Below are 57,671 nucleotides of genomic sequence, written 5' to 3' on the forward strand. Positions count from 1 at the left end.
CTATCTCCACCCCCCGCCCGCCCAGGCGGGAGCGAGAGAGTCCATGCAAGAGGATGAGATGTCAAACACGCCTCTTTTGATCAACTTTTTAAGGAGAAACAGCATGGAAGCATATTGCAGAACGGTGCCGTTGGGAACGAACCACGGCGGGCGGATCGAGGCGGTGCTGTTGCCGCCGGAGGCAAGACTGACTTGTTTGCCGCGTCACTTCGGCGCGCAGTGCATCGCGGTTGAGAACGCGGTCTACGCCATGATGCGCCGCCTGTGCCCGCTCTACCGGGGGGATTACTGGGATTTCTACCAGCTGTCCAACGGCGGCTTCTACATGGCGCCGACTGCCGCCGAACGCTATCGGCTCGAATGCGACGGCAACGGCTTTGCCGGCGAGTTCGGCGCGAACGCGACCGGCATGGGCGTGTGCGCGATGGCATACAGCCAGCTGTCGTTCTGGCGCGGTGGCGCACGCGCCGCCGAGATGTACTACCGCCTGCGCGACTTCATCGATCTGCAACCGGAGGCGCGCCGGCTGTATGCGCTGCTCGACTGAGCGGCGACGGTGGTCGCAACGGCGGCTGCCTTTTGTTTGTATGTCTTTTTCTTTGTCCTTTGATGACGAATTACAGGAGGTTGTATGTCTGAATTGATCGAATCCCAAGAAACGAACGCGGCCGCCGCCGACATCAGCCGCGCCGTGCGGCAGTCGGCGCAGGCCATCCTGGCGCATGCCACCTTCGGCACCGCCACCCACGCACAGATGGTGCGCAGCGAGAAAAATGTGCGCAGGAAGCCGCGCGACCTGTCCGAGTTGCTGCCATTGGTACGGGCCGTTGGCGTGCTGCACAACCTGATCTGCTTTGAACAGTAACGCGATGGCGTGCCGACCGGTTCGCTGGAGGTGGCGGCGGGGGATGGCCGCTGGCAGTGCGTCGGCATCCTGATCGAGGAGGGCAGCTTCCCGGTCGATTACCAGATACCCTATTTGCTGGTGACCGAGGCCGAGGCAGTGCTGGTCAGTCTGGCGGAGAACCTCGGACGTGCGCTCCTGCATCCGGCCGATGTGTGCGATGGCATGCTGGCCTTGGCGCGCCATGGCCATAGTGTGGGCGATATCGCGGTGTCGTTCGGCCTCGATCCGTTGACGGTGCGGCAGCGGCTGAAGCTAGCAAACGTGGCGCCGCGCCTGTTCGGGCTGTTCCGCGAAGGCAAAGCCACCTACGAGCAGATGGCGGCCTTAGCTGTCACCGACGACCATGCGGCGCAGCAGGCCGCATGGGACGGTCTGGATGCGTGGTCGCGACAGCCGCACCAGCTGCGGCGCTTGCTGACGGTGCAGCGCATTCCCGTACACTCGGACCGGGTGGCGCGCTACGTCGGCGTCAAGGCCTTCGAGGCGGCGGGCGGCAAGGTGGAGCGCGACCTGTTCAGCCAGCCGGATGAGGGCTATATCGACGACGTCGCCCTGTTGGAGTCGCTGGCACAGGCCAAGCTGCAGCGCGTGGCGCAACGGCTGCGGCGTGAGCGCTGGGCATGGGTGGAGGTGCGGGCACGCATCGATGCTGCGGAGCTGGCCCTGTATGGCCGCGTCAGGACGGCGGTGATGCCGCCCAATGCCGAGCAGGCGGCGACGCTGGCGCGGCTGGACGACCGCGCGGCCCGGTTGAACGCATCGGCCGGAGGCGATGAGGATACGCCCTCGGGCGACGCCACCGACGCGGGTCTGGACGCCACGGTGCAGGAACTGGCCGAGATCGATATCGAGCGCGGCCGGATCCGGACGGCGCTGTGCCAGCCGGATCCGGCGGACCGGGAACTGGCCGGGGCGCTGGTGACGCTCGACGAGGACGGCAAGCCCTGCGTGCAGCGCGGCCTGATACGCCCGCAGGACAAGTCGCGCATGGCGAAGTCGTCGGCAGACGACGCCGGGCCGGCCAAGTCCAAGGCCAAGCCGGTGCACAGCGAACGGTTGACCTTGCTGCTGTCGGCACAGCGCACGCTGGCGCTGCGGGCTGAGCTGGTGCGCCAGCCCGAGGTGGCCGTGCTGGTGCTGGCCCATCACCTGATCGCCAGCGCGTTTTATTCCGGCGGGCGGATAGCCAGCGCGGTGCAGCTGGAGGTCCGGCCGCCGGTGCTGCCGGACGAGGCGCGCAGCGGCAGCGCGTGGGAGTATTGGGAAGCGCAACGCGCCGAACTGGCAGCGCAGTTGCCGCAGGAGCCGGGAGGCGTCGCCCTGATGGAGTGGCTGCGTCGCCAGCCGCGTCAGGTGGTCGACGCCTATATCGCCTTCTGCACCGCGTGCATGGTCAACGGCTTGCAGGCGAGCGAGCGTCCCTTGCCGGCGGTCGATGCGCTGGCGCGCGAGGTGGCGCTGGACATGCATGCGTGGTGGAAGCCGACCGTGCAGGGCTACTTCGCGCATGTGAACAAGGGGCGCATGATGGAGGTGGTGGCGCAGGCAGCCTCGCCTGCCACGGCGGTACCGCTGGAAAAGATGCGCAAGGATGCGGCGGCGGAGGCGGCCGCCCGTGCGCTGGCCGACAGTGACTGGCTGCCGCCGCTGTTCTGCGGAACGTCGGCAAACTGACCGGCCGGGTAGGATGGACGGGCCGCGCTGCGAGGCGTGGCCCGTTTTTCTTGGGTGTTGATTTTTTTCAAGACGCTGCGGCCGCAGGTTTGCGATAGTGCAACGAGGGGAGGTCGTGTCGCGGTGTGCTTGTTCGGGAGGATGCGATGGCAGTGCTGGTCGATATTGTGCAACTGGAAGCGGAGATCAACCGGCGCCTGGGCGCCGAGCCGCCGGTCGATGGCGAGCTGTCGCCGACGCTGGCGGCCTTGGCGGAAGTGTATGCCGGGATGATCTTTCATCGCCGCCGGCAAGTTGATATCGAGGCTTTGCCGGAAGCCGTGCGCGCAGCCCTGGCGCTGCAACTGGCCGGCTCCGAGCGTTCCGACGGGTGAAATAAGCAGCCGGTGCCGCAGCACCGGCGATGGCGTCTTTCGCACCGGCATCCGGTGAGCCCAACCCGTCACTGTTACCGTTACGGGGCGGGCTGCGCCACTGCGCGCTTGTTCCGGTTCATATTGATGCGGGTCTGAATGCCGCCCAGCAGTTCGACCAACAGCGCGTGTATGTGCGCCGGACTGTCCTGTTGGCGCTGACGTATCAGTATCAACAGCAGATGTGCACGGAGATCAACGAGTTCCTCATCGGAAAGGATGCAGCACAATATGCTGCCGAGCTCGGTCACCAGCGCGATATAGTGCCTGCGGTCGTTCCAGTATGCATCCTCCGCCTGCCTGCCTGCCTGCCGTTCAACTCGTTGTCGTTCACGTTTTTTGATTTGGGGGACATCGGGCCTGGCTATCTTTCCACGCGGTTTGTTCCAATGATTCTAGCGCGAAGCGGCGCCGAAGGAGGGTTCTTTTGCGGTGCCCGGTGCTTTCAGGCGTTCCCCAAGACGAAGCGCGCGAGGACAGCGTGAATTCTTGAAAATTTCAAGAAAATCCCATTTAGTAGAGCTAGGGCGGGATAGTCTGATGGTGATCAATGTGCTCCGCTGTTGTTGAGTTAATCTGACCCAGAAATCAGACGGCGGAGGTGCCCAATGTCTTCGAAGCCTAGACCCACTCGCATCAATATCGATCTCGGTCCATTGAAAGCGCGATGGCTAATCTATTGCCGAGCGAACGGCGTTACGCCCAGCGAAGCCTTCCGGCAGGTGGTTGAAAAACTGACGGCCGATGACACCCGCATTCCGCCGGCGCATGCGGTGACTGCAAAAGAAAAGCGCAAGATTCGCCGGGTCATCCGCCTGACCCCGGACGAGGTACAGAGAATCAGGGTTTGTGCAGGCCAGGAAGGCTATTCGGTCAGCCGCTGGTTGATCGCGCTGATCCGCGTCCGTATCTATGCAGCCCCGCAGTTTGGCCAGTTTGAACTCGCCACGCTGGCCAAGTCGAACCTGTTGCTGCTCGCAGCGGGCAGGAACCTCAACCAGATCGCTCGGGCCATCAATGTCGCAGGTGCGGCAAACCGCCGCGTTCCTGAAGCAGGGTTGACGGAACTGCGGACCTTGATCACTGAGCACATCGATATGGTGACCCAGGTCATCGCACGAAATGTCGAACGATGGAGGGCATCATGAGCGGCTCGAGCGTGGACGCGCTGATCAAACAATGGGCGGAACGCGGATTCAATCAGTCCCCGGTGCGGAGAAGCGCAGCTCGAAAGGGCCTCACCGGACTGGCGATAGGAAAAAGGGCGCAGTGGGCATCGGCGCAGACCAGCGCGTCCGGCGTCCGCGCGGGCCTGGAAAGGATGGCCAGGCGCACGCCGCAGGTCATCGTGCGCATCTCCGGCGGTGGGCGGGGCATGAGCCATATCCGCGCGCATCTTTCCTACATTACGCGCAATGGGCGGCTTCCCGCATTCGATCATAACGAAGACCGCTTCCAGGGACAGGAAGAATTAGCGGAGCTGGGGCAGGAGTTGCAGTCCGGCGGCTTTCCAATTGCCGAGTCATCGGAGACAAGGGAGGCGCTCAACATCATTCTGTCGATGCCCGAAGGTACCGATGCGGCGGGACTGCGCCGAGCGGCCATGCTCTTCGCGGCAGACGAATTTGAGGGACATCAGTACGCGCTGGTGCTGCACACTTTTGACACCGACCCACACAAAAATCCCGCCAGACATCCACACGTTCATCTTTGCGTGAAGAGGACTGGTGAGGACGGCACCCGGCTCAATCCGCGCAAGCCGGACCTGCAGCGCTGGCGCGAGCGGTTTGCTGAACGTCTCCGCGAGCACGGCATCGATGCTGCCACGAGCTATCGGCTGGAGAGATTGCAACGTGATCGAGGACCAAAGCCAAGCGTGTGGCAGATGACGCATCGAGGAGCGCCCATGCATTCGATGGGTGTCTCGAAGGCGACGGGTGAGCGCTTGGCCCGGGCTCTGCAGCTTGAGGCACATATGTTGGGACGGTATGGTGAGCTTGCGCACATATTGGCAAGGTCTGCCGATCAGCAAGACCGGCGGCTGGCCATGACGCTAACCACTGTGCTTCGGGATGACCGTCGTGATATGGATAAGCTGCGGGCCGAGCCTGATCGATAATTTGAAAGGAGGAGGGCGATGAAAAGGCACATCGTGGCAGATGCTTACAATGGCCGGCCTAAAAAGCCCACGCAGCAATTCGTGCAGCTATTTACGTCAGCCATGGATGCTAGTGCGGTGCCGATCCACGGGTTGATGAGGTTAGTCTCGCTGCCCTTTCGTATCTTAGCAGGGGTAGCTCGGTTCTTCGACAATCTGGCTCTTGCATGCGTGCGGGGGGTAGTTACGCTTTGTTTCGCTGCGCTAGCACTGGTTGTTCTTCTGGCTCTTGTTTTTGCGTTTGCGCGTACTATTTTTCATCCGTGGTTTTGATACGCAGCATGTGGGGCTGGACATGTCTCGCGCAGTCGCCTGTGCATACTTTTGCGTGAATCGGCCCGGAAATCTAGGAGGCCGTTTGGTGTGAGTCAGGCGACCTAGCCTGCTCGGAAAGTTGTCGATAGTAGTTTTCCTCAGCTTCGGCCGGCGGTATTAGCCAAGCGGTTCGAGTAAGCGATGATGATTGAACCAGGTTACCCATTCCAGGGTCGCCAATTCGACGGCTTCGCGCGTCTTCCAGGGAGCACGGCGATGTATCAGTTCTGCCTTGTACAGGCCGTTGATGGTCTCGGCCAGCGCATTGTCATAGCTGTCGCCCTTACTGCCCACGGAAGGCTCAACTCCGGCTTCGGCCAAGCGCTCACTGTAGCGAGTGGAGACGTATTGCGAGCCTCTGTCGCTGTGATGAATCAAGGCGTCGTCACGCTCGGGTTGGCGGGCGTACAGCGCCTGTTCCAAGGCATCCAAGACGAAGTCTGTGCGCATCGAACTGCTGACGCGCCAGCCTACGATGTGCCGGGCAAACACATCAATCACAAAGGCCACATAGACAAAGCCTTGCCAGGTCGAGACGTAGGTGAAGTCGGACACCCAGAGTTGATTGGGTCGCTGTGCCTTGAACTGGCGATGGACCCGGTCCAACGGGCACGGTGCGGCAGCATTGGCGACAGTGGTCTTCACGATTTTGCCCCGCATCACACCACGCAGGCCGGCGCGGCGCATCCAGCGCTCGACGGTGCAGCGGGCGGCCTCGATGCCTTCGCGGCGCAGCTGACGCCAGACCTTATCGGCGCCATAAACCTGCATATTGGCTTGCCAGATGCGCTCAATTTGCGGGGCCAGCACATCGTCGCTCTTGGCGCGCGCACAGCGCAAAGCCGGATTGCGCCGCTGCGCGGCGTAACGCCAGTAGCCGAACGGGGCGACCTGCAAGACTTTGCAAATCGACTCGACCCCATACGTTTGGCGGTACTGGTCGATGAACGTTCTCACGATTTGAAGCGGCGGTCGAGCTCCGCCTGGGCGAAAAATGCGCTCGCCAGACGCAGGATTTCATTCGCCTTGCGCAGCTCCTTGTTCTCGCGCTCCAGCGCCTTGAGGCGCTCGCTTTCGGCCGTTGTGGTGCCTTCACGCTGGCCTGTGTCACGCTCACGCTGGCGCACCCAACGGCGCAGAGTTTCGGAGGTACAGCCTATCTTGGCTGCGATGGACGTGATGGCTGCCCACTGCGACTCGTACTCGCTGCCGGCCTCTTGGACCATGCGCACGGCGCGCTCCATCACTTCGGGGGAATATCGGACTGATTTTTTCATGGTGGCTCCATTTTCTCAAATGTTGGAGCCTCCTTCAAACCCGGGGCGATTCACGCTCTACGGCCCTCCAGGTAGGGCCTGTGAAGACGCTGCAGTTGCGCATTTGGTACAAGCCAAGGTTGGTCTGAGTCTCGGCGGGTGTCACCAGAGGTGTCCTCGATTGCTAGCCTTGACGGGGCTGATATCGAACGGTTGTGGCATTTGGAATGTTCCCCTCGGCTGTGTTACCTGGATGGGAATTTGCACTTCTTCGCTCTAGAAGCCGGTGCGCTCTTCGAGTATTTGCCCTCCTCCCGTGGGTAATCGTGTTCTTTTTTTGCCTCTCGGCAATCATAAGCTTTCTATGTGGAAATTCTGACGGCGTCGTGGAAAGTTAGAAATATCCAACAATAAAATCATGTCAAGCCGAATAGCGTTATTCCTAAAAATTCGTAATTAACGAATCACTTGCATATAGGTGAATATTTGCATACTATCGTTATGAGAGGCACAGCGACACGTTGGTCGGTCGAGCTGAAGGACTGGTGAACTTGCTACCTTCTTTCGGTGCGATGCAGATGAGGTGTCGTGCATGTGGCCTCCTAATGGAGATGGCAGTTGGGCAACGTAGCAGGCTAGGGCGGGTGTCTTGCTCTCGATGATCTGGTGAAGTGTCTGATCTTCGGTGTGGCAGGTGTTTGCATCACCTCTAGGCGCTCTTTGCTCGGTCTGGTCCATTTTCATAACGTGAATAATTTATGTTGTGGGAGATGAGCTATGCAGCCGGACGAACTTATTCAAATTCAGAGCCAACTACGGTATCGGTTGCTCGAAGATTCGCGAACTCGCGTCAGCGGCGGTGCACGTGACCTGGCTGCACATCTTCTTTTGTATTTAGACGACGGGCTGTATTGCTGGAACCTGACAGTCTCTTGGCTGCGCGATTTGCTAGATGCCGACCGAGTAGATGGTGGATTTTTCACACAAGGCGATCAGGCGTTCATTCCGCTGGCGGAGTCGCTACATCCAACGCGCGAAGTCCCTTCTTCTGTCGGCCTCAAAGTTGATACTGGAGATTTTGGCGTTCGCTGCGTGAGGTCGTCGAACGTAACGGTGTCGTTTGCCGATGTCGAATCAGAGAACCGTGTTCAGTTCGCTTTGCGGCAGCACTTGCGGGCACTGGGAACTCGCTCCAGGTTGGCGGTTGCGCTGCGCGATGGAGAGGAGTCTGTCGGTCTGATTTGTGCCGATTGGATGGAAGCTGATAAAGCGACTGAACCTGGGCGCCGCGAACGGCTTGACGAAATCGCTCGGTCCGTCCTTGGTCCAGTGTTTGCCGCACTGCGCAGGGCGTCAAAGATATCGCCCCCGGTAGGGGGAGTTAAAACGGCTGTGCTCGATGTAGGTCCCGGGCTTGCATTGCTTACGCCTGCAGAGCGCAAAGTGGCCCAGCTCGCAGTTGAAGGATTGAGCTACAAGGAAATCGCCAGGAAGTTAAACCGATCTACGTTTACCGTTGATCATCAGTTGCGAAGCATTCGGGAAAAGCTGGGCGTTTGCTCAACTTCGAAAGCGATTCACATTCTGACTGAGGAACTGGTGGCATAGCGAGGAGGGCAGTCAGCCCTGGTGAACGTAGGTTTGTGAGCTGCCTGATCAACCGCTATGCCACTCTGGAAGCAGATCATGGGGCGAAGCCTCGAGCATAGTCCCTAGGGCTCACGCCAAAGCGTCGTGCAAATGCCTTTCTGAGCACATCGAGGCTCTGATAGCCGCATTGGCGCATGATTTCTTCCATGGAGTTGGTGCCAAGTTCGAGCGCGCGACAGACGGCTTCGAGTCGAACGTCTTCGACATATTTTGCAGGCGTAGTTTGGAGGTCGCGCTGGAACATCCGTATGAGAGTTCTGCTACTTGTCGACATTCGGTCGGCCAGCATGTCGACTGTGAGTTCCATGTATAAATGATCGCAGATCCAGACGCACAGGTCATTGAGGCTGGAGTGGGGAGCATGTTGCGATAAAAGAGTGGTGCTGAACTGAGCCTGTCCACCTGGCCGCCGCAGGAACAGGACCATTTTTTTTGCGACCTCCAATGCGATGTCATCCCCTAGGTCATCGCCTACCAATTTGAGGGCAAGATCGATACCGGCTGATACGCCGGCCGATGTGTAGACGTGGTCGTCCTTTACCCAAATCGGGCTGGGGTCCACCTGCACGTCGGGAAAACAATCCGCCAATTGCTGTGCCATGCTCCAATGCGTGGTGGCTTTGCGACCATCCAGCAGCCCCGCCTCGGCGAGAGCAAATGCTCCGACACAGATCGAGCATACACGCCGTATTTTTTTGGAGTGAGATCGTATCCATTCAATGGTTGGCCGCTCAAATCGGTCAACTGCATTAAAGCCTGTCGCTACGAGCAGTGTGTCTATAGGCTTGCTTGAACGGCGTTCCTGCTCCAATGTCCTGTGCGCCCTTAGACCGATGCCAGTGTCGCTGTCCAGCGTAGCGTCTGGCGACGCACCGACTAGTTCAAGCGAGTAGGGCGCAGCTTGTGGTTCGAACTGACGGTTAGCGTAGGTAAACACTTCTGCGGGGCCGATGACGTCGAGTGCATCGACCGGGGGAAGGCCCAGAATTACGATTCGTTTTTTCATTGGGGCATTATGGCGTAAAACATCTGAAAACTGTCATGTCGGACAGTCTCTAACTGCCTAAAATGAAGACCGTCATAAGACAACTTTTGGAGAATATCTTGAACGCACCTGTAATCATTGGGGGCATTAGCGCGCCAGACTCGGAACTTACACGGAAAGCCGCTGGCCTTGTCAAAAAAGTTCACACAAAAACCTTGGTGAATCACTTGCACCGCTCGTGGTGGTTTGGCGAATTCATGGGGCGTGCTCGTGGGCTGAAATACGACCGCGAGTTACTCTACCTCTCCGCGCTTCTGCACGACCTGGGCTTTACGAAAGAATATAGTGCGGATCAGCGTTTCGAAGTTGATGGCGCAAACGCGGCCAGCCGCTTTTTGGTGGAGAACGGTTACTCCCAAGAAAAAGCCAATTTAGTCTGGGATGCGATCGCGCTGCATTCGAGCATCGGGATTGTGGAGTATAGGCAGCCGGAAGTAGTGCTGACGTCAGCCGGCGCTGTCGCCGACGCATTTGGACTGCGTCTGCAGGAAATCACGCCGGAGCTTGTGGACGACGTGATCCAGCTCTATCCACGAATCGGTATGAAGGAAGCATTTACCCAAGCCCTGGCCGAGGTTGCACGTAAGAAGCCGCACCTGTGCATGGGGACCGGCTTGGCAGACATCGGGCGCCGGCACGTGCACGGCTTCGAGTGCGGAAATCTCTGTGACGCCATCGCCCACGCTCCTTTCGAAAGCTGAAAATCGCGCGATGCTGGCTTGAATGCGGTATCGCGAACTGTTGAACGAGGTTGCCAGACACTGCCTGGCGACCTCGTTTTTCATTGTGCGCCCAGCATGGGCGCAATCTTGGAGGTGCAAGTCCTCCCGTGAGCTGACCACAGCGAACGAAGTGAAGCGCAACTGCGGAAGGGCGACCGAGCGTGGGGAGGAAGCGTGGAGCGAAACTGCGAGCCGATGGACAAGAATCGGATATGAGGCGGTGCCGATCAGGGCGAGCGGGCAATGAACCGCAAAGCTCTTGTGGTCAAGGATCAGGCGGCGTAAATCCGGCGGTTGTGCAGGGAAGGATTGCGTTCTTACCTGGGGAGATCTCGTCTTATGCCTGAAAGGGCGACGGCGTAGGCCGGAACGAGAAGTCAGCAGAGGTCGTAGTAGTCGGGGGCTAGGCCGGGAAGGTCGAAATCACCGACGAAGGGCCAAAGGAGCGGGAGGGCGAGTCTGCCTGACCATCTGAGATGGATATGCTTCAGATGCCCGGATACGGGGCTCGTCCCGTAACGCACGGCAGGTGAAGCCTGAAATGCGGTGACAGCGAAGAACCAAATCGGCCGGGTCGGGACCAGATGAATCTAGGCGTCATGTTCGGGTATAGGCATGCCGACCTCAACCGTTTCAACCGCCCGGTGCGGACCCGCATGCCGGGTGGTGTGGGAGGGGCGCGGTAAAATTACCGTCCCCTATCCCGATTACGACGAGCTTGCCGCCTTTGCTGCCTCTCTCTTAAGGGTGAGCGCTGGCATACCGGATCTAGAGACATTGGCGGCTGGTCTTCGACCGAGGGTACAGCGTGCCTCGGACCAAGGCGCTGTGGATTCTGAACACTCTTGCCACATCGTTTTCCAGCTTCAATACCGATTCATCACGCCCCGAAACCTCCTTTATTGCGAATCATTTGGTCGATGTCAGCGGCAAGGCTCAACAACGACGAGTCGCTGGCAAATGGTCCTTCACACATGACCCCAACCGGAAGGTTCGCGTCCGGGAAGGTAGCGGGCATCGATAACGACGGAATTCCGGCAATTGACGCAGGGCTCGTTTGGCTAATGATGTTCGAAAACAAAGCTGCACTCGCTTCGGTGGGCATGTTATGCGGCACATCACTGGCCAGCGGCGGGACGCACAAAGTAGTAGGACGCATAAGACAATCGAAGCGCTTCCAGCGGAACAGATCCTCGTACCAAGAGATAATCTCCTCTCGTTGGTTCATCGCGACGACGTAATCGCGGTCAGAAAACATCTCGTGGCTGCACATGAACTCGAATACATTCCGCACATCGGCACTCGCAACTTCAGATGCGAGCTCCGCAAGGGACATGCCTAATTTGTCCTGACAAAAGACTGTCCACCAAGCCCGTGCCTCATGCAATGCGATGACAGACCGTGCCAATTGGTCGAGTTCTGAAAGACGGGAGATATCGATTTCTTCGAACGTCACTCCCGAGTCGCGCAGCCCATCCAACACACCTATCATCGCCATGCGCACGTGCTCGTCTGCACTTTCCAAATGCGCTGCGCTCGGCACTGCAATTCGCGAGTGAGGGAGACGCCAGGTGGTCCGAACGATCTTCTGTGTAAGTACATCATCCATTAAGCACAGGTCATAGATGCTGCGTGCCATGGTTCCTATTGTATCCAATGTCCTGGAAATTTCTATGCGGCCGTCTTTTGGGTAGCGATTGAGACTCGGCCGGAACCCGTAAATCCCGCAAAATGCGGCAGGTATCCGAGCTGAGCCGCCAGTATCGGTAGCCAGGCCTAAAGGCACAGCCGTCGCGACGGCAGCGGCCGTGCCGCTACTCGAACCACCTGCGATGCGATTCATATCATGCGGGTTTTTAACGGTCCCATATTTGGGATTCACACCTGTGATTCCGAACGCAAGTTCGTGTAGGTTTGCTTTGCCGATAGGAATCGCACCGGCCTCAATCATCAATTCAACGACCGTTGCGGTCCGAGATGGCTTGAAGTTACGCAGCAGTGAAGAACCAGCGGTTGTAGGCATCGTTGACGTCATGATGCTGTCTTTGATGACAAAAGGAACACCCGCTAGCGGTAGATTTCTACGCCCACGCGCAATCTCCGAGTCAACGCGTTGAGCCGCCGCCATAGCGACGTCGGGATCGATATGAACCATTGCATTCAAGGAGCTATACTTTTCCAACCGACCTAGCGCCTCTGTCGCTGCTTCCACGGCAGTTTTCCGCCCTGCGAGAATAGCACTCGCCAGCTGGCCTGCAGTCTCAACCTTCCCCGCAGATTGTAGGGTCTCAGCCTTTTCTAATGTACCTGACATCAAAACTCCTTTACTGTGCCAACATCCTTGGAATGCACCACCTCAAGCTGTCGTTATGTACGATTGGTGACGTCTAGAGTGGCGCGGCACGCGGCGCGTTTGATTCACTTTGCGTGCCGTATCTTCGATTACTGAAGATATGTCGAAGCCTGATTGCGTTGAACTACGGGCTCCTTCCTTCTAGCTGGTGACAAGAGGAAGTGACATAGTGCTGGCAATAGGATCAATGCTCCAAGCATGTTCCAAACGAACATAAATGCCAGCAATATGCCCATGTCGGCCTGGAACTTAATCGGAGAGAATGTCCACGTGGCGACCGCAACGCCAAGTGTGATGCCGGTCAAAACGACGACCTTCCCGGTGAATAGCAATGCTTGGTAATAAGCGTCAGACAGGCTTGCGCCTTGGCGAAGGCGTGAGAGTGTGACGGTAAGAACATAAAGCGCATAGTCCACCCCGATACCGACACCCAACGCGATCACTGGCAGCGTCGCAACCTTAACACCGATGTCCAGGTAAACCATCAGCGCTTCGCACAAGGCCGAAGTAAGCATCAACGGAAGTACCGCGCAGATAACTGCCTTCCACGAACGGAAGGTGATGAAGGCCAAAGCAATCACTGCACCATAAACCAGCAGCAGCATTTCCACGTTGGCGCGTTTCACTACGATGTTGGTGGCAGCTTCAATGCCGGCATTGCCTGCAGCGGAAAGGAACTTGATTTCTGTCCCTTTTCGGTCCTTGACAAAGTTCTCGAAGACCTGAACCACATCATTAAGCGTGTCTGCTTTGTGATCTTTGAGCGATACGTAGAGAGTCAGCAGGTTGCAGTTCTGGTTGAACAGTTCGCGCGGAGCTCGCGTAACAATGGCGTTAAGAAGGTCTTGAGAGCGAGGAATTTCGTACCATTTCAGGTTGCCCTCATTCAGACCTGCCGAGGCCTGGCGAGCCAAAGTCGCCAACGAATTGGTTGCCTCGACACCAGGAAGCAGGCGAAGCTGAGATTCCAGGTCATCGACGTCCAGCAATGTGCCATACAGGCCGCATGCGAATTCGGGCGTCTTGATCATCACCACATAGGTATCGCTGCTGGCGGCATAGTTTGCCACCATAAAAGCGTTATCCTGGTTGTAGCGTGATTCAGCGCGTAGTTCCGGCGCACCTGCACCCGTGTCGCCGATCTTGAGTTTGAGGCTCACAAGTGATGCGGCCACCCCCAGTGCCACAGCTGCAACCAGTGCAATAGTAGCGGGGCGACGGCGTGTGAACAGATCGAGGAACGCCCAGAATTTGTGCTTGCTGTGTTCGGCGTCGTCGCCGTCATTGGCCAGGAGGCTGCGGCGAGCTCCCTGTTCGCTGACTCCGGTGTATGAAAGAAGAATAGGGAGAAGCACCAGATTCGTAAAAATCAGCACGCCAACGCCAATGCTGGCCGTGATGGCCAGATCTTGAATCACGCGAATATCAATGACCATGAGAACGGCGAAACCGACCACGTCGGCCAGCAGTGCGGTGAGGCCTGCAAGGAAAAGCCGGCGGAAGGTATATCGTGCCGCAACTAACTTATGGGTGCCCCGCGCGATGTCCTGCATGATCCCGTTCATCTTCTGAGCACCATGGCTCATGCCAATTGCGAAGACAAGGAATGGAACCAGCACGGAGTAGGGGTCAAGCTCGAAGCCGAGAGTAGGCAACAGCCCGAGTAGCCACACGACCGCAACTAACGAGCACAACACTACGAGCAGCGTGCTGCGTCCGCATCGGGTATACCAGTACAGTACACCGGTGCAAAATGCGGCGGCAATGAGGAAGAATATCAGAACCTGGCGCAAGCCATCCATCAGGTCGCCAACTACCTTGCCAAAGCCGACGATATGGATACGAACTCCATTCTTCTCATACTTGGTTCGAATCTCTTCCAGTTTGTTCGAGAGCTTGCGGTAGTCAATGCGCTCGCCGGTGTCGGCTACCTTATCCTGCAGCGGCACCAGCACGATGCTGGATTTTAAATTTCCTGCGACGAGCTGGCCAATCTCACCCGAGCGTTCGACGTTAATGCGTACCTGGGCTACCGACTCAGGCGAGCCGCTATAGTCGTCAGGAATTACGGGACCGCCATCCAGGCCTTCTTCGGTTACACCTGTCCATCGGACTGCAGGCGTCCAAAGAGACTTCATGTAGGGACGGTCAACACCCGGATACAGGAACATCTCGTCGGTAATTTTCTTGACGATATCGAGATATGCCGCATCGTAGATAGTGCCTTTCGGGTTCTCCACGGAGATGCGCAGCGTGTTGCCCAGGCCGGACAGCTGGGACTTGTTGGCAAGATAGTTCGCGACGTAGGGATGGCTCGTGGGGATCATCTTCTCGAACGCTGCATTGAGTGTTACCCCGAATGCTTTGTAGCCGAGTACGATGGTCAGCAGAGCGCAGACTGCTACAACCCAAAAGCGATTATTAAAGAGAACTCGTTCGCCCAGTGAACCAGAGTTTCGGTCAAATTTGTTAATGTCGCGGATGACCGGATGTTCCGCGAGGGGGTTGTCGTGATTCATCGCTTTGACTCTGAGGTTAAGGTAGATGCTTCGATGCGCGTCATGCCACGTGCACCAGCTAGAACGATAGCGCCATCGGCCGCAATTGCGACGCTGCTGACGTACGATGGATTGGGGATAGATAGGGCCTGGAACGTTTTCCCCGAGTCATGACTCTTGAGGATACGGCCAGTCTCGTCAGCGAGTACCACGTCGCCATTTCCGAGACGCGCTCCGGCAGTAACTGTCAAGGGAGCTCCGACTTCGACCTTACCCCATCGGTCGCCAGTGCCATCAAGTCTATAGACGTTGCCGCGCAGTCCGTAGACCAGCAACTGCTGGTCCGCCGTGCTCACTAAGCCGAAATATGTGCCGGCGTATGGTGTTTTTACAGCACTGAATTTGGTACCATCGGTGCTCGCGAGTAGCGTTCCTTGTTCGCCAGTGATGTAGAATTTTCCTGCCACGGCCTGAATACTATAGAGATGGCGCAGCTGGCGGTTCTCCACATTCGGGATGATGGATTGCCAGTGTTTTCCACCGTCCTCGGTGGTGAACGCAATGCCATAGGCGCCGACTACCCACCCACGATTGGCGTCCGCAAAATAGACTCCCAGGAATGGCTTATCTGGACCGTCTTGCACGAGTTGCTCGGCATTGCGGCGCTGGAAATCGTCGCCACTCTCCTTCACCAAGTCGGCGTTGATTTTCGCAGCTAGCTTGCCGTCCAGCTGCTTCTCCCAAGTTTCGCCGCCGTCGTGGCTTGCGAGGACGATGCCGCTATGCCCAACGGCCCACCCGTTCTTGGCGTCGACGAAAAAGACATTGGTCAGTGTTGCTCGGACGGGCACGGGAACCTGACGCCAAGTCTTTCCGTTGTCGTCCGACAGCAGCACGTTACCGCCGTTGCCGACGGAGACCAAGCGCTGGTCGGCACGTGCTACGGCAAGCAACACCGAGCGCGACGCACGCGAAGACATAAGAGCGGGGCGCTCGAGCACATCTTTCGGTTGAGACCATGCAAGTGGACTGATCCCCGCTGCCGACGCCGCGACTAGCAGCGAAAGCGCTAACGGCCCAGTAAGGGTTGACTTTAAATACTTCATTCTGAGACTCGCATTGTGATTGGTTATGGTTGAAATCAGCAGCAAGCGCTGCGCTCAGCGACGAGATGTTCGGCGCCTAAGAAAGAGGCTTTAGCGCGCGCCATCGCCGGCAATCGCATCTCCGGTAAAGTAGCTATCCGGCCGCTTACTAACCACCTTGTAGTACTCCTCGTTGAGCATTTGAACTCCACTCATGGTGCCGGCCTGGAGATTGAAGACGGCCACTGGCAAGGTCACGACGGCGGGAATCGCAGGTTCGACAAATGGCGTCGTCATGGACGTCCGCCAGAGCTTGCCTTCGGCATCAAAGCCGTCCAGCAACGTCAAGATATAGGTATCTTCATCAAAGTAGAACGTGCGCTTTGGCACCGCGTGACGCTTGCCGGAGGCGACAGTTGCTTCTACTTCCCAGACCCGATGCAGTTCCCAGCGCAGCTTGTCCGGATTCAGGTGGTTCCTGGAGACGGCCTCATCTACTTTCGCACCGAGAAAGCCGTTGGTGTTATAGGGGATATACATCTCCTTTTTGCCCACCAATTTCCAGGTATAGCGCTCTGGATGGCCCAAGAACCCTTTGACCTCGTCAAAGTAATTGGAGCCGGATGCCACGAAGTCGGGGGTATCGAAACCGACGGTTGGCGCGCGTCGGACACGGCGCTGGCCGACCAGGTATTGCCATGCGTTGCGCGAATCTTTGGGGGTAACGCTGTCGCGAATGACGAGAGATTCCCCGACCTTGAATGGCGGAGCCGTGGTTATGAAGCGAACGAATACGTATTCGCCATTCCATTTGGCGGCGGAGCCGTCCTTGAAGTTGTATGGGAACTGATAGGTCTCATCATTTCGCGTCGCGAGGGTGTGCGAGCCATCGGAGTTCACCACGATGTTCTTGAATCCAAGATCGACAGATTCAGCCTCTACGCGCAACAGGTAGTTCCAAATCAGTTCCGAACCGTCTTTCGGGATAGGGAACGGAATGCCACCGTAGCAACCTTCTACGGAGAGTCCACCATCTTTCAATTTACACTGTGTCGCGTTTTTGAAAGTGTTCTCATACGTCCACGATGGTGCTGCGGCAGTGCGGTGCGTTGGATACACGTCAATGCGGAAGGTATCCGGATACTTCTTCATCAGCGCCTTTACACCTTCACTGAGCTTGTCCGCGTATTGCGCCATGTTCTTCGCACTGATTTGCGCGATAGGCTTTTCGTTGGAGAACAATTCTACCGGCACATCGCCTAGCTTTTTGCCAGGTACAGGCTTCGTCCAGCCGCCGTCCCAGGCCGGGATCGAACCGTCCTTGTTGCCGGCCTTCTCGCCGCCCAGAGGGGTCAGGCTACTCTTGAGCTTGGCCGCTTCATCGGTAGTTACTGCTGCGGTAGCGACATTGCCGCCTGCGAGTGCAGCAGCCAGGATCGCCAGCGGGATGTATTTAGTTTTCATGCGGTGCTCCTAAAGCAGATTATTAAAATGTGCGCTGCAGGCTGAACGAGATGTAGTCGCGGTCGCCGTAGTATTGTTTGTAGCTGGCGTAAGTTCCTGCCGCTACACCGACCGCCGGTGCCGGCCCCTTCGCACCGTAGTAATGAACGAAGTTAATGTTGGCGCGCCAAGTTTTCATATAGTCGGCGTTGATACCGATGCTGAGGTCACCGCCATGTTCTGGCGACGCCTGGAAGATCGCAGATCGCCCATTGATTCCGTAACCGACGCCGATTGGAACTTGCAGATCAACCCCCGGGAATACCTGGAAGTACTCGGGCTGGAAGACAAACCGCATTGCGGTTGCATCACGGGTATGTGTGGAGTTCAGGGCTGGCAGGCCCGTAACGCCACTGATTGGGTCATGAGTCACACTGAGGAGACGGTTGAATGCCAGCTCCCCTACAAACGAGGCGCCGTCCCATACGGAGGTTCCAGGCAGCACCGTAATGGAAGATACGTTCGTGTGGAACGAGTTACCTCGCGCGTATGGCGTATTGCCGTCGTTGTTCGCGCGCGGATCCGTGGTAATGAACAGATCGCCGATAACCGTGAGAGGCGTGTTGCGGCGGGTGGACATTTCGACCGCCACGTTGGTCTCACCGATTACGGTGGAGGCACTTGCACCGTATGTGCGTACGCCCCGCGAATACATAGCGTTGTACTGGCCAGTGGCTGCATTGAGGACGAAGATTGGCGCTTTGTCATCATAGCGTGCGGCGTAGAGACCGTAGTCGACGCTGCCGCCTTTGAATTTGAGTTGCAAGCCATATTGGCCAGAGTTGCGGCCCTTGAAATCATTGCCACGCGTCGCGGCGCCATTTACCGGGTTCAGCAGCAGATCGCCGCCATCACCTGCAAAGTCGGCCATGCTGAAGTAGCTACCGGAGGAAGGGATACGTAGCGACCGCCACTCGTACTGACTGTACCCAGACAACGACACCCCTGGGCTCAATTGCACGTTAGCCGATACCTGGTTCACCGGTATGGCGATTTCCTTGAACTGTGAATTCGGCAAAGAGAAGAGCTTTACCAAATCCACCGGACCCTGAGCGGCGGCGATGCCATTGGCACCCAGGAAAAGGGTTTCGCCGAAAAGCAGGGTGTGTCGGCCGGCACGAACGGTTAGATTTTGCTCGTCAGTGAGTGCAAATTTTCCGAAGACGAAAGCATCGGCCAACTCTGCTTTGTGTGCCATCACCTTGCGGGAGGCAGCGTTCGTGAGATTGAATTGACCGGACGCGAGTTGTCGCTGATTGTTCGGTGCTGAGCCGGCGTAGTCATTGTCCTTCTTGTCGTACTCATTGTCGTACCAAGCAGCGCCAGAAACCCGCATGCCAAGGTTCTTGTAGCTGACATCCAGCTCAGAGAGAAGGTCGAAACGGTTGTTGATCAGACCCTTGTCGTGGCCGAGATCGCCGAAGTCGACGTTGGGGTTTGTTGCCGATGCCGTAATCGTTTGATTCGGATCCTTCAGGCGCCAGGCCGCCGAATATTTGAAGGTGTTGTCCCAGTTAACCTTAAGCTCCGTGTCGCCAATGTCCAGTTTGCCGGCGAAGGCGGTAGGTGTGACCAGCATGCTGGCCACTGCGGCTGCAAGCAGTGGCAGGTAGACCGTTTTGTTACTTTTATCTCTGTGTTTCATCAAGTTCCCCTCTTTAGATTTGTATTCGCTACGCCTTGCGGTCGGTTTCTTATGAGTCCGTCTGCAAGGAATTCATGATGCTTTCTTCCGCTACCGCGAGTTCTTGCTTTCGAGTAGCGACGCTTGGCTGAAAAGATTTGCCATTTGAAATTGCACTCTAGTTGCATGCTAAAAGTGGAACAATCGCGAACATTCGCTAGTGCTTTCTACGGGGGAACTCCTTACGCTGGTACTGCAGTGTCGTTCGTGGACGGTGTTGGATAGGAAGATAGATTGCTGCACCCGAGCAGAATGCGGTCAAGAACGAAAGCTGTGGTCGAAGCACAGGTGCCTTGTCTAAGGGGGACATTGGCGTGAAAACCACAATGTGCTTTGCAGGAGGTTGTTGTGCGATGCCGCTGTTTCGTTCTCGCTTTACCTGTTTGTTGGAAGTTCTCGATGGGGGAACTGTAAACGTTGGCCACATCTGATCCTTCTTGGCGGATGGGGCTGGCGAATTGACCATCGAGCGGGAATGCTTTGGTCAGGAACGGAAGGTCGGCTGTTCCAAAGAGCCGTGGACTCAGCTGCAAAAAATTGGTGGAGATCAGATGCAGCTGGGAAGTGGCGGTGATGAAGCCGCGAGCACGCCGGAAAATGAATTTGGTCTTATTTACTAGGGCGCATCATGATTAATATTAGAACTCGCTTAGCTGCCATTTTCGCGGGAATGGGCATACTGTGTTTCGCCATCGCAGGAGGCGGACTTTATGGGATGGCAGACGCCAATGCGCGGGCCGGCCGAATTTTCCAAGAGCTGTCGTTACCTGCTCAATATTTGAAGGATGGCTATGTGCCTCTGTTGGTTAGGGGGCTGCAGATATATGAGGTCATTCTTGCTGGGAATGTCGCCGCAAGCAAGCAGCAATTTGAGGTCGCGGACTTCATGAGCAAACAACTGGATGACCAGTTAGAGCGACTGCGAACCAGCCATGCTCAGAGCTCTTTACGTCCAGTGATTCAGGAGTATATCGATGCGGTAACTCAGTCTCGCCAGGCGTCCAGCGAGTCGCTTGCGTTCGCTAAGAGAGGTGAGTTCGCTGCAGCTGAAAAGCTGATGCGTGAGCGAACTCGGCCAACCGGATTGTACGCAGCGCAGGTAATGGGAAAGCTGACGGCAATGTTCAATCAAGAGATTGAGAAGGCCAATGAACAAGCGGCGTTGTCCTACCAGCACATGCGCTATTTGATGCTGGCTGGCCTCACCGGCGGAACAGTATTGTGCAGTGCTGCCGTCATTTTCCTAATCCGGTCGATTGGTGGCAGCTTGGGGGCTATCCAGGCTGCGCTTAATGACATTAGCAGGACGCTTGACCTGCATCGGCGCGTTCCTATCCACCGCAAGGACGAAATTGGCCGTACTGCATTTGCCTTTAACGCGCTGATCGAGCGCTTTGAGTCCGCGATTCGGGGAGTGCGGGGAAGTACGGATTCGGTGTACACGGCAGCGCGCGAGATCGCTGTCGGCAACATCGACCTTTCGCAGCGCACCGAGCGCCAGGCAAGTGCATTAGAGCATGTGGCATCGAAGGTCCACGAACTAAACGATGCCGTCGCTGATAATGCACGAAACGCGGAAATCGCGAGTGAGCTCGCGAGTAAGGCTCGCAGCCTGGCAGACGATAGCGGTGCCACTGTGGATGCCATGGTGAAGACGATTGGCTCGATTAGCGAAGGGGCGGCTAAGATTGCTGACATCACCAGTCTGATCGAGGGAATCGCGTTCCGTACCAATATCTTGGCGTTAAACGCGGCGGTTGAAGCTGCCAGGGCAGGAGAGCAGGGGCGAGGTTTTGCCGTGGTCGCAAGTGAGGTACGGGATTTGGCGCAGCGTTCTTCGTCAGCGGCAAAAGAGATCAAGGTTTTGATTGATACTTCAGTCGCGATGGTTCGCGACGGTACGCGGCAGGCTGGCAGCGCGAGCAACGCAATGACTCAGCTGCGAACGGCAATCGACGAGGCATTTTCCACGGTGAATGAGATTGCTGCCGCCGCTCGCCAGGAAAGCAAGGGATTGGCGGAGATTAGTGACACCATGGGGCAGCTTGATGGCATGACTCAGCAGAATGCTGCGCTGGTTGAGGAGGCGGCAGGCGCGGCAGGTCTTTTGGAGGAGCAGGCCGACATGCTGCAAAAAATTGTCTCGGAATTCAATACAGCCCCGTCGGAGGTTGTGGTGTCGGGGCCGCTATTGACTAGGCAGCCTGAAAGAAGCGCCGGCCGTATCGTTCAACGTACTCGCTCCACGGTTTGAGGTACAACTTCTGATGGAGGTGAAAAGACGTCGATCTCCCGCTGCGGTAGTACTCCTGAGGAAGTAGGGGGAGAGGACTGCGGTCCAGCAATGACCATCGAGACAAGACTTGTGGTGGCCCGGTATCCCGTTGCTCCAGACGGTCGATGATTTCGACTTCGTCGCTGAGGTTGTCTTGGCGAACTACTCGTCGCCTGCGTTCCATTGGTGCTGCTTTCTTGGGCTAGTGCTATCGAAGGCAATGCAACTCCCAGACAAGCAATGCGCAATTTATGGAGCAGACGCCGACAATTCGTCACCCTACAATTCAACACCGTCATAACGCCGTCCACTTTTTTTGAGAATGGAAACACGATGAAATCTGACGCAATTGGCACCTACGCCTGGAGCGAACGTACTAAAGGCATTCTAAGCGCCGGTGAGCGCCGCGCCCTGGTTGGAATGTTGGTCAAGACACAGGTAACCGAGTTGCTTGACAAGTTTCTCGGTGCGATGGGGAGGCGCCAAGCGTCGGTCGAGATGGATCGTATCATTATGCCGGGCACGGCGATCTGCAAGGAGGCCGAAGAGCAGGCCGCTGCGATGTATCCTGAGGACCTGCATGTGCATTGCTACCGCACGTACTATTTGGGCTCTCTGCTTGGACAGGCATTTGGGTTGCGCTGGGACCCGGAGGCTCTTTATGTAGGCTGTCTACTGCATGACTCCGGGTTGAGCGCTACTCACGCAGCGAAGACTGCCGATACTGGTTTTCAGATTGTCGGTGCCCGTGTCGCACAAGGCTTGGCGCTTCGCCATGGTTGGAACGAGTCGCAGGCACGCGCATTGTACGAGTCGATCAGCCTGCATTTGAATCCGTATTTGTCTCGCTCTCGATACGCTCCTGAAGCGATTTTAGTGAAAGGCGGAGCAGTGATGGATGTGATCGGCGCCTACCGCCATCGTATCCCGCATCAGCAACTGAGTAAGGTGCATGCTGCTTATCCGCGCACAGGTTTCAAACGTCACATCGTGACCTCGATCACCGATACTCCCCATGCACAGCACACGCATGCGCATTTCCTGTGTCGCTGTGGTTTTGCCAACATGGCAGAGAAAAATCCCCTGGATAATAATTGGGCTTGATTTGCTGCCGCGTTTTAAGTCCATAGGCTGCTGCGCCAAGCTGAGGGAGAAAGACCATAGCGTTGGCGGAACAGTCGGGAGAAATGGGGCGCGCTGTTAAATCCCGCAGCAAACGCGATCGAGCTTACGCTGCGCCCCTGCATTGCAGGGGCACTTAGGTTGTGCTTGCAGACTTCCAGTCGCTCGGTCCACACCCACTGCATAAGCGACTGAGGTTCGCGTTGGAACAGACGATGCAGATGTGCTGTTGATAAGCCAACTGCATGTGCGATAGCCGCCGCATTCAACGCGGGATCATGTAACTGCGCCATGGCGTGTTGGCGCGCGCGGTCGATATGGAACCGCGTCAAATCAGAAGGGCCGGATGCGCGCGCCGCAGGGAGGGTTCGCAAGCCGGCGACAATGATGTTTAACACCGCATCGGCCATCGCGCCGGCTGCCGGCCCAAACGTTTCGGCAGCCCCCAAGGTGCGCACCACTGAGTCGATCAATTGACCGCTTCCGTGGCCGGCGCCGACGGCGATTGCTGTCAAGGCATCAGCGTCCGGTAGGTGCGTCCGCATCTGGCTGGCGGGTAGCACCAGTACCGTTTGTCTGAAGTCATCATAAAAGTTAAGTTCATACGGCCGGCTGCTGCCACACAAAACAAAGTCACCTGGGCCGACCACCGCTACGCGGCCATCTTGCTCGAACATGCCTTGCCCTGAGGTCTGAAATGCCACCAGAAAGCATTCTTCAATTTGACCCGAAATATGTTGTGACGTGCGCCGCGCGTTATGGGCATCACACCTTAATTCGGCGACGTGTAAATTGGCCAGCGTGCTTTGCTTGATCGAGCCACGGAAATTGCCAGGAGTGCCGATGTCGCAGCTAAGCGGAACGAAGGCCTTGCCGACGACATCGCGCCAGTATGACGCGCGCTGTTCTATCGGAACCATCTCGGTGGAGAAAAAGGTTGACATGTCTAGACTTGCTCAAAGAGAAGCACCGAGAGGTCCTCGGTGCTTGACAAGAGACGTGCCTTACCGGGCACCGTCGCCGGCGATCGCGTCGCCGGTAAAGTAGCTGTCGGGCCGCTTCGGCACGACCTTGTAGTATTCTTCATTCAACATCTGCACTACGCTCATGGTTCCTGCCTGAAGGTTGAAGACGGCAACTGGCAGGGTCACGACAGCGGGGATAGCGGGCTCAACAAAGGGCGTCGTCATCGAAGTGCGCCAGAGCTTGCCCTCTGCGTCAAAGCCATCCACCAACGTCACAACATAGGTGTCCTCATCGAAGTAGAATTTCCGTTTTGGCACGGCGTGGCGCTTGCCGGACGCAACGACTGCCTCGACTTCCCAGACCCTATGCAGTTCCCACCGGAGCTTGTCCGGGTTCAGATGGTTCTTGGAAACCGCCTCATCCACCTTAGCGGCGAGCAATCCGTTGGTGTTATAAGGGATATACATTTCCTTTTTGCCTAGCAGTTTCCAGGTATAGCGTTCTGGGTGACCTAAGAACCCTTTGACTTCATCAAAATAGTTCGAACCGGAGGCCACGAAGTCAGGGGTGTCGAAGCCGACGGTCGGTGCGCGTCGAACGCGGCGTTGGCCAACCAGGTATTGCCACGCGTTGCGCGAGTCCTTGGCGGTGATGTTGTCGCGAATGACGAGCGATTCACCGACTTTAAATGGCGGGGCCGTAGTGATAAAGCGGAGCATGACGTATTCGCCATTCCATTTCGCGGCAGAGCCGTCCTTGAAGTTGTACGGGAACTGGAAGGCCTCATCATTTCGGGTTGCAAGGGTGCGTGATCCATCGGAGTTCACCACGATGTTCTTGAAGCCCAGGTCGATGGACTCGGCCTCTACGCGAAGCAGGAAGTTCCAGATCAGCTCCGCGCCATCTTTTGGAATGGGGAATGGAATGCCGCCGTAGCAGCCTTCCACCGAGAATCCGCCATCCTTCAACTTGCACTGTGTCGCATTCTTGAATGTGTTCTCGTAAGTCCATGATGGTGCGGCCGCGGTGCGATGTGTCGGATATACGTCAATGCGGAAGGTCTCCGGGTATTTCTTCATCAACGCCTTCACGCCTTCGCTGAGTTTGTCCGCGTACTGCGCCATGTTTTTTGCATTGATTTGCGCAATCGGCTTTTCGTTGGCGAACAATTCCACCGGGACGTCGCCCAACTTCTTGCCTGGTACTGGTTTAGTCCAGCCACCGTCCCAGGCTGGGATGGAGCCGTCCTTGTTGCCGGCTTTCTCCCCACCCAGAGGGGTCAGGCTGCTCTTGAGCTTGGCCGCTTCATCTGCAGTTACTGCTGCAGATGCGACGTTGCCACCTGCGAGCGCGCCAGCGAAGATCGCCAGTAGGATGTTTTTCTTCGTCATGCTGTACTCCAAAGACAGATTATTAAAATGTGTGCCGCACACTGGATGAGATGTAGTCGCGCTCCGCCTAGTGGTGCCGTTAGTTGGCATAGGCTTCTGCGCCTACATCGACGGCTGATAGCCAACATGTGTTGCCGGTCGAAGATGCACTCTAGTCGGCCCCGAATGGGGGAGCAATCGCGAACATTCGCTAAGCCTTTCGTTTAAAGGGATATATTTGAGGAATGCAGTGCCGTTTCGGATGGCACTTCATGCGCAACGCCCTGGTGCACGCCAACAAAGGCCAGCGCCAGGCGCTGGTGGCCTTGATCAACACGATTTTCGCCGAGGAGACGGCGGAGGCGGCCAGTGTCAAATGGCGTTGCGTCACCGACCATCTGCGCGCTAAATTGCCCAAGCTGGCCGACATGATGGACGTGGCCGAGCACGACGTGCTGGCCTACATGGCGTTTCCGAGCGCGCATCGGGTCCAGTTGCGTACTTCCAATCCATTGGAGCGACTAAACGCCGAGGTCAAGCGACGTACCAACGTCGTGGGTATCTTCCCCAATGAGCGTGCCGTCATCCGCCTTGTCGGCGCTATCATGTTGGAACAGAACGATGAATGGTCTTTACAGCGGCGCTACATGCAGCTCGAAGGCCTGCAGTAGCTCTATGAAACGCAGCCGACACGGCTTTCCGCCGTGATCAGCTGAGCGGGAGCCCAGCCTCCCAGGAATTACAACTCATACACCACGCCTGGGGACACAATCACGAAATGGAATTCGCCGCTTAGTGGCGCATGGCTCGGATACTGTAAGCCATGCGCACTAGATGATTCGCCGAATGCCCTGATCGGGCTGCGAATTTTTAGGGCTGCCTTGCAGGTAAAACTGTACCCGAGACAGTGCCAAATCCGATACGGCGGTAACCATCACGGCTTGCGCACCCGCGCATTACTACGGAGTCTCCATCTTCGAGGAAAACACGTTGTTCGCCATTTGGCAGGCCAATCGGTTGAACCCCTCCTAAGCTCAGCTCTAGTAATGACCCGGCTTCGGCGGGTTCTGGTCCCGATTGGGTACCGGAGCCTAGCAGGTCGCCCGATTGAAGCGCGCAGCCGTTGACGGTATGGTGTGCGACCAGCTGAGCGACCGCCCAGTAGGAGTGACGGAAATTTGTGCGCGAAATGCGAACGGGAGCAAGGCTTTCTTGGCGCATTTTGCTTGTCTGCAGTTGAACTTCCAGCTCGATGTCAAAGCCGCCCGCGTTACGAAGCTCCGTACTGTCTAGATACGGCAGTGGCTGTGGGTCCGAGGACGGGCGCTGCCAACTCGTGCGATAGGGGGCAAGTGCTTCAAGCGTAACGATCCAGGGTGAGATGGTCGTGGCGAAGTTCTTCGACAGGAAGGGCCCAAGCGGTTGATACTCCCATACCTGGAAATCGCGCGCGGACCAATCATTTAGCAGACAGAGTCCGAATATATGCGCTTCGGCGTTTTGGATGTCAATCGGAGTACCAGACTTGTTGCCTGGACCGGTGAAGATGCCGACCTCCAACTCGTAGTCCATGCGTCGGCTCGGTCCGAAGACTGGAGCGCCGTTCTCGCTGGTCGGGCGAGTTTGACCCAATGGGCGCTGAAACTCTTGGCCAGAGACTCCGATCGTTGATGCGCGGCCGTGGTAGCCAATTGGCACCCATTTGTAGTTCGGTAGTAAAGGATTGTCTGGTCGGAATAGCTTTCCAACAGACGTCGCGTGATGAATCGAAGTGTAAAAGTCAGTGTAGTCACCGATTGCTGCAGGTAGCTTGTACTCCGCATCCGCCTGCGCAACCAGTGCGGAATGCAGCGGTTTGGAGCCACTACGCAGTAATCGGGACAGCTCCAGGCGCAAAGCGGACCAGGCTGGCTGCCCCGCGGCCATCAGCAAATTCAAGTTGTCGGTCATAGCCAATGCAGCTGCGTTGCGTGCAGTTGTAGACGCATCTGCCAGGGCATCGTCCAGTTCGGTAAGGTCAAGGATTTGATCCCCGATTGCGATGCCGCCGCGAAAGGCTCGATTGCTCCCTTTTACGCGAAAAACGCAGAAGGGGAGATTTTGAATTGGGAAATCGGTATCTGGCGTATTTGCCGATTCTACCCAGCTATTGAGTGCGGGATCGTGGGTTTCGTTCAGTGCGATGTTCATGCCTGTTGGTCCTTGAAGTATTTGTTAAATCCCGCCCAGCACTGGTAGTAGTCTGGCTGGAGTTGCGGTGAGTCGAGGGCGTATGCAGTCGGGCAGATAACGTCGCGAGTCTCAAACATGAATGCCATGGTGGCGTCGACTTTGTGCGGCGTAGCGGTGTCTGCAGAGCTTGCCTTCTCAAACGTAGGAACATCGGGTCCGTGTCCGCTCATGCAGTTGTGAAGGCTTGCACCACCAGGACGGAACCCTTCTGACTTCGCGTCGTACTGTCCATGAATCAGACCCATGAATTCACTTGCGACATTTCGGTGGAACCAAGGCGGGCGGAAGGTATCCTCTGCTGCAAGCCAACGCGGCGGAAAAATTACAAAGTCAAGCGTGTCGACACCCGGCGAGTCTGAGGGCGCATGAAGTACAAGGAAAATCGACGGATCCGGATGATCGTAACTGATTGACCCGATGGTATTGAAGCGACGCAGGTCGTATTTATACGGGGCGTAGTTACCGTGCCAAGCGACGACGTCTAATGGAGAGTGTCCAATCGCGGCGCTCCACAGATTGCCACCAAACTTGGCAACCAACTCAAAGTCCCCCTCTTTATCCTCGTAGGAAGCGGTCGGGGTTAAGAAGTCGCGTGGATTTGCGAGGCCGTTAGAGCCGATCGGTCCCATGTCCGGCAGGCGCAGAAGAGCCCCGAAGTTTTCGCAAATATACCCACGGGCGACAGTATCAAGCAACCTGACCTGGAAACGGACACCACGCGGAATGACCGCAATTTCTTGAGGTTCCAAGTCGATTACCCCCAGTTCGGTGGCGATATGCAGACGACCTTCCTGAGGCACGATCAATAGCTCTCCATCGGCGCTGTAGAAATAGCGCTCCTCCATCGAGAGGTTTGCCGCGTACATATGAATCGCGCAGCCACTTTGATTTGCCGGCGATCCATTTCCGGCCATAGTCACCCAGCCGTCAATGAAATCGGTAGGGGACGATGGATAGGGAATCGGGTCCCAGCGTAACTGATTGGGAGGCACCGCCACTTCGTCGAAGCGGCTCGTAATCCGGCTATTTCCTATTTTCCGGAAAGGCTGGTGCATTGCCGCCGGCCGGATTCGATACAGCCAGCTGCGGCGGTTGTGAGCACGAGGGGCCGTAAATGCGGTTCCAGAAAACTGCTCAGCGTAGAGGCCCAAAGGCACGCGCTGAGGAGAGTTCTGGTGAGGCGGGAGCGCACCAGGCAGTGCCTCGGTGGCGAATTCGTTGCCAAAGCCTGATTGATAGCTTGGACGTTGTTGAGGGGTGTTCATGCGGTCTCCTGTTGACTAGTTCCATCAACGAATTTAGTGCAATGCCGTGGGATTTGCGATATAAATAGAAAAATTATGACTATTTATAGTGTGAATACTCGAGAATATGGAACTGCGTGAGCTGGATCTGAATCTGTTGCTGGTATTTCAGGAGATATTTTGTGAGCGCCAGATTTCAGCCGCTGCCAAGCGGCTGCGCCTTACGCAGTCCGCTGTCAGCAACGCGTTGACGCGATTGCGCAAGAGTACCGGTGACGAGTTATTTGTTCGTACAACTGGCGGAATGCAGCCGACGCCCTATGCCGAGCGGATGGCTGAGCCGGTGGCTGCCGCGCTTGCACAATTGGAGTTCGCCTTCAAGCCAGAGCAGCCATTCGTACCGACCAGTACTCGCCGGAGATTCACCATTGCCATGTCCGACGTTGGTGAAATGTACTTCATGCCGAAGCTCGTCGAACGCTGCGCGACGCTTGCGCCAAACGCAGAGATCGCGACAGTCCGCGCCAACACAAGTGATTTGCGTGCGGCTATGGAGGTAGGGCGGGTGGATCTGGCAATCGGCGCTTTTGAAGATGCTCCGAGCGTTTTCTATCAGCGGCGCCTATTTCGGCAGTCATGCGTCAGCGTATTCCGAGTAGGGCATCGCTTGGGGGAGGGAGGGGTGACGCTTGAACATTTCCGCCGCGAGCGACACCTGGTCGTTACGGCTATGGAGAGCCCATATCATGGCATTAATGAGGCGCTGGAACGCGCCGGCGTGTCGCTCGAGACTGCATTCAGTGTGCCGCATTTTGCCGCAGTTCCTTACGTCGTCAGCACCACAGATTTGGTGGCCACAGTCCCACAAAAATTAGCAGAACGAGCGGCTGGCCCATTCCAGTTGCAGGTCCTTGAGCCTCCGCTAGCGCTACCTGGGCTACAGACGAATATGTTCTGGCACCGTCGCTACCATCAAGATGAGGGAGGGCGCTGGTTGCGCGACCTGGTCGTTAGCTTGTTCGCCGAATAATGCCATTATTATTCGGGAATAGTATCGAAAACTTCCTTGATCTCCCGTCGTAGCCAGCTGTTGGCTGCGTCATGCTGGAAGCGCGGGTGCCAATGCTGTTTGATTGCAAACGGCGGTACATTGACCGGCGTCTCCACTGCTTTGATGCTCTTGAAGGTAGCGAACTTGGTCGCCAGCTCGCTTGGCACTGTGGCGATGAGGTCGGGGTTTTCTTCGATAATCATCGGTACCGTCAGAAAGTGAGCTGTTGTGAGATAGACGCGTCGCGGGCCGGCCAAATGGTCGACTATGGCGTCATATGCTTCGTCGGCACGACCTGACAGCGACACAATAATATGCTCCATCTCAAAGTATTGATCGCGCGTCATACTCCGACCAATCTTGCGGTTTCTTCGGTTGACTAGCGTGACGAATGATCGAGTGAACAGCAGTTGCTGAAATAGGCCTTCGGGCACCGAATGAAGCGAACCCAGTGCTACGTCGGCTTCCCCACTCTCCAGTACGTCGTGAATCTGATGCATGGGGACCTGCATTGTGCGTATTGTACAGCCTGGTGCGGTTTCGCGTAGCCGTGCGATCAACTTCGGTAGGAAGATCAGCTCGCCCATGTCTGTTACGCACAACGAAAATGTTCGCCGAGCTTGAGTGGCTTCAAAGCTTTCTTGTACAAGTAATTCGCCGCGCACGGTGCCCATTACGGCCAGCACGGGAGCGAGCAATTCCAGCGCCTTAGGCGTTGGCTGCATACCCATACCGGATTTCAGAAATAGAGGGTCACCAAAGAAGGTGCGCAGGCGCTTCAACGCATGGCTGACTGCGCTCTGCGACATATTCAATTCCTGGGCGGCCCGGCTGACGTTTCGAATGCGTAAGAGTGCATCCAGCACAGGCAGAAGATTGAGGTCTAAATCGGTGTTATGAATGTTATTCATAATGGTTATCGATGAGTGGTGATTTACACATAATACGGCAACCCGTATTGTCTGACTACCGACACTAAGGTCGTAACAGATACGAGGAGATAGCATTATGGCAGGCAAGAAATTTGCGTCGCAGGCAGACTTGGAAGAAAAGAAGACCAGCTTCATCAAGCTGTCCGACAATGCTTACGCATATACCGCTGAAGGTGACCCCAACTCCGGGGTCATCATTGGGGACGACAGCGTAATGGTGATCGACACCACGGCCACGCCGTTGATGGCTCAATCGCTCATTGATCACATCCGCAGCGTGACGGATTTGCCGATCAAATACGTTGTGCTGTCGCACTACCATGCCGTACGTGTTCTGGGTGCTTCCGCCTACCTTAAAGAGGGCGCAGAACAGATTATCGCGTCGCGTGGGACCTACGAACTGATCGTCGAACGCGGTGAGCAAGACATGAAGTCCGAAATCGAGCGTTTCCCTCGTCTGTTCGCCGGTGTCGAGTCGGTGCCTGGCTTGAGCTGGCCGACCATGGTGTTCGAGAAGGAGATGACCATTTTCATGGGCAAACTGGAAGTTCGTCTCGCCCATATCGGGATGGGGCACACCAAGGGTGACACTATCGCGTGGATTCCATCTCAGAGGATCTGCTTCTCGGGCGACCTGGTCGAGTATGGAGCAGCCGCTTATACAGGGGATGCCCAACTCGAAGAGTGGCCGGATACTTTAGAGGCATTGCGTGCCTTGGGTGCCGAGAAGCTTGTTCCTGGACGAGGTCCGGCACTGGTAAACCCCGAGCAGGTGAATGCCGGCATTGATTACACGAAGGACTTCGTCAGTACGCTCCTTCAAAGTACCAAAGAAGCCGTCCGTGCTGGAAAGTCGCTGAAGGAAGCGATGGCTTACACGCGTAGCAGGATGGATCCAAAGTTCGGCCACGTGTTTATTTACGAGCACTGCCTTCCGTTCGATGTCACTCGTGCCTACGATGAAGCTAAAGGAATCAAGCATCCGCGCATCTGGACCGCCGAGCGCGATCAGGAAATGTGGCATTCGTTGCAGACCTAAGTTCGAGCAACTTGCCAACATTAGTTAAGACGATTAACTCCTGGACATATTATGGATACTGATTATCAGCGGCGTGAGTTCGAATATGAGCCGCATCCCCTCAGCGCGAGCAATCTTGTCGTACGCTATCCGGTAGTCGTGGTCGGCGCTGGCCCAGTTGGGCTGGCAGCAGCAATCGATCTGGCACAGCAGGGCATTTCGGTGGTTCTGCTTGATGACGACAATAAGTTGTCCATCGGCTCGCGCGCCATCTGCTTTGCGAAGCGAACGCTGGAAGTCTTCGATCGCCTGCAATGTGGTGAGCGCATGGCGAACAAGGGTGTTCGCTGGAACGTAGGTCGTGTATTTATGGGCGACGAAGAGGTTTACAGATTTGATTTACTGCCGGAACAAGGCCATGAGCGCCCAGCGTTCATTAACTTGCAGCAATACTATGTGGAAGGCTATTTGTACGAACGTGCCCAAGAGCTTCCTCAACTGGAGTTGCGCTGGCGTAACCGTGTGACTGGCCTGGTGCAGCACCCGGAATACGTTGAGTTGTCCGTCGAAACGCCTGAAGGAGAGTACAAGCTCCAGGCTGAATATATTGTTGCGGCGGATGGTGGCAAGAGTGCGGTACGCGGTTTGATGGGTTTGGAGAGCAAGGGGCGCGTTTTCCGTGACCGCTTCCTAATTGCGGACGTCAAAATGACGGCAGACTTCCCCACGGAGCGTTGGTTCTGGTTTGATCCGCCATTCCATCCGGGGCAATCAGTGCTCTTGCATCGTCAACCGGACAACGTCTGGCGCATCGACTTTCAGCTGGGTTGGGACGCTGATCCGGTCGCCGAACGGCAGCCAGAGCGGGTTCTTCCTCGTATTCGCGCTCTGCTTGGTATGGACGCGAATTTCGAGCTGGAATGGGTCAGCGTTTATACCTTTTGCTGTTTGCGAATGGACGAGTTCCGTCATGGTCGTGTGCTGTTTGCGGGCGATTCTGCACATGGTGTATCTCCGTTCGGCGCTCGTGGTGCCAATAGCGGTGTCCAGGATGCAGACAACTTGGCGTGGAAGCTACGCATGGTAATCCAAGAGAAAGCTCCTCCGTCTCTATTGGATACCTATGCCCGTGAACGAGAGTACGCGGCCGATGAAAACATCAGAAACTCGACTCGGTCTACCGACTTCATCACCCCAAAGAGCGAAGTCAGTCGACTGTTCCGGGATGCTGTGCTGCAGCTCGCGAAGACGCAGCCGTTTGCTCGGAAGCTGGTTAATAGTGGTCGCCTGTCGATGCCATCGACATATGGAAATTCGATGCTGAACACCCCGGACAAAGACTCTTTCGCCAAAGCGATGCGACCGGGATCCCCGGCAGCTGATGCTCCTCTTCTTGAACAGAGCTGCGCTACTTGGTTACTGCGGCACCTGGGGGGCGAATTCACCGGTGTCTATTTTGCTGGTGATGAGGAGCAGGTGCCTGACTTTGCAGAATTGGCCGGCGATCGTGTTCCGGTTCGCACTTTGATTGTGACGTCTAACAAGAGAGGTCTGCCAGGAGCTCTGGTCGACGGTGACGGGCTGTTTGCTTCTCGCTACGACGCTGTGCCGGGCACGTATTACCTGTTGCGTCCGGATCAGCACGTCTGTGCTCGTTGGCGTTCCTTCGATGTAGATGCAGTCCGTGATGCGGTGGCGCGCGCTACTTGTAATGAATTGGAGAGCGCATGAACAGCCGATTGAATCTCAATGTCAATCTTGATGACTACGACGAGTTCTATGAAATGCTCGTGGACTCGCACCATGACTTGACGGAGGAGCAAAGCAAGATGCTCAATGCTCAGTTGATCCTTCTGCTTTCGAACCATATTGGTGACCCGGATGTACTGCGCGAGGCCTTTGTATTGGCACGAGTGACCGTCGAGGCAAGCCAGTCTCAGTAAGAGTGACACGGCTCCTGTAAGACCAAGGGGCCGTGTCGTGGTCGGAGTTGCTTTTGGATAGGCGCATGCTCGATTCCTAATACAGCAGGCGTGCTCAGTTTGCCTGGTGCGAAACATGGAATTGCGCGCTTTGGGAATCATGCGCAACTGAGGCCTCGCAGTGAAATTTCGGTTCGTCAGATTGACCAGGGTTAGAAGGAATCGTAGCCAGTGAACTCATCCGCGGTAATTTACCATCCCAGTGAGCGCAAGATTGCGGTCTTGCTTGGCGCGCTGGCAGCCTTCGCGCCTCTGGCAATTGACTTATACCTACCAGCATTGCCGACGATCGCCTCTTCTTTGAATGCAACGACAGATTTGGTTCAGATGTCGGTCACGTTATTCCTCGCCGGATTCATGCTGGGGATGTTGTTCTCCGGTCCTGTTTCCGATCGAGTTGGCCGGCGGAACGTCCTCTTTTTGGGCATTGTGCTGTTCGCGCTTTCCAGCGTTGCATGTATGTCGGCGAGCTCTATCGATCAACTAATTGCAGCTCGCTTTATTCAGGCGCTTGGAGCAGGTGCGGTGTTTGTTCTGTCTCGTGCGGTGGCGCGTGACGTTTTTCCAGGGCCGCGTGCGATCCCGGTTTTTTCGCTGATCGCCATGGTAAGCGCGATTGCTCCCTTGGTTGCCCCGCTAACAGGTAGCGGGTTGATGGTGCTATTCGGATGGCGAGGGACGTTTGGTGCGTTGGCTGTCTGGGCACTTTTTGGCGCGTTTATCGTCTGGACCAGGGTGCCTGAATCTCTACCACCGGAACGTCGCGTGCAGACGTCTATGTCTGCGGTCTTTGCTGTGTATCGCAGGCTTATTGGCGATAGCACTGCGATAGGGGTGTTGTTGGCAGGAGGCGCCTCTTTTGCCGGGATGTTTGCTTACATCACCGCTGGTCCGTTCTATTTTATTGAACTCAATGGCTTTGCTCCTGCACAGTACAGTATCGTATTTGCTGCAAATGCGTTCGGCATCTTCCTCGCAAACTATTTGAACCGCCAGCAGTCGGCTAAGCGGGGACCGGAAGCGATGATGCGCTGGGGAAGCAGAGTCGCCTTGTTCGGGGCGCTGGGTTTAATAGCCGCAACCCTACTGCATGCTGGTACATGGCTGGTGATTTGTGCGCTGTTTGCCGTGGTAAGCATGACCGGTCTTTTGGGGGCGAATGGGGTGGGGCTGTTGATGGCACGCTATCCGGATAATACGGGAGCATGCGCAGCACTGTTTGGCGCCGCGCAATTCGGGCTCGGTGCTCTGGCCAGTATGGCGGTTAGTTTGATGCACGACGGTAGTGGGCGACCGATGGCGATCGTGATTGTCGTGGCTGCATCGACATCTGTCCTGGGACAGATGGTTTACCGCAAAAACGCTCTTAGGGGAGTCGCTGATGAGTGCAATCGCCAAATTCGAATCTAACTTGACTGCCGGCCAAGGCGCTCGTGCTTGTGGGAAGCGCGCTCCTTACGGATTGTGTCCGAGTACGCGAGAAAGATGGTCGGCGGTTTCCCTGAGCGCCTTAGCGATATGGCCGTCCCAGCCGGCATCGAAGGTGAGCGAAGAACCGCTTACCGTGATTGCCAACACCATGGAGTGGGCATGGTTGAACACTGGTGCTGAAAGCGCGCTGACGCCGGGGATGGGTTCGTTTTGGACGCGAGCCATGTTGCGAGTACGAATTTCGTTTAAGGTTGCATCTAGCTTATCTTGGGATGCGAGAGATTTCGTTTGGGCGAGAACGGCTGAGTCACCGACCTCTCTTTCGATCATCCTTTGAACCAGCTTTGGAGGCATAAATGCAGAGAATGCAAGTCCTGTTGCCGTACCGAGCAAAGACATCACAGACCCAGGACGCATCGCAATCTGAACGGGCTGTGGTGATTCAACGATGTACGTAATAGTCGGGCCGTGGGATCCCCAGACTGCTAATGCGACGGTGAGTTCGAGTGTGTCAGCCAGTTTAGTAATTTCAGGGATGGCTAGCCGAATTGGGCTGAGTTGCTGGAGCCCGACTAGTCCCATTTGGATGGCAAAGGGCCCGAGTCCGTAAAGGCCTGTGACCGGGTCCTGCTCAACAAGTCCCAGGTTACAGAAGCTAACCAGGTAAGGATGTGCTTTTGATGCCAGCATGCCTCCATGTCGTGCAAGCTCGCTCAAAGTCATCGGACCTGAGTTATCCACCAGCGCATTGAGTAGCTTCCCGCCGACCTCAACCGACTGGATGCCACGACGCGATTTTGTTTGTTCTGTCATTTTAAGGAGGTGCCGTTAGTGTCTGCATTATAGGAATTTGAAGCGACTAGATAATAGAGAATGATTCGTTCGGAGTCAAAGATTGACTATCGATGACGTTCATCATCTATATGGCGAACTTCAGTCTTGCTACAGGTGGAAGCGTAGCCGGTTTGATGGCTTCAGGAGTTAGCGAATCTTCGCGATTCTCAGATGCACTCCGGTAATGCAGAATCCTTTAGAATCGGAAGCCGATAAAGGTGCCATCCGATAACCAGCAACGATTCAGGCCGCTAGTTCGGGCTGTGAAATCACAATAACTGTTCTTGGAGCAACGAATGTCTGTACAAAACAAAAACACGCTGAAAGTAGCCGCCGTCCAAGCCGCTCCGGCGTTCCTCGATTTGCAAGCCGGAGTCGCCAAGGCGATTAAGCTGATTGACGAAGCTGGTGCGGCCGGAGTCGAACTGATTGCCTTCCCCGAGACTTGGCTGCCTGGCTACCCGTACTGGCTGTGGCTGGGCACCCCGGCGTGGGGCATGGGACGTGGCTTTGTAACCCGATACGCCGAGAACTCTCTGCGTTACGACAGCCCAGAAGCGGATAAGCTGCGTGAGGCAGCCAAGCGAAACCGTATTTATGTGGTGATGGGACACTCTGAGCGAGGAGGTAGTAGTCTTTACATCGCTCAGTGGATAATCGGTCCAGACGGCAAAGATGTGGCGCGCCGTCGCAAATTGAAGCCGACGCACGTTGAGCGTACACTGTTTGGCGAAGGAGATGGTAGCGATTTGACGGTGCACGACCTACCTATCGGCCGCGTTGGTGCTCTGTGCTGCTGGGAACATCTGCAGCCTCTGTCCAAGTATGCGATGTACGCTCAGAACGAACAGATTCACATTGGCGCCTGGCCTAGTTTTTCTCTGTACGAGCCGTTCGCTTTCTCTTTGGGAGCGGAGGTTAATAACGCCGTTAGCCGCGTTTATGCCGTTGAAGGTTCGTGCTTCGTATTGGCGCCGTGTTCTGTTGTGTCCGCAGAAATTATTGACTTGCTGTGCGATACACCGGACAAGCATTCGCTTCTGCATGTAGGTGGCGCCCACACTGTCATCTACGGCCCAGATGGCTCGTCGCTGTGCGAAAAGCTGCCTGAAGACCAAGAGGGGCTCCTGATTGCCGACATCGACCTCAGCGCCATTACGTTGGCCAAGTCGGTGGCTGATCCTGCGGGTCACTATTCGCGACCTGACGTAACCCGTCTGTTGATCAATAAGCGCAAGTCGAATCCGGTCGAGTATTTTTCCCTGCCGCTGGACCAACAGGAAAATGTCAATGAGCAGTCGGAGGGCCGGGGCACGTCCTAAGCGAATCCCCGGGTAGTGGGTAATAGTATTTTGCCGGGATGCGTGAGACGTTCAATGACAAACTAGATTGACCGAGCTTCGCGGAAACAATCGCCCAGAAGTTTGTCATCCGAGCGTTTCGTGCTCAAGCAGAATTAGTTTTCACGAACTCAGTCTGAATTTCCGTGGCATGGGTTTTCGCCACCAACACCAGATGCAATATTGCTCTAGCTGGTCGCTCGAAGTAGAGACTGGCGGAAGTACGAAAACTGGCTTAACGTTCGGCCTCGATCGCCAGGCAGTCAACACCTCATCTAAGACTCGATCGACAAGATCGAAGACGGGGCCGATTAGATTCAGTCGGCCTGCAGTGAACAAGTGAATCAGGCCATCACCCGGGTGAACGGCATTATCCTGCAAAACAACGCGCTGGACCAGGTAAACGCCTTTGCCATGCAACAGCGGAACCAGGCAAACAGTCAGGCCAGGGAGATTGACATGTTCAGGCTGGCGCCGTCCCCTTTGGTGACATCGTTCGGCCACCACGCCATGCGACTTTTTTGGATCATATTATTTCTATCACTGCGCCCCAATGCACTGGCTGCCGAATTGCACGTAGGTGGCTTTGTCGTCGCCCCATTTGTGATGGCAAATGGGGGGGGCTTGGAAGGCTTGTTGGTAGAGTTTATTAAAACCGAGATACAGCCTCAGCTTCCATGGCCGATAAAATGGGAGGCGCCAGTGTCCCTGGAGCGATCGGTGGCAAGCTTGGAAAGTGGTTCGCTGGATATAGTGCTGATCATGCCGGGAACCTTGGATGGTAATACGAAGTATGGGCTGTTTAAGTGGGCCTTTTTGCAAGTGCAGCCGCATCTGGCTGTGCGTCCAGACTCGGCACTGTACGATCTCAGTGATCTGCATCAGCTGTGCGGTATGAGACTGGGCTGGACCGGTTCGGGCCGGGCCGATGTTATTTCGCTATTCGAAAGCTACGGTGCGTATGTAGAGAAGACTACGAATCAAACCTGGCAGCAAAGCAATTTGCGCAAACTGGCTGCTGGCCGGCTTGACGGAGCATTCTTCTTGAATCCCTATTCGCCGCAATTTGTTGCGCGTCAAGAACGCATACCGATTCGCCTGCTGCCCTTGCCGATGCCAGTCGAGTCATTCAGGATGGCCTATTCGCTGAAGACCGATAAGGAAGTCGTGGCTCGCTTCGAGCAGGCCGCCCTCAAGGCTTTTTCCGCTCCAAAGTTCAAGGCATTGTTGCGCGAGCATCTGCAACTTCAGTCGCCTAAAGCATCCGCCGTCACACCGAGCCCAGTGTCTCAGTCTCACGGGCCACAGGCGCATAAATCTTGCCGCGTATCGCTGACCAACACCCCGAGAACTGAGGTCTGCCTATAGTCATCTGAGCCCTAGGTCGATACCTTGTTGCGGTTGCGTTATAAGGGGCGTTCCCGATGCCGCTCGGACTCAATCGTATGCTTCGTTTCCAAGTAGCTTGTGCAACTTCGTATCCCAAGGCGCCACAGAGCCACCGAATCGCTCGACTAAGAACTGAATCAGGAGTCGCAATGGCTTTGGTTGATGCCGCCTCGAGAGGTAGACGGTTTGGATGTCTATCGGTGGCAATTCATAACTTGGCAGCACAAGTTCTAGCCGCCCCTGTAGCAAGTCGTCTCCAACGTAAAAAGTCGGCAGCATCGCGATGCCCGCGCCGGCGAGCACCATAGTCCGTAACACAGAAGTCTCGTTGCAACTAAGGATGCCTTTCGCAGGGATGGCGTGGATCTCTCCCTTGTGGAGCGAGGCCAAATTGAGTGCGGTGGCGCCGCTATGGAGGACGCAGCGATGCGAGCGGAGGTCGTTGACGTCAGTCGGATGGCCCTGGCGCTGCAGGTAGGCCGGCGTTGCACACAATACCGAACGGCATACCGCCAATCGACGCGCAATGATTCCTGGATCGACGTGATTGCTTAGGCGTATCGCTAGGTCAACTCGCTCTTCAACCAGGTTGATTTTGCGATCCAGAACAATTAGATCGACCTCGACACCAGGGTGCAGCTGCTGAAAGTCTACCAACGCATGCGCAAGTTGAGCTTCGGCGAATGCGGTGGATGTCGTGATGCGCAGGCGTCCCTGTACTTCTTGCGCATGTCGACTCGTGATCGACTGCACATCCGAGGCTAGGTCTAGCATTTCCCGCAGTCGAGGTAGCGCCTGCTCCACCGCATTGCTCAAGCTGATTTTGCGCGTTGTTCGATGAAGCAAGCGGGCACCGAGCCAGTCTTCAAGTTCATCCAGGTATCGACTCGCCATTGATCGAGAGATTTCGAGCGAATTGGCGGCCGCAGTCAGGCTCCCGCGATCAACGATTTCGATAAATACCTTGGCGAGAGTCAGGCGATCCATGGAATTGGTGCAAGAATTGGGACGGTTATTTCCTATGGAGATAGTTTATCTATTTATTGGGAGCAAATATAGTGCTCTGGTAGCTGACTTGATATTTGGAGAAGAAATGAGCAATTTTGGCGAAACGCCAACAGTCGTCTATGTCGCAGATGTTTACTGCGGCTGGTGTTGGGGCTTTAAGGACATACTCGCTAAGTTCGAGCAGGAAAATCGACATCGTGTGCGATTCACCGCAATCAGCGGAGGGTTGTTTGTCGGGCCACGCGCTGCAGCAATCGCGGCCTATCCCCACATCCCTGCTGCCAACGCACGCATCGCGGAACTGACCGGCGCACACTTTGGGGACAATTACCTTCGTCTTCTGGAGGAGGGCACCATAGTCACGGACTCAACGGATGCCGCGATTGCTCATGCAGCCCTTCGTGCCCAAGATCCGGAGCGTGCCATCGATTGGGTGCATTTGCTGCAGGAAAAATTCTATGTTCACGGTCGCAGTCTCTCCGACCACGAAACCGTCGCCGATATCGCCAAAGCGAATGGCCTGGACGTTGAAAAGGTATTGGCCCAGATGACCGACGGAACTGCAAAGGCGGCTGCAAAAGCAGATTTCGCGCAGGCTTCGATGTTTCAGGTTGCGTCGTTCCCGACTCTACTTTTCGTTGAGGAGACTGGTGCACATAAATTGCCGGCGACGGGCACGTCTGTCGAGGTCTTGAATATGTGGCTGGACGACCTGTTGGTGCAGTGAATGGTTCTTGCTAAATTTTAATTGAACGAATTTTCGGTATTTTTTTAAGGAAAAGAAATGGCAAAAGTAAGCGTGGTTTGTCATTCGGGTTATGGTCACACGAAGCGTTTGGCTGAAGCAGTTGCAATGGGTGCCGGCGCGAGTCTGATCGCCATCGATGTTGATGGAAATTTGCCTGAAGTGGCTGGGAGGAACTGAACGCCAGCGACGCCGTCATCATGGGCAGTCCAACGTATATGGGTTCGGTGTCATGGCAGTTTAAGAAATTTGCAGATGCGTCGTCAAACCGTTGGCACACCCAACAATGAAAAAACAGAGTCTTTGCTGGCTTTACCAACAGCGCTAGTATGAATGGCGACAAGTTGTCGACCTAGCATACCTGTTTAGGTTGTCCATGCAGCACGACGGCATCTGCTGGGTAGGCACGGGCATGGTCCCAAGTAGTACCAAGGCGGCGCAACGCGACGACGTAAATTATCTTGGCTCTTTCTGTGGCGCAATTTGGAGTGGCCCCTGCCGACGAACAGGGGCCTTTCGGCACTACTTTATGAGGCTAATCACTTGCGGGCGGGTAAGGGCTTTCAGGCCCTCGATGCCGAACTCCACTCCCCAACCAGAACGCTTCGCGCCGCCGAACGGTACCATCGGGTGAATGATGCCGTGGTGATTGATCCACACCGTGCCTGCCTCAATCCTTTGAGCGACGTCGTTTGCTTGCTCGATATCGGAAGACCAGACAGAGGCGCCAAGGCCCGCATTGCCTCGGTTGGCCCAAACGATCGCTTCCTCCACATCGCTGTATCGGATGATTGGCAAGACTGGCCCGAACTGCTCTTCGTCGACCAATGGTGCGCCGTCCGTGATATCAGTCACCAACGTCAGCGGATAGAATAGGCCTCCACCCGGCAGCGGGGAGCCGCCGCATACGATAGTTGCCCCATCGGCTTTGGCCCGTTCTACCAGACGCGATATCTTATCGAACTGTATGCGATTCTGGATCGGCCCCATTGCGATGCCAGGCTGCATTCCGTCGCCCATCGGCATTGCAGTGGCCAACTGCTTCAGTTCCGCTACCAATTCGTCGTGCTGGCTTTCGTGGACGTAGAGCCGCTTCAAGCTGGCACAGGTTTGGCCCTGGTTGATGAAGACACCCCAGAACAGCTTCATCGCCAGTGCTTTGATATCGGCACCGGGAAGTACGATTCCTGGGTCATTGCCGCCTAGTTCCATCGTTGTAGGCGTCAGATGACGGGCGGCCGTGGCCGTAATCTTTGCACCGGTGGCGGCCGAGCCAGTGAACAAGACTTTGTTCACACTCGGGTTGTCCACAAGAGATGCGCCGACTTCACCGCCGCCGGTCACAGTATCCAAAACGCCAACAGGCAAGACTTCGTTCATCAGTCTGACCATTTCCAGCGTACAAATACTGGTGTATTCCGAGGGCTTGATGACCACAGTGTTGCCGGCGCGCAGAGCTGGAATGATTTGCCATACCGCGATCATTAGCGGCCAATTCCAGGGCGAGATTGCCGCGATCACGCCGAGGGGTTTGCGGTGCAACTCGTCGCGTCTGGTCTGATCTTCGAAAACAACTTCGGGAGGCAGCTCGAGACTGGCAGGAGCGCGCGTCCAAGCCTCACAGGCCCATGCCTCGAATCGCGAACCGGGGATTTGATCCGGTCCAACGCCACCTAGCGGCTTGCCTTGTTCGCGAGTTACCCACGTGGCCAAATACTCAGCGTTGTCGCGCAACTTGTCGGCGACGTTCGCCAGTATTGCCTGGCGGTCGGCGTCGGTCCGTGCAGCCCAGGCAGGTTGCGCGGACCGAGCAGCCGTAACCGCCTTACTGACCTGCTCGGGCGTCGAATGCGAGACCCTACCAAGAGCCTCGCCAGTGGCGGGATTTTTCGACTCGAAAGTAGTCTCGGAAGCTACCTGGCTCCCATTGATGATGTTCATAAATGTTTGCATGACGATTCCAACGCTAAGCGTAGTTGAAGTGAAAAGGACAAACGCGGTCAGGTGAATATTCGCGGCCCGCTACGGTTCAGAATGGCTACGCCAATGCAGGCTCATCACACGAATGGAGCCGCTGAATCTGGACGGCTTCATTTGCCTTGGCAGACACCGTTACGTTGCGGGCGCTCACGTTGAAAGGAGTTCCCCGATAACGACATCTGGCGTAGCCAACTCGCCGGTCACATTGACTTGTTCGAAATGCTCGTACCAGCCACCTTGAAAAATGGCAGCACGCAGCCGGTCCAGGCAGTCGCGCGTTGGGGCGCGCCACACGGCAAAATATTGATGCCCCTCGGGGTGGTCAACCGTTGGATCGGCGCTTCCCCAGCCCAATATCTCAACGTGGCCAGCCTTGACTATGGGCTCCGTAAGGCCGCCGAGCCGGTCGATAAGGGCCTGGCGATCTACGGCGGCCAGTGTCTTCCAGCTGGGCTTGGGATTCCAAAGTTCGAGAAAAACGTGCATTTGCAAAGACTCCGTTTGATGAGTTGATTGCTTCGATGAGCTAAATCGAGGTCGACAACTTAAGATGCGTGAAGGTGGTTTAATAACCAAAGCCGCGACGTCTTGCGGTTTCCAGCGCTATTGAGTTGGGCATCTCGTCGGCCAGAATTTGGTTAGCCATGGTCAGGACGTTCGGGGGGGCGAGCTCTGGCCGGCCAACGCCGAAAGGAGGTTGTGGAGCGTATTCCATGACCAACTCGGCGACCTGGCCTACAGACTCGCCAGCCCAATGTCCCACCATGCTCAGACCGAAGTCCATCCCTGCGGTCATCCCGCCGCCGGTGGCTCTATTGCGATCGATGACCACGCGCTCGTTGACCGGTTCGGCCCCGAAGTGGCGTAGGTAGTCGCGGGAGTACCAGTAGCATCCGGCCTTATAGCCGCGAAGCAACCCGGCTGCGCCAAGCAGCAGGGAGCCGTTACATACACTGGTCACCCAGTCGGCTTTCGCACCGATGCGCGCGATGTGCTCAATGAGACTATCGTCTTTAAGTGCTTCGAATAACCCTCGAGCGCCGCCTGGCACCAGCAGCACGTCTGGCTCTTGGAAGCACGTACTAAAGTCGTGAGTGGCATTGATGGTCAAACCAATGTCAGTGGGCACCGGCCCTGGGTGGGCAGCAGCCATTTGGATCTGGACGTTCGGCATGAACATCCAGGTTTGCGTCGGCCCGATCAGGTCGATAGCAGTAAATCGCGGGAATAGTATGGCTAGAATCCTCATGTAGTCTCCAAAGAATCGGATCTTTTCATCCTGCCGAAAATATTACTTAATTAATAATTAAATGGTGTCCTGTGTGGCAACTAGACGTGCTGTAAGAATAGGTCGTAAACTGCTTACTACTCGGACAAATGTCCATCTATTCCGGCCAAGGTACACTGCAATGGTGCTGAACGTTGGATTTAACTCGCCGCATCTCGACTATGAACATACCTCTTACGACCGTTGGGCGTCCTATGTTGTCAGCTGATATGCACAAGGTGGTTGTCCTGGCGTTCGATGAGGCGACAGCATCAGATGTTTGCGGTTCCGCCGATGTTTTTTCCGTCGCGACAAAGTCCTTCCAGCGCCCTGATCAACGCCCTTATCACGTGACGGTTGCCTCAGTCCGCGGGCAGCCACCCAATCACAACCTTTCTGGAATTGCCATTGAGACTACGCCGCTGTCGAAGATTGATCCAGCTTCAATTGAGTCGCTGATAGTGCCCGGCGGCGCTCCTCCGCACGCTCCCCCTGTCCCGCAGGAGGTGGTGGATTGGTTCGCTCGAGAAGGAGGGCATGCTCGCCGCCTTTGTGGCATTTGCACGTGTACGTTTTTGCTTGCCGGAGCTGGGCTAATCAGCGATCGTAAGGTAACTACACATTGGCAGGCCACTGACGCACTGAGAGCCCGACAAATCCGTCATTGCGCATCGAGGCTGACCGCGTCTACCTGCATGACGGTGGACTGTGGACATCAGGCGGCTTTACGGCAGGAATGGATTTGGCACTTGCCTTGATCGAGGAAGACCATGGGCACGCGACCGCGATGGAAGTGGCGAGTTCTGTACTGCTCTTCGTTATACGGTCAGGTGAGCAGGCGCAGGTGTCCGCTACGCTTTCGAGTCAAGCCGCAGCCGATCGCCGCTTTAGCCATCTTCACGCTTGGGCGTTGGACCATCTTGCCGATGATCTACGCGTAGAAGTACTCGCTGAACGAGTGGGCATGACTGTTCGCACATATTCTCGCCACTACACGGAGCAAACTGGACTCACACCAGCTAAGGCCATTGAGACGATGCGCCTTGAGGCCGCACTCAGGGCACTGCATGAATCAGATCCATAACTAAAGCAGGTGGCCCGAAACTGTGGCTTTGGCGACGAACAAAACCTGCGACGGGCTTTTCTGCGATTGCGCGGAACAACGCCGGAGCAGTACCGTCAGCAACGTCAGGGACAGACTGTTTCGCAAATGGCAGGCATCGCTGATATCGCCGGCGGCGAAGCTGTCCGATAGCAGCATTATCAGCAAGTGGCGTCCATGCGCGCCGTATCGGTTTCGGTAAACACGCAGGATGCATTGGTCGACAAACGCTTGGTCATACCGCAAGGTCTCAGGGACCCGTCGTGCACGGCCAATCGTGGCAATCAGATTGGCATATTTTCATTTTGCATGCCCCGATGCGGCTATTGGGTAGCATCGGCAGGCGTGTCAGAGCTTGCTTGGGCAAATAGCATCGGCGTCGCTGCGGGACTATTAATCGGCAAGCCATCATGCTGAAAAATGTGCAAAATCTCACAAGCCCGTGTGGCTGGGCATAGCTGCGACGAGCGAGAACAGGTTGCGGCGTTCTTTGGGATTCTGGGACGCGGCGACTTATGCCGAGCGGTGGTGGCGGTGATAAGAATACTTACGTGATGTCTACTTTATCGCTCAATTCTGGTCCCAGCTTGGACCGTCAGCCCATTCTGCCGAGAGATAGTCAATAAATTGACGCACCTTGGACGGCAAATATCGAGCGCTTGGGAACACTGCGTGCACAGACAACTCGATGGTCTCAAGGTCTGGTAGAAGGCGCACCAGCTTTCCCGAGGCCAGGTGTTGACCAAACACGAAGGTAGGGCCATAAGCAATGCCAGCGCCGGCCAGCGCAGCGGCAAGCAGCATGTGCATATTATTTGACAGCATGCGTGTCGGCCCGTCGATCAGATATTGTCTCTGTTCGGAATCGGTGAAATTCCATCCGCCGGACGTGACGACCTCACTGAAGTCTAGGCGCGGAGCTCTTTTCAGATCCTCTGGGGTGGGGGACGGTTCGTATTGTTCTAAGAACGAAGGCGCCGCGCACAGGACCATACGGCAGGGTGCGAGACGCTTCGCCACCAGTTCCGAGTCGGCTAAGCGGCCGATGCGGATCGCTATGTCAATTCCTCTTGCATGGAGGTCGACATAACGGTCATCGAGCATAATTTCGATCGCAATTTGAGGATGTTCGGCCATGAAACGAGCCGTGAGGTCACTCAGGTGGAGCATGCCGAAACTGACTGGCGCAGTTACTCGAAGTAGGCCGCGAAGCGCAGTGCTCTTGTCGCTCGCTTCACTATTCGCCTCTTCGAACTCCTCCAGGATACGCTTGCAACGCTCATAGTAGGCACGTCCGGCGTCGGTAGCGTTCAGCTTTCGAGTGCTGCGTTGAATCAGCCGTACATTCAGACTCGCCTCTAGACTGCTCAGATATTTCCCAGCCATTGACGCAGACAAACCAAAGCGCTTGCCCGCCGCAACCAGGCTGCCTTCATCTATCGCTGCAACAAACACTTCAATTTCGGTTATGCGGTCCACTGTGCCCTCCTTGATTCGATAATTTTACGACCGACAGATGATAGCAAATGCTGGATTATCGTGCCTAAAGATAGTATCTAGAATGTGTCCACGCTTTTACCAAAAAGGAAGACCTATCATGAAAATTGCAGTCAACGATATCGAGATTAATGTCAAAGATCAGGGCGGCGGCGCTCCTGCGGTGGTATTTCTGCATTACTGGGGTGGTTCGTCGCGTACCTGGGATGCGGTCATCGCAGCACTGCCTCCGAGTTATCGCACTGTGGCGCCGGATCTGCGCGGCTGGGGTGACTCCGAAGCTCCTGCTACCGGCTACGCATTGGCGGACTTTGCTGACGACGCGCAGCAAATGATCGCCAAGCTGGGCCTGCGTGAATACGTACTGATAGGGCACTCGATGGGCGGCAAGATTGCGCAACTGTTGGCCTCGCGTCGCCCTTCGGGTTTGGTCGGCTTGGTGCTGGTTGCGCCTGCGACGCCAACGCCACTGGCGCTGCCTCCAGAAGCCCGTGCAGGCATGAAATCCGCCTATCTGTCGCGCGAATCGATCGGTATGGCACTGGATCACATGCTGACCGCCAAGCCTCTTTCTGCAGCTTTACGTGAGCAGGTCATTGAAGACAGCATGCGTGGCGCGCCACAGGCCCGTGAGGCATGGCCTGAATCGACCAGTCGGGAAGACATTTCGAGCCTGGTAGGTGCGATTGAGGTACCGGTTGCTGTCGTCGCCGGCGAGCTGGATAAGGTGGATTCGGTTGATATTTTGAAGGCGGAGCTGCTACCTCGCATCAGCCAGGCAAAGCTGCATGTGCTGGCTGGTACCGGACACTTGTCGCCGCTCGAGTCGCCGGCGGAAGTGGCCGCCGCTATCGTCGGATTTATCCAATCGACGAAGGCCGGTGCATAAGCGATAACAGATACGGTCCTGTTGACTCGAGTAGCTGCTATTTGAGTTAGTTGGACAACAGGCCCGCGATCTTAGAGCTTTCGGTGCCGACGGGTATTTTGCCCGTCGGCTGTTGACGCTGCAGTTGCTCTTGTTGTGCACTTCCATGCGTTCGAAATGCGGATTAGTTGATGACCTTACTAGGGCTGCAGCGCGGGCTTGAGCAAATGGGGGGGGGAACAACTGCGACGCGCACCAATTTTGTTTGGACAGCATTTTGCATCGGACGACAGCTGGGGCGAAAACTAGTCTGTTGCAGATTACTGAGGAATGAAAATCCATGAAAGACTTACTGAGTTTTGTGATTGAGTCGCACGGCGGTCGTAAGCGGCCTGCGTAGTCGGTGCCGGGTTCGATGAACTACAGTGGCCGCAGCCGGTGCTGCCACGGGGGCGAGCTACACCTGGAGGCCGAAATCCTCGACGTCCGCGTTTCGAAATCGGTCTAGGGCAGGGCGCGGCGAAGGTAGTAGCAATATTGTGACTCATCGCCCCAGCGCGACGCGGCAGGGGCGAAATAACGCTGCTGCTTTTCCCAAATCTGAGTGGGGAAGTGGCTTGCGCCCAATCCTGCCTTAACGGCGAGGTGCTAGCGATGGCGGTACTTCGTTGGAGTCTCCCCGATGAGTTTAGCGAAAAGACGCGTGAAGCTGACGACGTCCGAATAGCCTACAGCTTCCACGATCTTTGCAATTGTCCAGTTGGTGCTCTTCAAGAGATGCTTGGACCTCTCCACGCGAGCCTCCTGCAGCAGGGCTAGCGGTGATCTTCCAGTTTCTGCCTTGACCCTGCGGATCAATGTGCGACCGCTGACATGAAATGCTTGCGCCACGCGCTCAAGATCGTAAGTCTCCGTCAATCTGACTTCAAACCATTGCACCAGGTTTTGCGAGAACGTTGGCAGTTCTCGTTCCAGCAAGTTGGAATCGACATAGGGGGATTGGCTGACCCGTTGGGATGGCAGCAGTGTGATCGCTGCGGTGGCTGTAGCGACGTCGGCACCGAGGTGGCGCTTTATTAAATGGATTGCCAAGTCAAAGGCAGAGCTCACCGCAGCAGTGGTGACGACGGCGCCATCCTCCATCAAGATGGCGTCTGAGTTGACGTTGGCCTCCGGGTAGCGACTCGCCAAGTCGCCAGCGAAAAGCCATGCGGTCGTGACTTTGCGCCCATTCAGTAAGCCTGCTTCGCCCAGGAGAAAAGCTCCGACGCAAACGGCCGCAACCGGCGTTCCGCGAGAAAAGCTGTGACGAATGAAATCAACTTCTCGCGTCAGTGGAGTCAGTTTCGCTGTCCAGTCTTGATATCGTTGCGTTTCCAATCCAGGAACAATCAAAAGGTCGTAGCTGCCGACGGGACGCTTGATTCGCAGTGCAAGTCCTCCGGCCACGACTACCTTTCTGTTTGGCAGTGCAATCAACTCGACATCCAATCGGACGTCTCGCTTTGCGCCCAAGCTGAGACTCATGTCGTTAGCGATGCGCAGTACATCGGCGATGCCGAACAATTGGGTGGGCATGGACCCGCTATAAGCAAGAACGGCGATGCGTACGGTCTTCATTTAACCTTCAAGAAAAAGAATTATGTCATTTGGCGATATTGACCATTATATAGTCAATATAGGCATACATGTGCATAGGGGATGTGGTCAATAATTTGCCTATCAAGCGGAATACCTTGAATTAGGCACTGGTCGGTCCGCAATCCATCCACTATCAAAGAGGTCAAGAATGAAAAAGCCAGCCATTATTACAATTCCTATCCTGCCGTTCGGCATGGTCCACTGCCACTTGGTCATCGGTACGCGTGGTTGTGTGCTTATCGATACAGGGATACCTGGCTCCGAAGCCAAGATTGAGCGTGTTCTTAAGCTACATGGCCTGAGACTTCAAGACATCAAGTTAATAGTCGTTACGCATGCTCACACAGACCATGCAGGATCGGCCGCGACGATGCGCGAACTTTCGGAGGCACCGATCTTGGCGCACGCCGGCGACCTGGATTACTACGAACGACGCAAGCCCATGACGTATTGCACGACGGCGTGGTTTGGCAGTTTGTTCTTGAAGACGGGGGTGCCTACCGAGCCATATAAGGCATTCACACCGGACTTCCTTTTAAAAGACGGCGAATCGTTCGACCTCACTCAGTTTGGGTTGGACGGCGTGGCCCGACACACACCTGGTCATACGGATGGCTCTATCTCGGTGCAACTAGCGACCGGTGATGCGCTCGTTGGAGACTTGGTTGCGTCCGGGGTTTTATTAGGGGGAATGCTGCGCATGAATCACGCTATTCGCCCGCCGTTCGAGGATGATCCGAAGGCCGTTGGCAAAGAACTGCTCGCGATGGTCGATTCGGGCATGCAGACGTTTCATATGGGACACGGTGGCCCCCTGCCAGCCAGTGAGGTGCGCCGACACGCGCTTTTGTTGCAAGGTTTGAAGCCGGGACGTACGTATGAGATACCGTCTGCCAACTGCACTTGCTCCACGCCGGAGGCAGCGGAAAAGGTAAAGTAGAGGCTATTCTAAAGTTGGTAATCTGCAGCACTCGCTGTGCATGCCAGTGCCGTTGGGGCGACGGCGTTGGCGTGAAAACTTGGCAAATCGCATGGACAAGAGACCCACGTATGCTCGTGTCTTGGGGCAGGACAGGCGCCTGCTATTATCGGCGCAACCTCACAACATGGGAAAGCTCTCGTTATAAGAAGAGCCGAGTTCACCTAAAGCGAAGTTCCTTCGGTACTGTTCTGGGCTAATTCCGCAGTGGCGTACGAAGTGGCGGCGTAGATTTTGTTCATCACCAAACCCGCAGTTTCGTGCGATCTGCTTTAGGCTAAAACCGCTGTCGACAACCGCGCGCAGCGCCGCCTCCATGCGTAGTGAATGAATAGTTTTGGCCGGCGTGCTCCCCATTTGTTCAGCGTAACGCCGAGTGAATGTCCTTGGCGCCATCGCAACTTGCTCGGCTAGCACCTCAATGGTTAAGTTCTCGGAGAGGTGTTCCGTGATCCAGGCATGAAGGCGGCTGAACTGTCGATCCGCTACTGATTGCGTGGTTAATGCTGCGGACAGTTGCGCCTGCTCGCCCGCTCGCTTGACGAACACGACGATTGACTTTGCCGCTTCCATCGCGGCCGCATAGCCTTGATCCTCTTCCAAAATTGCTAGCGCGAGATCGAACCCTGCTGTAAAGCCAGCGGAGGTCCATAGACCACGGTCCTGTAAATAGACGCGGTCAGGCTCGATCGATACTTCCGGGTAGCGCTTCATTAACACGTCTGTAGACTGCCAGTGTGTAGTGACTCGACGGTTTCCTATGAGGCGTGCTTCGGCCAATAGGAATGTTCCGGTGCAGATGCCGCACAGGCGCTTCGGCCGGTGCCCTTCACGCGAAAGCCAGTCGACAACTTCGACCGGCACCGGTGGATCTTGAGGCGGGCCTCCGCCTGGGACAACTAGTGTATCGATGGCGTCAATATCTAACGATGAAATTGCCGTTGTCGTGAATGTCAGACCAGAAGATGTGCGAATAGGAGCGCCTTCGACGGATGCTACTACGACGTGATATCCAGAACTGCCAGCGCACCTGATGAAGCGGGTGGCTATCGCAAATACATCCGCGACACTGCTGACGTCTGAAGCGGTCACATCGTCGAAGGCAAGGATGACGATAGTGCGAAGCGGAAATGGCGTGGCCATATTATTGGAAATAGAAGTGGCCATAGAAATTTGTTTGCTGCCTGAGCAAACCCACCTGACTCGCGTCGAGATGGCGCCAGACCGTACGGCTTATTAGTCGGAAGAGGGGCTGCCAGACGTCAGGTTGCATGATTTTCTCTTCGCTTGCAACTCGCGAAAATTCGCTATTCCAATTGGGCCGGAACAAGATTTGGTTATTCCTCAGGCCGATCCCTGAATCGCCACGAGTCTGCTAGACACCCGCGAGCCGTTCAAAATGCCTTCGCTCAAACTCTGCTGGCGAAAGCCTGTCATTAAATCCGTGACGGCGCTTCGGATTGTAGAACATCTCGATGTAGTCGAAGACGTCCTGCCTGGCGTCGTCTCTGGTTGCATAGGTCTTTCGCTTGATGCGCTCGCGTTTTAGAAGCTGGAAGAAGCTTTCAGCGACTGCATTGTCGTGACAGTTTCCACGCCGGCTCATGCTTGGCTCCAGCCGATGCGCCGTCAAGAAATCGCGCCAATCCTTGCTGGTGAACTGCGAGCCCTGATCCGAATGAACCATCACAGGAGCGGCCGGCTTGCGTCGCCAAACCGCCATCAGCAGCGCATTCATCGCCAGCTCCGTATCAATCCGCGAACTCATCGACCACCCTACAACCTGGCGTGAAAACAAGTCGAGCACAACTGCCAGGTACAGCCAGCCTTCATGGGTTCGAATGTAGGTTATGTCCGTCACACCCAGACCCGGTTTGGCTCAAGCACGTCAAATTGCCGCTGCAGATGATTCGGTGCCACCACCGATGGCACGCCGCCGCCTTTCCATTTGCGCTTGCCGTATCCGGTCTGCGAGCGCAGTCCCGCTGAGCGCATGATGCGGTGAACGCGATTGATGCCGCATCGCTCGCCCAAGTCGCGCAGGTCGTCGGATACCTTGCGGTAGCCGTAGACCGCGCCGCTTTCCAGCCATGACTGCTTAATGTGGCCGAGCAGGCGCTTGTCTTCCTTGGCCCGCTTGCTTTCTGGCTGAACGCACCACGCATAAAAGCCGCTGGGATGAACTCCCATCATCTTGCACAAGCGCCGCACCGGAAATTCGTCCTGTACTTCCTGAATGAAGGCGTACCTTACCCGGACGTCTTGGCAAAGTACACCGCGGCCTTTTTCAAGATGTCGCGCTCCTCGGTAACGCGCTTCAACTCGGCCTTCAGTCGCCGCATCTCGTCAGACTGGGCGTCCTGGGCTTTGCGTTCGACTTCGGGCACGCCATACCGCTTTGTCCATGCATAGATGCTGTGGATACTGACACCAAGCCGTTCGGCGACCTCGGCCGCAGGGTGCCCGCGATCAATAACCTGCTTGACCGCAGCGATTTTGAATTCCTCCGTGTAACGCTTCCCACTTATGATTTCTCCTTTGCCTAAATTATGGCTCAGGGGTGTCTACAATGGTCGTGGCGATTCAGTTTAGCTTGCAAACACACACACAAGTTAAAATTTTGACTAGCATATAAGGTCTTTGAAATTCAAAACTGCCTTAGACTTCAATACTAACGGGAGAGAGTGTCATGCCAGTGGGACATGCAAAAGCAGTGTTTGGTTTTCGGGGTCGTTTTTGGGGGCGCGTAGCGCTTTCTGGCCTTGAAAAACAGCAGTCTAGCCCCTGCACATCCCTTCAATACGGATCCCACCGTCGCCGGAGGATTGCCGACGTAGCTTGCTACCGGGCAGCACCTAATTCTGACAGCGGTCGACGAGTCGAGTGAGATGTGCAGTTCGGCACCAATATAGAAAAAGATAGGAGCTTTTTGGCAGGCGGCGTGGTCGAGCGTGGCAGAATATCCGACGCGGAGGCATGCACTTTTTTCGCTTAGTACGCAGACTCCTGTGGCAAAAATTGTGGTTAACGGCTAAGTACTTGATTTTTGAGGGCCGATACGGCCTGCAAACCCGTGTAGACGGGTTCGACTCCCGTCCTCGCCTCCAAAGCTCCTTAGCGGGAGTAGCTCAGTTGGTAGAGCGCAACCTTGCCAAGGTTGAGGTCGAGAGTTCGAGACTCTTCTCCTGCTCCAAAAGGTAGAAGGGCAGCCCAGTAGGCTGCCCTTTTTGCATTCTGTGTGCGTCAGGCAGGGAGGCTAAGGTTGACCGAAAATCTGTGCCAGCGATGCGCGTAGCCAGGCATTAGCACCATCCTTGGCGTATTTACGGTGCCAGTGCTGTTTCAGGTCGAAGCTGGGCACTTCCATCGGCGGCTCCACGAGCCGCACCGGCGCGAACCGCGCGAAACTTTCCCCCACTGCGCGCGGGACCGTCGCTACGAGGTCGCTGGCCGCGATGACGAAGGGAATCGACATGAAGTGCGGTGTAGACAGCACCACGCGCCGCGAGATGCGGCTGCGGATCAGCAGTTGTTCGAATACCTCCTGGCTGCGGCCTTCGGCCTTCACTACAGCATGTCCCATGTTCAGGAATATTTCCATCGTGAGCCGTTTCCCCCGGAATTGATGATCTGCACTCAGGATGCAAATGAAATCATGGGAAAACAACCGCTGCTGAAAGAAGTTGCGGTGTTTCAGGTCTGGAAAATAACCTGCTGCCAGGTCGACCCTGCCATCCTCCAGCGCTATTGCCAGTTCCGCAGGCGGTAGCGTTGCAGACGTGATGCTGGTGCCTGGCGCCTCGCGCCGCAGGTGCTCCAGCAGGCGCGGCAGGAATGTCATTTCGCCCACATCAGACAAGGCGATCGTGAAGCGGCGGTCGCTGGTGGCGGGGTTGAACTCGGTGCTGGCCAGCACGTCTTTTTGCAGGCGTTGCAGAATATCGCGAGTCGGGTCAACCAGTGTAAGCGTTCGCGGCGTCGGCGCCATGCCTTGGGCGGTGCGGACAAATAAGGGATCGCCAAGCGATTTGCGCAGTTTGTTCAAGGCCACGCTGACTGCGGGTTGGCTCATGTCGAGCTTGCGCGCTGCGCCGCTGACGCTGCGCTCCTCGTAGATGGCCAGCGCCACCGGCAGCAGGTTCAGATCAAAGCCTTTCATGTCCCGCTCCTAGTAAAATTTGAAATCCATATAAACATTATTCTGTTTATTCTATTTCAAAATATCCAGTTGTCCTCGATGATTGCCGCACAACAGTCACAACAATCATGGAGACAATATGCAACGCACCTTATTGGCGCTCTGTTTTAGCCTGTGTTCCGCGCATGCGGCGGAGGAGCCGATCCGCATCGGCGTGATCACTTCCCTCAGCGGCCCGGCCGCGCAAAGCGGCGAGCAAATGAAAGCCGGCATCGACACGTGGATGCGGATGAACGGCGGCAAGGCCGCCGGCAGGAAGCTGGAAGTGATTTACAAGGACGACACCGGCCCGCAGCCGGAAGTGGCCAAGCGGCTGGCGGTTGAACTGGTGGGCCGCGACGAGGTCGACATCTTGGCAGGCTTCGTATTCACGCCCAACGCCATCGCGGCCGCCGGCGTCAGCGAGCGCGCCAAAAAGCCGATGATCGTCACCGGCGCTGCCGCCTCCGCGATTACCTCGCGTTCGCCATATTTGACGCGTACTTCCTACACCATCGCTCAATCCGTGCAACCGCTGGCGCAATGGGCCTACAAGACCGGATCGCGCCGGGTGTTCTCGGTGGTCGCCGACTATGCGCCGGGTCATGACGCTGACATGTGGTTCACCAGCAGCTTCAAAGCTGCCGGGGGTGCCGTGATCGATTCGGTCAAAGTCCCGTTGGCCACGCTGGATTTCAGTGCCTACCTGCAGCGCATCAAGGATGCCAGGCCGGACGCCATCCATGTGTTCCTGCCGAACGGCCAGCCGATGGTCGCCTTCATGAAAGCATATCGTGAGAAGGGGCTGGACAAGGCGGGCATCCGTTTCCTCGGCGGTGAAGGCTGGGCCGATGAAGACGTGCTGAAAGCTGCAGGCGAGACGATGGCAGGCATCTACACAGCCGGCTACTACTCCTACTTCCAGTCTGGCCCCGGCAACGCAGCTTTCACCGAGGCGTTCTCGAAGACGGTGAGCGACCGCTTTAAACCCAATTTCCAGGCCGCCTCGGCTTACGACGGCATGGCGCTGATCGCCGCCACCCTGGCCAAGACGGGCGGCAAGGTTGATGGGCCTACGTTTATCGCTGCGGCCAAGGGCTACAGCGCCGCCAGCCCGCGCGGCACGGTGACGATAGACGCCAAGACTGGCGACATTGTCCAGACCATCTATATCCGCCGCATCGACAAGCTGCCCAACGGCTCCTATGGCGCCGTCGAGATTGACCGCTACGACGCTGTCAAGGACCCAACCAAGTAAAGGAGAAAAGTATGTTCCCATTGAATCAGTGGTACGTCGCAGGCTTTGCCTGGGAATTGCAGGACCAGCCGCTCGCACGCAAGCTGTTGAACTACCCGATCGTCATGTTCCGCACCGAGGATGGCGGCGTGGCCGCACTGGAAGATCGTTGCTGCCACCGCGCCGTCCCGCTGTCCTGTGGCACGCTGGAGGGCAGTGGCATCCGTTGTGGCTACCACGGCTTGCTGTTTGGCGCGGCGGGGCAGTGCCTTGAAATTCCCGGCCAGGTCAAAATTCCGGGCAAGGCCAAGGTGCGGGCGTTCCCGGCCCAGATCCGCAACGACGTAATCTGGATCTGGTTTGGCGCCGGGCAGGGGGACGCGCCATCCGGCCCGCCGCCGGCTATTCCGGCACATGAGAATCCGCGCTATACCTGGAAGGGCGGTGTGTTCCACTACGATGCGCCTTACCAGCTGATCCATGACAACCTGCTGGACCTCAGCCATGTCGGCTATCTGCACGGCCGCACCATCGGCGGCAACGCCAAAGTCCACATGGAAGCGCCGACCACGGTATCCGGAGACGGCGACCATGTGCGCGTGGTGCGCCACATGCCGGGATCGCTGCCGCCAGCCACCTACAGCGCCGCCTGGCCGTTCAAGGGCAAGATCGACCGCTGGCAGGAAATCGACTTTCACCTGACGCACCTGCAGATTTTCACCGGTGCCGTCGATGCGGGGACGGATTCGCTGGCGAATCCCGAGCGCGAAGGCTTCCACATGCGCGGCTTCCACGGCATCACGCCGGAAACCGACACGACCTCGCACTATTTCTGGACCATGGCCAGTTCCGCCCATCCCGATCAACCGGACAATGCGGAAACGGTGTACCAACAGACCGCGCAAACGTTCGAGGAGGACCGTGTGCTGATCGAGGCGCAGTACCGCAATATGTGCCAGTACGGCCCCGGCCCGATGGTGGACATCCATGTGGACAGTGGCCCGAACCGTGCTCGCCGTATCGTGGCGGCCCACATTGCAGCGCAGGCGGGGTAGGCCTATGCAAGTCCGAATTCATGCCATAACCGACAGTGCCGCCGCGCGCGTCTTTGAGCTGCGTGCTGTCGGCGGCGCCCAGCTGCCTTCTTACGAAGCGGGTGCGCATATCGACGTCACGCTGGGAAATGGCAAGGTGCGTCAATATTCCCTGTGCTGCCGCCAGCCGGGCGGCGACGGCTATCGCATCGCCGTGAAGCGCGAGCCGCAATCGCGCGGCGGTTCGGCCTGGCTGCATGACGAGGCGAAAGTCGGGATGACCCTGCAGATCGGAGCGCCGCGCAATGCCTTCGCCCTCGCTCCCGAGGCCAGCATGCACCTGCTGTTTGCCGGCGGGATCGGCATCACGCCTATCCTGTCGATGGCGTATGCGTTGCAGCGGCGCGATCAGCCATTCCAGCTGTACTATTTCGTGCGCGACGCTGCCTCTGTGGCCTTCGCCGCTGAGCTGCAAACCTGCCCGCTGGCCGGACGGGTGCAGGTGCTAGCCGGTCAAAGCCCCGAGCAGACGGAGGCTAGTATCCGGACGTATCTTGCAACGTATCCGGCGGCGGGAACCCACGTGTACGTATGCGGTCCGGCGCCGTTCATGCAGGCGGTAGCGGCCGAGGCTAGCCTGCGAGTTGGGCCGGCTGCGGTGCATCAGGAATCGTTTGGCGCACCACTCGCGCATGCCGATGGCGACACGCCGTTTACGTTGACTTTGCGGCGCTCCGGCTTGCAGGTGCCGGTGCCGGCTGGCCGCACGGCGCTGGCCTGCCTGCAGGAGGCCGGTGTGGCGCTGGATTGCTCGTGCGAGGTCGGTGTGTGCGGAACCTGCCGTACGACGGTGCTGGACGGCGTACCGCTGCATTGCGACGCGATTCTCAGCGAAGCCGAGCGAGAGGCCAACAACTGCTTCATGCCTTGCGTGTCGCGTTCAAAGACGCCGGTATTGGTGATCGATCTGTAGCCTGCAGAGCCGGTTACTCCTGGCGCACAGCGGCAGCGCGTTGTAGCCGCCGCATGGCGTCCTTGGTGCTCATGCTGTCCTGATTCCAGTATTGCCGGATGACGTCCCAGATCGCCAACGTGGTGGCGTAGGGCAACCCCATACCGTGGGTAAAGCTGGGGAGCAGCGTACCGTGTTTGGCACTGTTGTTGAAGTCGCGCTGGGCCTGGCGCGCACAGTCGTCGAATCCATCCAGCTTAACGTCCTGGCGCACCGGGATCGAGCCCTTGGCCAGATTGAAGGTCCGCTGAAAGTCCTTGCCCATCACCGCGCGCGCCAGGTCCTGTTGCGCAGCCTGATTGGCGGGACTGACCTTGAACAGGGCCAGCGAGTCGATGTCGAACGTGAAGATCGCAGCGGAGCCGGGGGCTGCGGTGCACAGTACGTCGACGCCCGGCACTTTTCCGGCGGCCGTGATCTCGCTTTTGGCCCAGTCGCCCATCAACTGCATGCCCGCATCGCCTTTAATCAGCGCGGCGGTGGCGGCGACCCAGTCGCGATTTTTTGTGTGCGGCTCGGTGTACTGCTTAATGCGCCGGAACGTCAGCAAGGCGCGCTCCATCTCCGCACTGTTCAGTGCTGCCGGATCGCGCTGAATGAAGGCACGACGGTAGAAATTCGCGCCGGCGGTGCCGATCACCACGGTCTCGAACAAACCCATGTCCAGCCACGACT

General features: G+C 56.6%; 48 protein-coding genes, 1 tRNA gene, 4 pseudogenes and 1 other annotated feature (1 of these 54 running past the window's edge). Of the genes and pseudogenes, 30 read left to right on the forward strand and 23 right to left on the reverse strand.

What is annotated here, in order from left to right:
* The first annotated feature begins 103 nt into the window (after positions 1-103).
* From ABWW33_RS00005 to ABWW33_RS00040, 8 genes are all read left to right on the forward strand, one after another.
* Positions 104-547 (forward strand): antirestriction protein, encoded by a 444-nt coding sequence (locus ABWW33_RS00005; protein ID WP_353397424.1) that lies wholly within the window; start codon positions 104-106, stop codon positions 545-547.
* 84 nt (positions 548-631) lie between these two features.
* Positions 632-865: a hypothetical protein gene (locus ABWW33_RS00010; RefSeq protein WP_353397427.1), complete on the forward strand. Its 234-nt coding sequence runs from the start codon at positions 632-634 to the stop codon at positions 863-865.
* Between the two features lie 9 nt (positions 866-874).
* Entirely contained in the window at positions 875-2,581 is a 1,707-nt protein-coding gene (locus ABWW33_RS00015) for a ParB/RepB/Spo0J family partition protein (RefSeq protein ID WP_353397430.1), read from the forward strand.
* A 146-nt stretch (positions 2,582-2,727) separates the two neighbouring features.
* On the forward strand, positions 2,728-2,955 hold the full coding sequence (locus tag ABWW33_RS00020; protein WP_353397433.1) for a DUF3717 domain-containing protein: 228 nt from the start codon (positions 2,728-2,730) through the stop codon (positions 2,953-2,955).
* A gap of 29 nt (positions 2,956-2,984) precedes the next feature.
* Positions 2,985-3,479 (forward strand): hypothetical protein, encoded by a 495-nt coding sequence (locus tag ABWW33_RS00025; protein ID WP_353397436.1) that lies wholly within the window; start codon positions 2,985-2,987, stop codon positions 3,477-3,479.
* Positions 3,480-3,602: 123 nt separating this feature from the next.
* A complete protein-coding gene (locus ABWW33_RS00030) occupies positions 3,603-4,142 on the forward strand; it encodes a plasmid mobilization protein (RefSeq protein ID WP_353397439.1) in 540 nt (179 codons plus the stop codon).
* Positions 4,139-5,113: a relaxase/mobilization nuclease domain-containing protein gene (locus ABWW33_RS00035; protein ID WP_353397442.1), complete on the forward strand. Its 975-nt coding sequence runs from the start codon at positions 4,139-4,141 to the stop codon at positions 5,111-5,113. Before ABWW33_RS00030 ends, ABWW33_RS00035 begins: the two co-directional genes overlap by 4 nt.
* A gap of 18 nt (positions 5,114-5,131) precedes the next feature.
* Complete coding sequence (locus ABWW33_RS00040; protein ID WP_353397444.1) at positions 5,132-5,425, forward strand: hypothetical protein; 294 nt, start codon at positions 5,132-5,134, stop codon at positions 5,423-5,425.
* Positions 5,426-5,498: 73 nt separating this feature from the next.
* Here ABWW33_RS00040 and ABWW33_RS00045 read toward each other — a convergent pair.
* Positions 5,499-6,744 (reverse strand): annotated as a pseudogene (locus ABWW33_RS00045) (IS3 family transposase).
* Positions 6,350-6,466, reverse strand: a sequence feature (AL1L pseudoknot). (Overlaps the previous pseudogene by 117 nt.)
* 756 nt (positions 6,745-7,500) lie before the next feature.
* Between ABWW33_RS00045 and ABWW33_RS00050 the strand changes: the two are divergent.
* Positions 7,501-8,331: a helix-turn-helix transcriptional regulator gene (locus ABWW33_RS00050; protein ID WP_353397447.1), complete on the forward strand. Its 831-nt coding sequence runs from the start codon at positions 7,501-7,503 to the stop codon at positions 8,329-8,331.
* A 76-nt stretch (positions 8,332-8,407) separates the two neighbouring features.
* Here the strand turns inward: ABWW33_RS00050 and ABWW33_RS00055 are convergent, their stop codons facing one another.
* The gene (locus tag ABWW33_RS00055; RefSeq protein WP_353397450.1) at positions 8,408-9,379 is read right to left on the reverse strand and encodes a GlxA family transcriptional regulator; all 972 of its coding nucleotides are present in this window, start codon (positions 9,377-9,379) and stop codon (positions 8,408-8,410) included.
* Positions 9,380-9,477: 98 nt separating this feature from the next.
* On the opposite strand from ABWW33_RS00055, the gene ABWW33_RS00060 reads away from it, so the two are divergent.
* The gene (locus ABWW33_RS00060) at positions 9,478-10,119 is read left to right on the forward strand and encodes an HD domain-containing protein (protein ID WP_353397453.1); all 642 of its coding nucleotides are present in this window, start codon (positions 9,478-9,480) and stop codon (positions 10,117-10,119) included.
* A gap of 901 nt (positions 10,120-11,020) precedes the next feature.
* Here ABWW33_RS00060 and ABWW33_RS00065 read toward each other — a convergent pair.
* The 5 genes from ABWW33_RS00065 to ABWW33_RS00085 all read right to left on the reverse strand — a co-directional run bounded on the left by ABWW33_RS00065 (position 11,021) and on the right by ABWW33_RS00085 (position 19,224).
* On the reverse strand, positions 11,021-12,454 hold the full coding sequence (locus ABWW33_RS00065; RefSeq protein ID WP_353397456.1) for an amidase family protein: 1,434 nt from the start codon (positions 12,452-12,454) through the stop codon (positions 11,021-11,023).
* A gap of 128 nt (positions 12,455-12,582) precedes the next feature.
* On the reverse strand, positions 12,583-15,012 hold the full coding sequence (locus ABWW33_RS00070) for an efflux RND transporter permease subunit (RefSeq protein WP_353397458.1): 2,430 nt from the start codon (positions 15,010-15,012) through the stop codon (positions 12,583-12,585).
* Positions 15,009-16,142 carry a WD40/YVTN/BNR-like repeat-containing protein gene (locus ABWW33_RS00075; protein WP_353397461.1) on the reverse strand — a complete coding sequence of 378 codons (1,134 nt, stop codon included), beginning with the start codon at positions 16,140-16,142 and terminating at the stop codon, positions 15,009-15,011. The genes ABWW33_RS00070 and ABWW33_RS00075 overlap by 4 nt, the downstream gene beginning before the upstream one ends.
* Positions 16,143-16,187: 45 nt before the next feature.
* Positions 16,188-17,540, reverse strand: a complete 1,353-nt coding sequence (locus tag ABWW33_RS00080) for a DUF1329 domain-containing protein (RefSeq protein WP_353397464.1) — start codon at positions 17,538-17,540, stop codon at positions 16,188-16,190.
* A gap of 22 nt (positions 17,541-17,562) precedes the next feature.
* Entirely contained in the window at positions 17,563-19,224 is a 1,662-nt protein-coding gene (locus tag ABWW33_RS00085) for a DUF1302 domain-containing protein (protein WP_353397467.1), read from the reverse strand.
* Positions 19,225-19,721: 497 nt separating this feature from the next.
* On the opposite strand from ABWW33_RS00085, the gene ABWW33_RS00090 reads away from it, so the two are divergent.
* The 3 genes from ABWW33_RS00090 to ABWW33_RS00100 all read left to right on the forward strand — a co-directional run bounded on the left by ABWW33_RS00090 (position 19,722) and on the right by ABWW33_RS00100 (position 22,642).
* Positions 19,722-19,883 (forward strand): hypothetical protein, encoded by a 162-nt coding sequence (locus ABWW33_RS00090; RefSeq protein ID WP_353397470.1) that lies wholly within the window; start codon positions 19,722-19,724, stop codon positions 19,881-19,883.
* An 8-nt stretch (positions 19,884-19,891) separates the two neighbouring features.
* Complete coding sequence (locus ABWW33_RS00095) at positions 19,892-21,517, forward strand: methyl-accepting chemotaxis protein (protein ID WP_353397472.1); 1,626 nt, start codon at positions 19,892-19,894, stop codon at positions 21,515-21,517.
* A 354-nt stretch (positions 21,518-21,871) separates the two neighbouring features.
* Positions 21,872-22,642 (forward strand): HD domain-containing protein, encoded by a 771-nt coding sequence (locus tag ABWW33_RS00100; RefSeq protein WP_353397475.1) that lies wholly within the window; start codon positions 21,872-21,874, stop codon positions 22,640-22,642.
* Positions 22,643-22,656: 14 nt separating this feature from the next.
* Here the strand turns inward: ABWW33_RS00100 and ABWW33_RS00105 are convergent, their stop codons facing one another.
* Complete coding sequence (locus ABWW33_RS00105) at positions 22,657-23,604, reverse strand: AraC-like ligand-binding domain-containing protein (RefSeq protein WP_353397478.1); 948 nt, start codon at positions 23,602-23,604, stop codon at positions 22,657-22,659.
* Between the two features lie 60 nt (positions 23,605-23,664).
* Positions 23,665-25,017, reverse strand: a complete 1,353-nt coding sequence (locus ABWW33_RS00110) for a DUF1329 domain-containing protein (protein ID WP_353397480.1) — start codon at positions 25,015-25,017, stop codon at positions 23,665-23,667.
* A 227-nt stretch (positions 25,018-25,244) separates the two neighbouring features.
* On the opposite strand from ABWW33_RS00110, the pseudogene ABWW33_RS00115 reads away from it, so the two are divergent.
* Positions 25,245-25,667, forward strand: a pseudogene (locus ABWW33_RS00115) (transposase); the annotation flags it as partial.
* A 199-nt stretch (positions 25,668-25,866) separates the two neighbouring features.
* Here ABWW33_RS00115 and fahA read toward each other — a convergent pair.
* Together fahA and hmgA are read right to left on the reverse strand one after the other, a co-directional pair.
* Positions 25,867-27,186, reverse strand: a complete 1,320-nt coding sequence (gene fahA, locus ABWW33_RS00120) for a fumarylacetoacetase (RefSeq protein ID WP_353397483.1) — start codon at positions 27,184-27,186, stop codon at positions 25,867-25,869.
* Positions 27,183-28,493 (reverse strand): homogentisate 1,2-dioxygenase, encoded by a 1,311-nt coding sequence (gene hmgA, locus ABWW33_RS00125; RefSeq protein WP_353397486.1) that lies wholly within the window; start codon positions 28,491-28,493, stop codon positions 27,183-27,185. The genes fahA and hmgA overlap by 4 nt, the downstream gene beginning before the upstream one ends.
* Positions 28,494-28,599: 106 nt before the next feature.
* On the opposite strand from hmgA, the gene ABWW33_RS00130 reads away from it, so the two are divergent.
* Positions 28,600-29,502, forward strand: a complete 903-nt coding sequence (locus ABWW33_RS00130) for a LysR family transcriptional regulator (RefSeq protein WP_353397489.1) — start codon at positions 28,600-28,602, stop codon at positions 29,500-29,502.
* An 8-nt stretch (positions 29,503-29,510) separates the two neighbouring features.
* Here ABWW33_RS00130 and ABWW33_RS00135 read toward each other — a convergent pair whose 3' ends face one another.
* The gene (locus tag ABWW33_RS00135) at positions 29,511-30,434 is read right to left on the reverse strand and encodes a LysR family transcriptional regulator (RefSeq protein WP_353397492.1); all 924 of its coding nucleotides are present in this window, start codon (positions 30,432-30,434) and stop codon (positions 29,511-29,513) included.
* 97 nt (positions 30,435-30,531) lie between these two features.
* On the opposite strand from ABWW33_RS00135, the gene ABWW33_RS00140 reads away from it, so the two are divergent.
* From ABWW33_RS00140 to ABWW33_RS00155, 4 genes are all read left to right on the forward strand, one after another.
* The gene (locus ABWW33_RS00140; protein ID WP_353397495.1) at positions 30,532-31,494 is read left to right on the forward strand and encodes an MBL fold metallo-hydrolase; all 963 of its coding nucleotides are present in this window, start codon (positions 30,532-30,534) and stop codon (positions 31,492-31,494) included.
* 51 nt (positions 31,495-31,545) lie between these two features.
* Positions 31,546-33,204 (forward strand): FAD-dependent oxidoreductase, encoded by a 1,659-nt coding sequence (locus ABWW33_RS00145; protein ID WP_353397498.1) that lies wholly within the window; start codon positions 31,546-31,548, stop codon positions 33,202-33,204.
* Entirely contained in the window at positions 33,201-33,416 is a 216-nt protein-coding gene (locus tag ABWW33_RS00150; RefSeq protein WP_353397501.1) for a DUF2783 domain-containing protein, read from the forward strand. Before ABWW33_RS00145 ends, ABWW33_RS00150 begins: the two co-directional genes overlap by 4 nt.
* A gap of 210 nt (positions 33,417-33,626) precedes the next feature.
* Entirely contained in the window at positions 33,627-34,865 is a 1,239-nt protein-coding gene (locus tag ABWW33_RS00155; protein WP_353397504.1) for a multidrug effflux MFS transporter, read from the forward strand.
* Between the two features lie 45 nt (positions 34,866-34,910).
* On the opposite strand, the gene ABWW33_RS00160 is transcribed toward ABWW33_RS00155, so the two are convergent.
* Complete coding sequence (locus ABWW33_RS00160; RefSeq protein ID WP_353397507.1) at positions 34,911-35,699, reverse strand: IclR family transcriptional regulator; 789 nt, start codon at positions 35,697-35,699, stop codon at positions 34,911-34,913.
* Between the two features lie 317 nt (positions 35,700-36,016).
* On the opposite strand from ABWW33_RS00160, the gene ABWW33_RS00165 reads away from it, so the two are divergent.
* Positions 36,017-37,042, forward strand: coding sequence for a carbon-nitrogen hydrolase family protein (locus tag ABWW33_RS00165; protein ID WP_353397510.1), 1,026 nt, complete (start codon positions 36,017-36,019; stop codon positions 37,040-37,042).
* Between the two features lie 357 nt (positions 37,043-37,399).
* On the forward strand, positions 37,400-38,428 hold the full coding sequence (locus tag ABWW33_RS00170) for a substrate-binding periplasmic protein (protein ID WP_353397512.1): 1,029 nt from the start codon (positions 37,400-37,402) through the stop codon (positions 38,426-38,428).
* A 69-nt stretch (positions 38,429-38,497) separates the two neighbouring features.
* Here the strand turns inward: ABWW33_RS00170 and ABWW33_RS00175 are convergent, their stop codons facing one another.
* Complete coding sequence (locus ABWW33_RS00175; RefSeq protein WP_353397515.1) at positions 38,498-39,436, reverse strand: LysR family transcriptional regulator; 939 nt, start codon at positions 39,434-39,436, stop codon at positions 38,498-38,500.
* Between ABWW33_RS00175 and ABWW33_RS00180 the strand changes: the two genes are divergently transcribed.
* Both ABWW33_RS00180 and ABWW33_RS00185 read left to right on the forward strand, forming a co-directional pair.
* A complete protein-coding gene (locus ABWW33_RS00180) occupies positions 39,435-40,184 on the forward strand; it encodes a DsbA family protein (protein ID WP_353397518.1) in 750 nt (249 codons plus the stop codon). The two genes, ABWW33_RS00175 and ABWW33_RS00180, sit on opposite strands and share 2 nt — an antisense overlap.
* A gap of 57 nt (positions 40,185-40,241) precedes the next feature.
* A pseudogene (locus ABWW33_RS00185) lies at positions 40,242-40,698 on the forward strand (flavodoxin family protein); the annotation flags it as partial.
* A 26-nt stretch (positions 40,699-40,724) separates the two neighbouring features.
* Here the strand turns inward: ABWW33_RS00185 and ABWW33_RS00190 are convergent.
* From ABWW33_RS00190 to ABWW33_RS00200, 3 genes are all read right to left on the reverse strand, one after another.
* The gene (locus ABWW33_RS00190) at positions 40,725-42,143 is read right to left on the reverse strand and encodes an aldehyde dehydrogenase family protein (RefSeq protein WP_353397521.1); all 1,419 of its coding nucleotides are present in this window, start codon (positions 42,141-42,143) and stop codon (positions 40,725-40,727) included.
* Positions 42,144-42,329: 186 nt separating this feature from the next.
* The gene (locus ABWW33_RS00195; protein ID WP_353397524.1) at positions 42,330-42,668 is read right to left on the reverse strand and encodes a DUF6616 family protein; all 339 of its coding nucleotides are present in this window, start codon (positions 42,666-42,668) and stop codon (positions 42,330-42,332) included.
* A gap of 79 nt (positions 42,669-42,747) precedes the next feature.
* Positions 42,748-43,431 (reverse strand): DJ-1/PfpI family protein, encoded by a 684-nt coding sequence (locus ABWW33_RS00200; RefSeq protein WP_353397527.1) that lies wholly within the window; start codon positions 43,429-43,431, stop codon positions 42,748-42,750.
* A 248-nt stretch (positions 43,432-43,679) separates the two neighbouring features.
* Between ABWW33_RS00200 and ABWW33_RS00205 the strand changes: the two genes are divergently transcribed.
* Positions 43,680-44,207 carry a DJ-1/PfpI family protein gene (locus ABWW33_RS00205; protein ID WP_353399183.1) on the forward strand — a complete coding sequence of 176 codons (528 nt, stop codon included), beginning with the start codon at positions 43,680-43,682 and terminating at the stop codon, positions 44,205-44,207.
* 914 nt (positions 44,208-45,121) lie between these two features.
* Here ABWW33_RS00205 and ABWW33_RS00210 read toward each other — a convergent pair.
* Positions 45,122-46,030 (reverse strand): LysR family transcriptional regulator, encoded by a 909-nt coding sequence (locus ABWW33_RS00210; protein WP_353397530.1) that lies wholly within the window; start codon positions 46,028-46,030, stop codon positions 45,122-45,124.
* A gap of 118 nt (positions 46,031-46,148) precedes the next feature.
* On the opposite strand from ABWW33_RS00210, the gene ABWW33_RS00215 reads away from it, so the two are divergent.
* Complete coding sequence (locus tag ABWW33_RS00215; protein ID WP_353397533.1) at positions 46,149-46,937, forward strand: alpha/beta fold hydrolase; 789 nt, start codon at positions 46,149-46,151, stop codon at positions 46,935-46,937.
* 627 nt (positions 46,938-47,564) lie between these two features.
* On the opposite strand, the gene ABWW33_RS00220 is transcribed toward ABWW33_RS00215, so the two are convergent.
* On the reverse strand, positions 47,565-48,536 hold the full coding sequence (locus ABWW33_RS00220) for a GlxA family transcriptional regulator (RefSeq protein WP_353397536.1): 972 nt from the start codon (positions 48,534-48,536) through the stop codon (positions 47,565-47,567).
* A gap of 169 nt (positions 48,537-48,705) precedes the next feature.
* Between ABWW33_RS00220 and ABWW33_RS00225 the strand changes: the two genes are divergently transcribed.
* Positions 48,706-49,497, forward strand: a complete 792-nt coding sequence (locus ABWW33_RS00225; RefSeq protein ID WP_353397539.1) for an MBL fold metallo-hydrolase — start codon at positions 48,706-48,708, stop codon at positions 49,495-49,497.
* Between the two features lie 159 nt (positions 49,498-49,656).
* Here the strand turns inward: ABWW33_RS00225 and ABWW33_RS00230 are convergent, their stop codons facing one another.
* Entirely contained in the window at positions 49,657-50,703 is a 1,047-nt protein-coding gene (locus ABWW33_RS00230) for a GlxA family transcriptional regulator (RefSeq protein WP_353397542.1), read from the reverse strand.
* Positions 50,704-50,911: 208 nt separating this feature from the next.
* A pseudogene (locus tag ABWW33_RS00235) lies at positions 50,912-52,064 on the reverse strand (IS3 family transposase).
* Positions 52,065-52,653: 589 nt separating this feature from the next.
* Between ABWW33_RS00235 and ABWW33_RS00240 the strand changes: the two are divergent.
* Positions 52,654-52,729 (forward strand) — tRNA-Gly (locus ABWW33_RS00240).
* A 63-nt stretch (positions 52,730-52,792) separates the two neighbouring features.
* On the opposite strand, the gene ABWW33_RS00245 is transcribed toward ABWW33_RS00240, so the two are convergent.
* A complete protein-coding gene (locus ABWW33_RS00245; RefSeq protein ID WP_353397544.1) occupies positions 52,793-53,695 on the reverse strand; it encodes a LysR family transcriptional regulator in 903 nt (300 codons plus the stop codon).
* 118 nt (positions 53,696-53,813) lie between these two features.
* Between ABWW33_RS00245 and ABWW33_RS00250 the strand changes: the two genes are divergently transcribed.
* The 3 genes from ABWW33_RS00250 to ABWW33_RS00260 are packed head-to-tail and all read left to right on the forward strand — an operon-like array spanning position 53,814 to position 56,957.
* Positions 53,814-54,971 (forward strand): ABC transporter substrate-binding protein, encoded by a 1,158-nt coding sequence (locus tag ABWW33_RS00250; RefSeq protein ID WP_353397546.1) that lies wholly within the window; start codon positions 53,814-53,816, stop codon positions 54,969-54,971.
* An 11-nt stretch (positions 54,972-54,982) separates the two neighbouring features.
* Positions 54,983-56,005, forward strand: a complete 1,023-nt coding sequence (locus tag ABWW33_RS00255; protein ID WP_353397547.1) for a Rieske 2Fe-2S domain-containing protein — start codon at positions 54,983-54,985, stop codon at positions 56,003-56,005.
* A 4-nt stretch (positions 56,006-56,009) separates the two neighbouring features.
* The gene (locus ABWW33_RS00260) at positions 56,010-56,957 is read left to right on the forward strand and encodes a PDR/VanB family oxidoreductase (protein WP_353397549.1); all 948 of its coding nucleotides are present in this window, start codon (positions 56,010-56,012) and stop codon (positions 56,955-56,957) included.
* 13 nt (positions 56,958-56,970) lie between these two features.
* On the opposite strand, the gene ABWW33_RS00265 is transcribed toward ABWW33_RS00260, so the two are convergent.
* Positions 56,971-57,671 carry the 3' portion of an ABC transporter substrate-binding protein gene (locus ABWW33_RS00265; protein ID WP_353397550.1) on the reverse strand. Its footprint extends 553 nt past the window's final position, so 701 of the gene's 1,254 nt are visible here — the last part of the coding sequence; its start codon lies off the right edge, out of view; its stop codon occupies positions 56,971-56,973.

It is taken from the genome of Duganella hordei (genome assembly GCF_040369125.1).
GTDB classification, from domain to species: Bacteria; Pseudomonadota; Gammaproteobacteria; order Burkholderiales; family Burkholderiaceae_D; genus Rugamonas; species Rugamonas hordei.

Coding starts and splice junctions, on each gene's coding strand:
- ABWW33_RS00005 (WP_353397424.1), top strand. CDS start 104: ATGGAAGCATATTGCAGAACGGTGCCGTTGGGAACGAACCACGGCGGG.
- ABWW33_RS00010 (WP_353397427.1), top strand. CDS start 632: ATGTCTGAATTGATCGAATCCCAAGAAACGAACGCGGCCGCCGCCGAC.
- ABWW33_RS00020 (WP_353397433.1), top strand. CDS start 2,728: ATGGCAGTGCTGGTCGATATTGTGCAACTGGAAGCGGAGATCAACCGG.
- ABWW33_RS00025 (WP_353397436.1), top strand. CDS start 2,985: ATGGCGTCTTTCGCACCGGCATCCGGTGAGCCCAACCCGTCACTGTTA.
- ABWW33_RS00030 (WP_353397439.1), top strand. CDS start 3,603: ATGTCTTCGAAGCCTAGACCCACTCGCATCAATATCGATCTCGGTCCA.
- ABWW33_RS00035 (WP_353397442.1), top strand. CDS start 4,139: ATGAGCGGCTCGAGCGTGGACGCGCTGATCAAACAATGGGCGGAACGC.
- ABWW33_RS00040 (WP_353397444.1), top strand. CDS start 5,132: ATGAAAAGGCACATCGTGGCAGATGCTTACAATGGCCGGCCTAAAAAG.
- ABWW33_RS00050 (WP_353397447.1), top strand. CDS start 7,501: ATGCAGCCGGACGAACTTATTCAAATTCAGAGCCAACTACGGTATCGG.
- ABWW33_RS00055 (WP_353397450.1), bottom strand. CDS start 9,379: ATGAAAAAACGAATCGTAATTCTGGGCCTTCCCCCGGTCGATGCACTC.
- ABWW33_RS00065 (WP_353397456.1), bottom strand. CDS start 12,454: ATGTCAGGTACATTAGAAAAGGCTGAGACCCTACAATCTGCGGGGAAG.
- ABWW33_RS00070 (WP_353397458.1), bottom strand. CDS start 15,012: ATGAATCACGACAACCCCCTCGCGGAACATCCGGTCATCCGCGACATT.
- ABWW33_RS00080 (WP_353397464.1), bottom strand. CDS start 17,540: ATGAAAACTAAATACATCCCGCTGGCGATCCTGGCTGCTGCACTCGCA.
- ABWW33_RS00085 (WP_353397467.1), bottom strand. CDS start 19,224: ATGAAACACAGAGATAAAAGTAACAAAACGGTCTACCTGCCACTGCTT.
- ABWW33_RS00095 (WP_353397472.1), top strand. CDS start 19,892: ATGATTAATATTAGAACTCGCTTAGCTGCCATTTTCGCGGGAATGGGC.
- ABWW33_RS00100 (WP_353397475.1), top strand. CDS start 21,872: ATGAAATCTGACGCAATTGGCACCTACGCCTGGAGCGAACGTACTAAA.
- ABWW33_RS00105 (WP_353397478.1), bottom strand. CDS start 23,604: ATGTCAACCTTTTTCTCCACCGAGATGGTTCCGATAGAACAGCGCGCG.
- ABWW33_RS00110 (WP_353397480.1), bottom strand. CDS start 25,017: ATGACGAAGAAAAACATCCTACTGGCGATCTTCGCTGGCGCGCTCGCA.
- fahA (WP_353397483.1), bottom strand. CDS start 27,186: ATGAACATCGCACTGAACGAAACCCACGATCCCGCACTCAATAGCTGG.
- hmgA (WP_353397486.1), bottom strand. CDS start 28,493: ATGAACACCCCTCAACAACGTCCAAGCTATCAATCAGGCTTTGGCAAC.
- ABWW33_RS00130 (WP_353397489.1), top strand. CDS start 28,600: ATGGAACTGCGTGAGCTGGATCTGAATCTGTTGCTGGTATTTCAGGAG.
- ABWW33_RS00135 (WP_353397492.1), bottom strand. CDS start 30,434: ATGAATAACATTCATAACACCGATTTAGACCTCAATCTTCTGCCTGTG.
- ABWW33_RS00140 (WP_353397495.1), top strand. CDS start 30,532: ATGGCAGGCAAGAAATTTGCGTCGCAGGCAGACTTGGAAGAAAAGAAG.
- ABWW33_RS00145 (WP_353397498.1), top strand. CDS start 31,546: ATGGATACTGATTATCAGCGGCGTGAGTTCGAATATGAGCCGCATCCC.
- ABWW33_RS00150 (WP_353397501.1), top strand. CDS start 33,201: ATGAACAGCCGATTGAATCTCAATGTCAATCTTGATGACTACGACGAG.
- ABWW33_RS00160 (WP_353397507.1), bottom strand. CDS start 35,699: ATGACAGAACAAACAAAATCGCGTCGTGGCATCCAGTCGGTTGAGGTC.
- ABWW33_RS00165 (WP_353397510.1), top strand. CDS start 36,017: ATGTCTGTACAAAACAAAAACACGCTGAAAGTAGCCGCCGTCCAAGCC.
- ABWW33_RS00180 (WP_353397518.1), top strand. CDS start 39,435: ATGGAATTGGTGCAAGAATTGGGACGGTTATTTCCTATGGAGATAGTT.
- ABWW33_RS00175 (WP_353397515.1), bottom strand. CDS start 39,436: ATGGATCGCCTGACTCTCGCCAAGGTATTTATCGAAATCGTTGATCGC.
- ABWW33_RS00190 (WP_353397521.1), bottom strand. CDS start 42,143: ATGAACATCATCAATGGGAGCCAGGTAGCTTCCGAGACTACTTTCGAG.
- ABWW33_RS00195 (WP_353397524.1), bottom strand. CDS start 42,668: ATGCACGTTTTTCTCGAACTTTGGAATCCCAAGCCCAGCTGGAAGACA.
- ABWW33_RS00200 (WP_353397527.1), bottom strand. CDS start 43,431: ATGAGGATTCTAGCCATACTATTCCCGCGATTTACTGCTATCGACCTG.
- ABWW33_RS00205 (WP_353399183.1), top strand. CDS start 43,680: ATGCACAAGGTGGTTGTCCTGGCGTTCGATGAGGCGACAGCATCAGAT.
- ABWW33_RS00215 (WP_353397533.1), top strand. CDS start 46,149: ATGAAAATTGCAGTCAACGATATCGAGATTAATGTCAAAGATCAGGGC.
- ABWW33_RS00220 (WP_353397536.1), bottom strand. CDS start 48,536: ATGAAGACCGTACGCATCGCCGTTCTTGCTTATAGCGGGTCCATGCCC.
- ABWW33_RS00225 (WP_353397539.1), top strand. CDS start 48,706: ATGAAAAAGCCAGCCATTATTACAATTCCTATCCTGCCGTTCGGCATG.
- ABWW33_RS00230 (WP_353397542.1), bottom strand. CDS start 50,703: ATGGCCACTTCTATTTCCAATAATATGGCCACGCCATTTCCGCTTCGC.
- ABWW33_RS00245 (WP_353397544.1), bottom strand. CDS start 53,695: ATGAAAGGCTTTGATCTGAACCTGCTGCCGGTGGCGCTGGCCATCTAC.
- ABWW33_RS00250 (WP_353397546.1), top strand. CDS start 53,814: ATGCAACGCACCTTATTGGCGCTCTGTTTTAGCCTGTGTTCCGCGCAT.
- ABWW33_RS00255 (WP_353397547.1), top strand. CDS start 54,983: ATGTTCCCATTGAATCAGTGGTACGTCGCAGGCTTTGCCTGGGAATTG.
- ABWW33_RS00260 (WP_353397549.1), top strand. CDS start 56,010: ATGCAAGTCCGAATTCATGCCATAACCGACAGTGCCGCCGCGCGCGTC.